The organism is Streptomyces sp. NPDC008313 (assembly GCF_042956125.1).
Taxonomy (GTDB): Bacteria; Actinomycetota; Actinomycetes; order Streptomycetales; family Streptomycetaceae; genus Streptomyces.
In genome coordinates, this window is sequence record NZ_JBIBFR010000016.1 from 114,882 (window position 1) to 171,540 (window position 56,659).

53 protein-coding genes, 1 tRNA gene and 1 pseudogene (2 of these 55 only partly in view) are annotated in these 56,659 nt (G+C 69.5%); 25 read left to right on the forward strand and 30 right to left on the reverse strand.

Features of this window, described 5'->3' with window-relative positions; translation table 11 throughout:
* A pseudogene (locus ACFY93_RS22455) lies at positions 1–575 on the reverse strand (response regulator transcription factor); it reaches 142 nt to the left of the window's first position.
* A gap of 246 nt (positions 576–821) precedes the next feature.
* Between ACFY93_RS22455 and ACFY93_RS22460 the strand changes: the two are divergent.
* Together ACFY93_RS22460 and ACFY93_RS22465 are read left to right on the forward strand one after the other, a co-directional pair.
* On the forward strand, positions 822–1,238 hold the full coding sequence (locus ACFY93_RS22460; RefSeq protein WP_391361808.1) for a prevent-host-death protein: 417 nt from the start codon (positions 822–824) through the stop codon (positions 1,236–1,238).
* A gap of 98 nt (positions 1,239–1,336) precedes the next feature.
* The gene (locus tag ACFY93_RS22465) at positions 1,337–1,660 is read left to right on the forward strand and encodes a cytotoxic translational repressor of toxin-antitoxin stability system (protein ID WP_391361810.1); all 324 of its coding nucleotides are present in this window, start codon (positions 1,337–1,339) and stop codon (positions 1,658–1,660) included.
* A 243-nt stretch (positions 1,661–1,903) separates the two neighbouring features.
* Here ACFY93_RS22465 and ACFY93_RS22470 read toward each other — a convergent pair whose 3' ends face one another.
* The gene (locus ACFY93_RS22470; protein WP_391361813.1) at positions 1,904–2,521 is read right to left on the reverse strand and encodes a hypothetical protein; all 618 of its coding nucleotides are present in this window, start codon (positions 2,519–2,521) and stop codon (positions 1,904–1,906) included.
* Positions 2,518–3,315: an alpha/beta hydrolase gene (locus ACFY93_RS22475; protein ID WP_391361815.1), complete on the reverse strand. Its 798-nt coding sequence runs from the start codon at positions 3,313–3,315 to the stop codon at positions 2,518–2,520. The genes ACFY93_RS22470 and ACFY93_RS22475 overlap by 4 nt, the downstream gene beginning before the upstream one ends.
* Positions 3,316–3,417: 102 nt before the next feature.
* Between ACFY93_RS22475 and ACFY93_RS22480 the strand changes: the two genes are divergently transcribed.
* Positions 3,418–3,879: a hypothetical protein gene (locus tag ACFY93_RS22480; protein WP_391361818.1), complete on the forward strand. Its 462-nt coding sequence runs from the start codon at positions 3,418–3,420 to the stop codon at positions 3,877–3,879.
* Between the two features lie 329 nt (positions 3,880–4,208).
* On the opposite strand, the gene ACFY93_RS22485 is transcribed toward ACFY93_RS22480, so the two are convergent.
* Positions 4,209–4,658 (reverse strand): amino acid ABC transporter permease, encoded by a 450-nt coding sequence (locus ACFY93_RS22485; RefSeq protein ID WP_391361821.1) that lies wholly within the window; start codon positions 4,656–4,658, stop codon positions 4,209–4,211.
* A 333-nt stretch (positions 4,659–4,991) separates the two neighbouring features.
* On the opposite strand from ACFY93_RS22485, the gene ACFY93_RS22490 reads away from it, so the two are divergent.
* On the forward strand, positions 4,992–6,245 hold the full coding sequence (locus ACFY93_RS22490; RefSeq protein WP_391361824.1) for a hypothetical protein: 1,254 nt from the start codon (positions 4,992–4,994) through the stop codon (positions 6,243–6,245).
* 19 nt (positions 6,246–6,264) lie between these two features.
* Here ACFY93_RS22490 and ACFY93_RS22495 read toward each other — a convergent pair whose 3' ends face one another.
* Together ACFY93_RS22495 and clpB are read right to left on the reverse strand one after the other, a co-directional pair.
* Complete coding sequence (locus ACFY93_RS22495; protein WP_391361827.1) at positions 6,265–6,810, reverse strand: YbjN domain-containing protein; 546 nt, start codon at positions 6,808–6,810, stop codon at positions 6,265–6,267.
* A gap of 195 nt (positions 6,811–7,005) precedes the next feature.
* Positions 7,006–9,627: an ATP-dependent chaperone ClpB gene (gene clpB, locus ACFY93_RS22500; protein ID WP_391361829.1), complete on the reverse strand. Its 2,622-nt coding sequence runs from the start codon at positions 9,625–9,627 to the stop codon at positions 7,006–7,008.
* Positions 9,628–9,906: 279 nt separating this feature from the next.
* Between clpB and ACFY93_RS22505 the strand changes: the two genes are divergently transcribed.
* On the forward strand, positions 9,907–10,320 hold the full coding sequence (locus ACFY93_RS22505; RefSeq protein WP_391361832.1) for a TIGR03618 family F420-dependent PPOX class oxidoreductase: 414 nt from the start codon (positions 9,907–9,909) through the stop codon (positions 10,318–10,320).
* Positions 10,321–10,521: 201 nt separating this feature from the next.
* Here the strand turns inward: ACFY93_RS22505 and ACFY93_RS22510 are convergent, their stop codons facing one another.
* Complete coding sequence (locus ACFY93_RS22510) at positions 10,522–10,857, reverse strand: hypothetical protein (protein ID WP_391361835.1); 336 nt, start codon at positions 10,855–10,857, stop codon at positions 10,522–10,524.
* 320 nt (positions 10,858–11,177) lie between these two features.
* Here ACFY93_RS22510 and ACFY93_RS22515 point away from each other — a divergent pair, with 320 nt between their 5' ends.
* The gene (locus tag ACFY93_RS22515) at positions 11,178–12,194 is read left to right on the forward strand and encodes a helix-turn-helix transcriptional regulator (RefSeq protein ID WP_391361838.1); all 1,017 of its coding nucleotides are present in this window, start codon (positions 11,178–11,180) and stop codon (positions 12,192–12,194) included.
* A gap of 29 nt (positions 12,195–12,223) precedes the next feature.
* Entirely contained in the window at positions 12,224–13,174 is a 951-nt protein-coding gene (locus tag ACFY93_RS22520) for a LuxR C-terminal-related transcriptional regulator (protein WP_391361841.1), read from the forward strand.
* On the opposite strand, the gene ACFY93_RS22525 is transcribed toward ACFY93_RS22520, so the two are convergent.
* The gene (locus ACFY93_RS22525; protein ID WP_391361846.1) at positions 13,137–14,180 is read right to left on the reverse strand and encodes a LuxR C-terminal-related transcriptional regulator; all 1,044 of its coding nucleotides are present in this window, start codon (positions 14,178–14,180) and stop codon (positions 13,137–13,139) included. The two genes, ACFY93_RS22520 and ACFY93_RS22525, sit on opposite strands and share 38 nt — an antisense overlap.
* 203 nt (positions 14,181–14,383) lie before the next feature.
* Here ACFY93_RS22525 and ACFY93_RS22530 point away from each other — a divergent pair, with 203 nt between their 5' ends.
* Complete coding sequence (locus tag ACFY93_RS22530; protein ID WP_391361849.1) at positions 14,384–15,229, forward strand: LuxR C-terminal-related transcriptional regulator; 846 nt, start codon at positions 14,384–14,386, stop codon at positions 15,227–15,229.
* A gap of 217 nt (positions 15,230–15,446) precedes the next feature.
* On the opposite strand, the gene ACFY93_RS22535 is transcribed toward ACFY93_RS22530, so the two are convergent.
* The 9 genes from ACFY93_RS22535 to ACFY93_RS22575 all read right to left on the reverse strand — a co-directional run bounded on the left by ACFY93_RS22535 (position 15,447) and on the right by ACFY93_RS22575 (position 26,237).
* A complete protein-coding gene (locus tag ACFY93_RS22535; RefSeq protein ID WP_391361852.1) occupies positions 15,447–17,267 on the reverse strand; it encodes a hypothetical protein in 1,821 nt (606 codons plus the stop codon).
* Positions 17,268–17,592: 325 nt separating this feature from the next.
* The gene (locus tag ACFY93_RS22540) at positions 17,593–18,288 is read right to left on the reverse strand and encodes an ATP-binding cassette domain-containing protein (RefSeq protein ID WP_391361858.1); all 696 of its coding nucleotides are present in this window, start codon (positions 18,286–18,288) and stop codon (positions 17,593–17,595) included.
* A 119-nt stretch (positions 18,289–18,407) separates the two neighbouring features.
* Positions 18,408–18,782, reverse strand: coding sequence for a hypothetical protein (locus ACFY93_RS22545; protein WP_391361860.1), 375 nt, complete (start codon positions 18,780–18,782; stop codon positions 18,408–18,410).
* 252 nt (positions 18,783–19,034) lie between these two features.
* Complete coding sequence (locus ACFY93_RS22550) at positions 19,035–20,162, reverse strand: substrate-binding domain-containing protein (RefSeq protein WP_391361863.1); 1,128 nt, start codon at positions 20,160–20,162, stop codon at positions 19,035–19,037.
* Positions 20,163–20,655: 493 nt separating this feature from the next.
* Positions 20,656–21,111 carry a heat shock protein transcriptional repressor HspR gene (locus ACFY93_RS22555; RefSeq protein WP_391361865.1) on the reverse strand — a complete coding sequence of 152 codons (456 nt, stop codon included), beginning with the start codon at positions 21,109–21,111 and terminating at the stop codon, positions 20,656–20,658.
* A gap of 7 nt (positions 21,112–21,118) precedes the next feature.
* Complete coding sequence (gene dnaJ, locus ACFY93_RS22560; protein WP_391361866.1) at positions 21,119–22,315, reverse strand: molecular chaperone DnaJ; 1,197 nt, start codon at positions 22,313–22,315, stop codon at positions 21,119–21,121.
* Between the two features lie 42 nt (positions 22,316–22,357).
* Positions 22,358–23,020: a nucleotide exchange factor GrpE gene (gene grpE, locus ACFY93_RS22565; RefSeq protein WP_391361868.1), complete on the reverse strand. Its 663-nt coding sequence runs from the start codon at positions 23,018–23,020 to the stop codon at positions 22,358–22,360.
* Entirely contained in the window at positions 23,017–24,882 is a 1,866-nt protein-coding gene (dnaK, locus tag ACFY93_RS22570; RefSeq protein WP_391361871.1) for a molecular chaperone DnaK, read from the reverse strand. Before dnaK ends, grpE begins: the two co-directional genes overlap by 4 nt.
* Before the next feature lie 164 nt (positions 24,883–25,046).
* A complete protein-coding gene (locus tag ACFY93_RS22575; RefSeq protein WP_391361874.1) occupies positions 25,047–26,237 on the reverse strand; it encodes an undecaprenyl/decaprenyl-phosphate alpha-N-acetylglucosaminyl 1-phosphate transferase in 1,191 nt (396 codons plus the stop codon).
* A gap of 278 nt (positions 26,238–26,515) precedes the next feature.
* Here ACFY93_RS22575 and ACFY93_RS22580 point away from each other — a divergent pair, with 278 nt between their 5' ends.
* From ACFY93_RS22580 to ACFY93_RS22590, 3 genes are all read left to right on the forward strand, one after another.
* Entirely contained in the window at positions 26,516–28,831 is a 2,316-nt protein-coding gene (locus ACFY93_RS22580) for a heterodisulfide reductase-related iron-sulfur binding cluster (RefSeq protein ID WP_391361876.1), read from the forward strand.
* Positions 28,832–29,208: 377 nt separating this feature from the next.
* Complete coding sequence (locus ACFY93_RS22585; RefSeq protein ID WP_391361879.1) at positions 29,209–30,660, forward strand: FG-GAP and VCBS repeat-containing protein; 1,452 nt, start codon at positions 29,209–29,211, stop codon at positions 30,658–30,660.
* Positions 30,661–30,888: 228 nt separating this feature from the next.
* Complete coding sequence (locus tag ACFY93_RS22590) at positions 30,889–32,370, forward strand: FG-GAP-like repeat-containing protein (RefSeq protein WP_391361881.1); 1,482 nt, start codon at positions 30,889–30,891, stop codon at positions 32,368–32,370.
* Positions 32,371–32,454: 84 nt separating this feature from the next.
* Here ACFY93_RS22590 and ACFY93_RS22595 read toward each other — a convergent pair whose 3' ends face one another.
* Together ACFY93_RS22595 and ACFY93_RS22600 are read right to left on the reverse strand one after the other, a co-directional pair.
* Positions 32,455–32,646, reverse strand: a complete 192-nt coding sequence (locus ACFY93_RS22595; RefSeq protein ID WP_391361884.1) for a DUF397 domain-containing protein — start codon at positions 32,644–32,646, stop codon at positions 32,455–32,457.
* A gap of 10 nt (positions 32,647–32,656) precedes the next feature.
* Entirely contained in the window at positions 32,657–33,499 is an 843-nt protein-coding gene (locus tag ACFY93_RS22600) for a Scr1 family TA system antitoxin-like transcriptional regulator (protein ID WP_391361887.1), read from the reverse strand.
* A gap of 217 nt (positions 33,500–33,716) precedes the next feature.
* Between ACFY93_RS22600 and ACFY93_RS22605 the strand changes: the two genes are divergently transcribed.
* From ACFY93_RS22605 to ACFY93_RS22630, 6 genes are all read left to right on the forward strand, one after another.
* Positions 33,717–34,103 carry an ATP-binding protein gene (locus ACFY93_RS22605; RefSeq protein ID WP_391361890.1) on the forward strand — a complete coding sequence of 129 codons (387 nt, stop codon included), beginning with the start codon at positions 33,717–33,719 and terminating at the stop codon, positions 34,101–34,103.
* A 131-nt stretch (positions 34,104–34,234) separates the two neighbouring features.
* On the forward strand, positions 34,235–35,716 hold the full coding sequence (locus tag ACFY93_RS22610; protein ID WP_391361893.1) for an FG-GAP-like repeat-containing protein: 1,482 nt from the start codon (positions 34,235–34,237) through the stop codon (positions 35,714–35,716).
* A gap of 26 nt (positions 35,717–35,742) precedes the next feature.
* A complete protein-coding gene (locus tag ACFY93_RS22615; RefSeq protein ID WP_391361895.1) occupies positions 35,743–36,849 on the forward strand; it encodes a YIP1 family protein in 1,107 nt (368 codons plus the stop codon).
* 110 nt (positions 36,850–36,959) lie between these two features.
* Positions 36,960–38,009: a LuxR C-terminal-related transcriptional regulator gene (locus tag ACFY93_RS22620; RefSeq protein ID WP_391361897.1), complete on the forward strand. Its 1,050-nt coding sequence runs from the start codon at positions 36,960–36,962 to the stop codon at positions 38,007–38,009.
* A gap of 243 nt (positions 38,010–38,252) precedes the next feature.
* Positions 38,253–38,603, forward strand: a complete 351-nt coding sequence (locus ACFY93_RS22625) for a hypothetical protein (RefSeq protein WP_391361899.1) — start codon at positions 38,253–38,255, stop codon at positions 38,601–38,603.
* Positions 38,604–38,641: 38 nt separating this feature from the next.
* Entirely contained in the window at positions 38,642–40,087 is a 1,446-nt protein-coding gene (locus ACFY93_RS22630; protein ID WP_391361902.1) for a hypothetical protein, read from the forward strand.
* 87 nt (positions 40,088–40,174) lie between these two features.
* Here ACFY93_RS22630 and ACFY93_RS22635 read toward each other — a convergent pair whose 3' ends face one another.
* Both ACFY93_RS22635 and dcd read right to left on the reverse strand, forming a co-directional pair.
* On the reverse strand, positions 40,175–40,678 hold the full coding sequence (locus tag ACFY93_RS22635; protein WP_391361905.1) for a phosphoribosyltransferase family protein: 504 nt from the start codon (positions 40,676–40,678) through the stop codon (positions 40,175–40,177).
* A gap of 6 nt (positions 40,679–40,684) precedes the next feature.
* Complete coding sequence (gene dcd / locus ACFY93_RS22640; protein WP_391361907.1) at positions 40,685–41,260, reverse strand: dCTP deaminase; 576 nt, start codon at positions 41,258–41,260, stop codon at positions 40,685–40,687.
* Between the two features lie 537 nt (positions 41,261–41,797).
* Between dcd and ACFY93_RS22645 the strand changes: the two genes are divergently transcribed.
* Positions 41,798–41,871 (forward strand) — tRNA-Gly (locus ACFY93_RS22645).
* A gap of 452 nt (positions 41,872–42,323) precedes the next feature.
* Entirely contained in the window at positions 42,324–43,718 is a 1,395-nt protein-coding gene (locus ACFY93_RS22650; RefSeq protein ID WP_319070287.1) for a hypothetical protein, read from the forward strand.
* A 66-nt stretch (positions 43,719–43,784) separates the two neighbouring features.
* On the opposite strand, the gene ACFY93_RS22655 is transcribed toward ACFY93_RS22650, so the two are convergent.
* From ACFY93_RS22655 to ACFY93_RS22675, 5 genes are all read right to left on the reverse strand, one after another.
* On the reverse strand, positions 43,785–44,939 hold the full coding sequence (locus tag ACFY93_RS22655; RefSeq protein ID WP_319070286.1) for an XRE family transcriptional regulator: 1,155 nt from the start codon (positions 44,937–44,939) through the stop codon (positions 43,785–43,787).
* A gap of 34 nt (positions 44,940–44,973) precedes the next feature.
* On the reverse strand, positions 44,974–45,621 hold the full coding sequence (locus ACFY93_RS22660) for a hypothetical protein (protein WP_319070285.1): 648 nt from the start codon (positions 45,619–45,621) through the stop codon (positions 44,974–44,976).
* 198 nt (positions 45,622–45,819) lie between these two features.
* Positions 45,820–46,971, reverse strand: coding sequence for a site-specific integrase (locus ACFY93_RS22665; RefSeq protein ID WP_319070284.1), 1,152 nt, complete (start codon positions 46,969–46,971; stop codon positions 45,820–45,822).
* Positions 46,971–47,183, reverse strand: a complete 213-nt coding sequence (locus ACFY93_RS22670) for a helix-turn-helix domain-containing protein (RefSeq protein WP_319070283.1) — start codon at positions 47,181–47,183, stop codon at positions 46,971–46,973. The genes ACFY93_RS22665 and ACFY93_RS22670 overlap by 1 nt, the downstream gene beginning before the upstream one ends.
* A gap of 141 nt (positions 47,184–47,324) precedes the next feature.
* Positions 47,325–47,582, reverse strand: coding sequence for a helix-turn-helix transcriptional regulator (locus ACFY93_RS22675; protein WP_319070282.1), 258 nt, complete (start codon positions 47,580–47,582; stop codon positions 47,325–47,327).
* Positions 47,583–48,058: 476 nt separating this feature from the next.
* Here ACFY93_RS22675 and ACFY93_RS22680 point away from each other — a divergent pair, with 476 nt between their 5' ends.
* The 6 genes from ACFY93_RS22680 (at position 48,059) to ACFY93_RS22705 (ending at position 54,725) form a co-directional block, all read left to right on the forward strand.
* On the forward strand, positions 48,059–48,904 hold the full coding sequence (locus ACFY93_RS22680) for a helix-turn-helix domain-containing protein (RefSeq protein ID WP_319070281.1): 846 nt from the start codon (positions 48,059–48,061) through the stop codon (positions 48,902–48,904).
* Positions 48,905–48,911: 7 nt separating this feature from the next.
* Positions 48,912–49,601 carry a hypothetical protein gene (locus tag ACFY93_RS22685; RefSeq protein WP_319070280.1) on the forward strand — a complete coding sequence of 230 codons (690 nt, stop codon included), beginning with the start codon at positions 48,912–48,914 and terminating at the stop codon, positions 49,599–49,601.
* 801 nt (positions 49,602–50,402) lie between these two features.
* The gene (locus tag ACFY93_RS22690) at positions 50,403–50,744 is read left to right on the forward strand and encodes a plasmid mobilization relaxosome protein MobC (RefSeq protein WP_319070279.1); all 342 of its coding nucleotides are present in this window, start codon (positions 50,403–50,405) and stop codon (positions 50,742–50,744) included.
* Positions 50,741–52,489 (forward strand): relaxase/mobilization nuclease domain-containing protein, encoded by a 1,749-nt coding sequence (locus ACFY93_RS22695; RefSeq protein ID WP_319070278.1) that lies wholly within the window; start codon positions 50,741–50,743, stop codon positions 52,487–52,489. Before ACFY93_RS22690 ends, ACFY93_RS22695 begins: the two co-directional genes overlap by 4 nt.
* A gap of 240 nt (positions 52,490–52,729) precedes the next feature.
* Positions 52,730–54,304: a hypothetical protein gene (locus ACFY93_RS22700; protein ID WP_391361915.1), complete on the forward strand. Its 1,575-nt coding sequence runs from the start codon at positions 52,730–52,732 to the stop codon at positions 54,302–54,304.
* A 25-nt stretch (positions 54,305–54,329) separates the two neighbouring features.
* Positions 54,330–54,725: a hypothetical protein gene (locus tag ACFY93_RS22705; protein WP_107466766.1), complete on the forward strand. Its 396-nt coding sequence runs from the start codon at positions 54,330–54,332 to the stop codon at positions 54,723–54,725.
* A 118-nt stretch (positions 54,726–54,843) separates the two neighbouring features.
* On the opposite strand, the gene ACFY93_RS22710 is transcribed toward ACFY93_RS22705, so the two are convergent.
* The 4 genes in view from ACFY93_RS22710 to ACFY93_RS22725 are tightly spaced (at most 20 nt apart) and all read right to left on the reverse strand, a layout consistent with a single transcriptional unit that may run on beyond the window.
* A complete protein-coding gene (locus tag ACFY93_RS22710; RefSeq protein WP_181362152.1) occupies positions 54,844–55,017 on the reverse strand; it encodes a DUF397 domain-containing protein in 174 nt (57 codons plus the stop codon).
* A 20-nt stretch (positions 55,018–55,037) separates the two neighbouring features.
* Positions 55,038–55,892 carry a helix-turn-helix transcriptional regulator gene (locus ACFY93_RS22715; RefSeq protein WP_107466768.1) on the reverse strand — a complete coding sequence of 285 codons (855 nt, stop codon included), beginning with the start codon at positions 55,890–55,892 and terminating at the stop codon, positions 55,038–55,040.
* Between the two features lie 7 nt (positions 55,893–55,899).
* Positions 55,900–56,424: a DUF6879 family protein gene (locus ACFY93_RS22720; RefSeq protein WP_319070276.1), complete on the reverse strand. Its 525-nt coding sequence runs from the start codon at positions 56,422–56,424 to the stop codon at positions 55,900–55,902.
* On the reverse strand, positions 56,384–56,659 hold the 3' portion of the coding sequence (locus tag ACFY93_RS22725; RefSeq protein ID WP_099970899.1) for a hypothetical protein. It continues 144 nt past the right edge of the window; 276 of the gene's 420 nt are visible here — the last part of the coding sequence; the start codon falls outside the window, past its right edge; it ends in the stop codon at positions 56,384–56,386. Before ACFY93_RS22725 ends, ACFY93_RS22720 begins: the two co-directional genes overlap by 41 nt.

The window sequence follows — 56,659 nt, forward strand, 5'->3', positions numbered from 1 at the left end:
CGCTCGAGTACGTCGCTGTCGAAGCCGAAGGCACGCTCGATGATCCGGGCCCGGGTGCACACCCGCCCCGGCTCGCGGGCAAGAGCCTCCAGTATCGAGAACCTTGGAGGTCGGCGCCACGGGACGGCCTGCCACCCGGACCTCGAAGCGGGCGGTGTCCAGTTCGACCGCGCCGACCCGCAGCACCTTGTCGCCGGCCGCGCCGCCTTTCCTGGAGCGCCGCAGCAGCGCCCGTAGCCGCGCGGTGAGTTCGCGGGGACTGTAGGGCTTGGTGAGGTAGTCGTCGGCCCCCAGGTCGAGGCCGAGGAGCATGTCCTCCTCGGTGCTGCGCGCGGTCAGCAGCAGAATCGGTACCTCGTGGGCCTCGGCACGCAGAATTCGGCACACGTCGAGCCCGTCGGCGAGCGGCAGCATCACGTCGAGAACGATGAGATCGGGCCCCGTCGCACGCGCCCGTTCCAGCGCTGCCCGGCCGTCGGCCACGACCTGCACGGCGTTGCCTTCCCGTTCCAGATAGATCCGGATGAGACGAGATGTTTTTCGTCGTCCTCGGCGACCAGGATGCGCGCGCTCAACGATTCTCCTCGGGGGCCCTAAACGATTCCAGCATCGTTGAGATCAACGCGCCTCCGGAATTCCCACTTCCGGCGGCAAACCCCGGTCCGCCCGCACTCGCCGCACAGTACCGCGAGCGGACCGTCCTCCGGCGTGGGCGGCGACCCCGTCTCCGGCGACGACACCCTCTCACGTACATGAAGTACTTGACGTACGTGACCGCTGCCCGCACGCTGGAGAGGTCGGGGCGAACAAGGAGGCAGGTCATGGCCGCGGTCCACTACGAGAGCTACACCCAGGCACGCACACACCTGAAGGACCTTCTCGACGCGGCCGACGAGGGACGGGTGGCGACCGTACGCCGTGACTCCGGGCGCTCGGCAGTCGTGGACGTGGAGCGGCTGCGCCAGTATCTGTCGCTGGTGTGCCCCTCGAAGGCGGAGGTGGTCGCCGAGGCTGGCGGCTGGTCCGTCTTCCTGGCCGGCCTGCCACTGGCCGCCGACGGGGCCACCTTCGACGAAGCCATAGGGGAGATGGTCCAGGTCCTTCGCGAGTATGCCGAGGACTGGCAGGACAGGCTGCGGACCGCACCCAACCACGCGGACCACTGGGGCCTGGTGCAATTGATCGCTCTCAGCGACGACGGACAACTGCGCGACTGGCTGGTGGGTGCTCAACGTTGACCCGGCCCCAGCCCGACCGTGAGAACCATGACCGTTTCTGCCGTGCCGAGAAGTGGGAACGCGTCCGTGACGCTCGCGGGCGCACCGGTACCCATCACGTGACCTACGAACTCACCCTGCACGACGGCCGGATCCTGCGCACCAGAATCTCGCACCCGGTGGACCGCACCACATACGGCGCCGCGATGTGGCGACACATCCTGCGGGACCAACTGGACGTCGACGAAGACGAGTTCTGGGCCTGCGCACAGCAGGGCGAGCTGCCTGACCGAGGTGCCCCACAGCCGCCGAGCGAGGCCCTTCCCGCTGACCTTGTGCATCTGCTCATCCACCGGGTGGGCGTAGGCGAGGACACCGTGGCGGGAATGACCAAGGACGAGGCGGTCGCGAGACTCCAGAAGTACTGGACGGACGGAAGCTGAGGCCCCACCTTCGACGCGAAGGGCTAACTTTGGACCGTGCATCGCAGGACACGAACGGCAGCCGACTCACCGGCGATGCTGGAGTTGCCCCTGGTGGGCTTGTTGCGCAACCCGTGAATACGTCTACGACGACCGGGAGGTGGGTGCGCCGTTCGTGCGGTTCGCGTTCTGCAAGCAGGACGACGTTCTCCACGATGCGACTGGGCCGCTGCCACGCCTGGTCAGCTGGACCCGAAACTCGGCTCACGTCCTCGGGGAGGCTGACGAAGAAGTGATCGGATCGTTGGACGACCAGAAAACGCTGTCCACGTTGGGACGTGGGATCGCCCGGCCGTAGTAGTTGCGCCCATTCGCTTGTGTCGATGGCGCAGTAACGTCCGATTTCTTGACGCAAGCAGTTTGTGCGTCAAGAAAGAATTGTCCCTCGCCCCCAACGATCAGGCTCATCCGTAGCAACCCGTCCTCTGTCTCGGCGTACATCTCAGGGAACTCATTGTTCGACTTGACATCGGTGATCTCAAGTCCACTCTTCTTCCAATACCGCTCGATTATGCCGAGGAACGCACCCCTCCTGGCATCTGAAACCTTCGTCATGACGACCGCGCGTCGCGTGACGTCTCCATAACCACTCGATCGGCCGTCGCAGCTGCCGTGATCCGAAGTGTCATGAGCCCATTCGACGGGAGGCTCCACTTGGGAGAGCGTCCGCTGAATCAATCGGTCGGCCTCGTCTGCGGCTCCCTGCATATTCACCTTGGCATCCTCTCGCCCACTCGCCGAATCGCCGCCATTGTCAGTGCAACTCACAAGGGAAAGGACCGCGAGCGCCGCACCGATCATGGGGAGGAGGAATTTCTTCATCGGCCTTCTTCCGTCGTGACCAGATCCGATCTCCCAGCGACGATCTTGGCCATATTGTTCGCCGCAGAGGGGTTTCTGTCCGGATCGAAGTACCCGGAGTGAGCGGGAGTCGGACCTTCCCCCGACAGCCACATCGGAAGCGGACCATCACCCGACTCAATGCGTGTGGCGCCGAATCCGTCACTGACAGGATCTTTTCCGAACCAACGATCACCGTCCATGTTGCTCAGCACTGCCGGAACGGGCCCGAGAAGCCCGGAACGAGCCGGAAGCCATGAAACAGGATCATTACCGGCAGACGCGGCAAAAACGTGCCCATCGCCGACATTGAGTTCACTCGCACTCTGCGCACCCGTTCCTGGGCTTCCCAGAAGGACGATGTCATCCACACCCGGGATTCCACCATGCTCCCTGGCAGCTGTCCCTACCACAAGGGATCCATACGAGTGCCCGATAGCTGTAATGTGCGGGTTTTCCTTTTCGTTGGTTGCCTGTATGCCCTCCATGAAGCTTCGATAGGCGGGGGCGCCTTTGTCTGCGTCGGCAGTAGACCCAACCTCAGTGAATCCGGGAGCATCGTATCCGAGCCAGACGATGAAAGCAGTGGAGTGATTATATTTATATGCACCCTTCGCAGTCTGAAGCGCCCGTCGGACAGTGCCGTCGGCGAAGTCGCCATCGAGTGCGGTGGCGAGCCCAGGAACATATGCGGAAACATTCTTGGAGGTGTCAGGGTTCCCGTAGCTGACGATCGCCCGTCCATTTCCGTCATCCCCTACACCCAGCAAAAACATGGGTGGATTACTGCCCTCGTCGAGTTTTACGGTCAGAATGGTCGGTTTGACTCAAGTAACCCGAGCCCGTCTTCCGGTGGAAAAGGGCGGTATCAGCCGGGGATGGGGCAAGATGGCCGTCAGTTCAAAAGCCCCAATCCGCATTATGCGAAAGCCAAGGAGATTGCCGACTGCATCTCTTTTGCTGTGCTCCGAGCTCAAGAGGTTGACGCACGCTACTGTGCAGCGCTGAAGGAGTTGGAGGCCGCGCCTGGACTGCGTGTTGACACCAAGACGTGGGCGGATGTGGCTTCCGATATCGATACCGCTGGTGCCTCCGCGATGCCGTACCTCAAGGATGCCATTCCGCTCGATGGATCTCCTCGTGATGTAAAAATGTGGTGGGATGACCTCACTTCAGGCCAGCGCGATGAGTATGTGTCCGCATTTCCCGGCCTGATCGGAAACCTCGACGGTATTCCGGCCGAAGTACGCGAGGCTGTTCCTCCCGGAACTTCTCCCTCAGTCAGCCCATTTGCTCCACCGGCGGGATATTCGACGCTTCCGTTCGTATTGACGCTGTAGCCGAGGACCGCAGCGTCATCAAGGGCCTCGCGCAGGTTCCTACGCTGTACCATCAGCTCTGTTACCAGACCATCGATGCTGCCGCGAATAAGCCCGCACTCGGCCTGAATGTAGTAATAGTTTTCACTCAGCCGCCTGATGCGCTTCACCGCAGCCTTCGCCGAATCGCTCTCTTGGGTCTTGTCGAGCGGGCCACTCATGCGGCCGTCGACCTGCTCGCGCGCGGAGTCGGCATGTCGCAATGCCGCGGCCCAGCCATCGGCTGCGTCAGAGAGCTCGGACAATTTGAGATCCCTCAGTTGCTGCCAGTTCAGTGTTGAGCCCATGCGTTACTCGCCCCTCCCGACGCCGGCCACCTTCACCGAATCAGCCCTGGCACCCGCTTTGACGTCCGCTTCACCCAGATCCCGGGCGACGTCGCGCAACTTGGGTCCCAGTGCGTCGCACTCATCCCGAACGTCTCCCAGACGCCTCTCCCATGAAGCGAGCACGACCCTCAGGGCACCCAGGCTCGCGAGCCCCTCTACCCCTGTCCCCACACCGTCATGGGATGAGCTCAAGTCGGTCTTGGACTTGCCCGTGCTCGTCCGCAGATCGTCGGCGGCGGTCGCAGCCCGCGTCCACGGCCCGTGTGAGTGCTTGAGAGTCCCCACACCGCCGCCTCCGGTGGGGCTGCCAGTGGATCCGCCGGGGTCGGCAGGCAACTGATCGATCTGCATTCCCGTCGCGTGGCGCTCAGTCGCTGCCGCTTTGAGCTGGTCCCATTCCTCCCACGCCATGCGTGGCCCTCCCCGTGTCCCGTCGTACGCCGCCAAGATGACGTGCAAGCAGGACTTCACCCTGCGGTGGTCGAGAAGCACAGTAGCTACGCCGCATCACCTGCCCCATCCGTATCGGCCATCAGCCGTCTGAGTACCTGTACTCAGACGGCGCTGCGAGGCATTGGGAACGGCCCGGCGAGTGCACTTGAACCGGGGAACACGCTCTCATCGAGGGCGTGGGCGCGCGGTCGGCCGCGGGCGGCATCAGGGCGGGTCATTCATACCGGTATTCCTGCCGACGCGGGCCCGGAAAGCGTGCGATTCGGGGCGCAGGGGACGCACAGTGCCAAGGTGACCCATTCGAGCGCTCTCGCACCGAACGACCGTCCGGAGCAGTCCGCCACCGCGGACGGCACCCCCCGGGCCTCCTCCCCGCCCGGCCGTCTCCCCGCCCTCCTCGCCCGGCGTCCGGCCCTCGCCGTGGACGTCCGGGTGCGGGCCGCGCTCGCCGCGCTGACGCTGTTCGCGGCCGCCAGGATCGTCGGAGCCGGTGTGCTCGCCCTCGTCGCGCGCGCCGCGGACAAGCATCCGCTCGCCCTGCTCGGGCATTCCTGGGACTCGGTCTGGTACCTGGCGATCGCGGCGGACGGGTACGGGCGCACCCTGCACTACCGACCCTGGCTCACCAACAGTGACCTGGCCTTCTTCCCCCTGTATCCGGGGCTCGTCCGGGCCGCCGGGGCCGTCCTGCCGGTGAGCGGCGGCACGGCGGCGCTGCTCGTGTCCTGGCTCGCCACGGCCGTCGCCGCCTGCGGGGTGTACGCGGTCGGGGCCCGGCTGCACGGCCGCGCGGTCGGCACCGCACTGGTCGTGCTGTGGGGGCTGCTGCCCCATTCCATCGTCCTGACCATGGCGTACACGGAACCCGTGCTCGCCGCCTTCGCCGCCTGGTCGCTGTACGCGGTGCTCAGCGGACGGTGGCTGTGGGCGGGCGCCCTCGCGGCCTGTGCGGGCCTCTCGCGCCCGAACGGGTTCGCCGTCGCCGCGGCCGTCCTCCTGACGGCGGCGTACGAGGCGGCGCGGCGCCGGGGAAAAGTTACCCACAGGCTGTGGACGGGCGCCGCGCTCGCCCCGCTCGGCTGGGGCGGCTACGTCCTGTGGGTGGGCCACCTCAAGGGCGATCTGCTCGGCGGCTACTTCACCGTGCAGCGGGGCTGGGGCTCACGCTTCGACTTCGGCGCGGGCTCGCTCGACTTCGCCCGGCAGGTGCTGCTGCACGGAGGGCGGGCCGTGTTCCCGCTGGCCATGCTGCTCGTGGCCCTCGCCGTGCTGCTCTTCGCCCTGCTGATCGCCGACCGCGCACCGCTCCCGCTGGTGGCCTACTGCGGCGTCCTGCTCGTCGTGGCGCTCGGCGGCTCCGGCTACTTCGAGTGCAAGCCGCGCTTCCTGCTGCCGGCGTTCCCGCTGCTGCTCCCGCCCGCCCGGGCGCTCGTACGGACGGCGAGAGCCCGGCCGTGGCACGCCGTCCTGGTGGTCGGCGCCCTGGCCGGGCTCTCCTTCGGTTACGGGGCGTACCTGGTCGTCCTCAACCACACACCCCTGTGAACCGTCGGCTCGCCGCGGACTACTCCACGTCACCGCCGGACTCGTCGGGCTTCTCGGTGCCCGTGCCGTCGACGTCCTGCTCCAGGCCGAGCTGCTCGACGAGCCACTTGTCGAACTCGATCGCGGCCCGCACCCAGCTGACCGTGGACGACACGAAGTGCTCCAGGCTGACGCCGGTGCCGATCAGCATCTGCGCCTCGCCGATGAGACGGACCGTGCCGTCGTCGTGCGTGTGGCTGTAGACCTTCGGCCACAGCGTGCGCCGGTTCCAGTCGTCGATCGACTCGAGAAGCTGGGGCTTCTCGTCGATCCCGTGCGGGCGGTCGTAGAACGTCCGCACCGAGAAGACCTGCTGGTCCCCCTCGCCGCGGAACATGAAGTACGTACGGAACTGCTCCCACGGCGCCGCGAGGTCACCCTCGTCGTCGACGACGTACTTGAGCTCCATCTGGTCGAGGAGCTGCTTCACGAGGTCCTGATCCGGAACGACGGGGCCCGCCGGTCCGCCGGGCTGCGGCTCGGGCTGGCCGCCGAAATTCGGGATCGAGGACGGGTCGATGGACATACTTGGACACTCCTGCGGTCGTCTGGCTCGTCCGGCCATAGCTGAGACCAGACGTACACACCCCACCCTCTCTCGCTTGGCCCGTGACCAGCAACCGACTGCACCGACGCGTCGCGCGCCAGTGGCTCATTCAGGGCACGAAGCGGCCCCGGCACGGTCGTGCCGGGGCCGTTTCCGCCCTGGTGCGGCGGCGCGCTACAGCGTCTTGCCCGTCGACGGCCCCACGATCAGACCGTCGCCGAACGTGTCCACGCGGACCGTGTCGCCGTCCTTGATCTCACCGGAAAGGATCTCCTTGGCGAGCCGGTCGCCGATCGCGGTCTGGACGAGACGGCGCAGCGGGCGCGCCCCGTAGGCCGGGTCGTTGCCCTCGTCGGCGAGCCAGACCAGCGCCGCGTCCGTGATCTCCAGGGTGAGCCGGCGCTCGGCGAGCCGCTTCGCGAGCCGGTCGGTCTGCAGGCGCGCGATGCGTGCGAGTTCGTCCTTGTCCAGCGCCGAGAAGACCACCAGGTCGTCGAGCCGGTTGAGGAACTCCGGCTTGAAGGAGGACCGGACAGTCAGCAGCACCTGTTCCTTCTTCTCCTCTTCGCTGAGCAGGGGGTCCACCAGGAACTGGCTGCCCAGGTTGGAGGTGAGGACCAGGATGGTGTTGCGGAAGTCGACCGTGCGGCCCTGACCGTCGGTCAGCCGCCCGTCGTCCAGCACCTGGAGCAGGACGTCGAAGACCTCCGGGTGCGCCTTCTCCACCTCGTCGAGGAGCACGACGCTGTACGGGCGGCGGCGGACCGCCTCCGTCAGCTGGCCGCCCTCCTCGTAGCCGACGTACCCGGGAGGCGCGCCGACCAGCCGGGCGACGCTGTGCTTCTCCCCGTACTCCGACATGTCGATGCGGACCATGGCCCGCTCGTCGTCGAAGAGGAAGTCGGCGAGTGCCTTGGCGAGTTCGGTCTTGCCGACACCGGTGGGGCCGAGGAAGAGGAAGGAACCGGTGGGCCGGTCCGGGTCGGCGATCCCGGCGCGGGTGCGCCGCACCGCGTCCGACACGGCCCGCACGGCCTCGGTCTGGCCGATCAGCCGCCGCCCGAGCTCGTCCTCCATGCGCAGCAGCTTCTGGGTCTCGCCCTCCAGGAGCCGGCCCGCGGGGATGCCGGTCCAGGAACCGACGACGTCCGCGATGTCGTCGGGGCCGACCTCCTCCTTGACCATGGTGTCGCGGGCGCCCTCGCCGGAGGCGGAAGTCGACAACGCCTCCTCCGCCTCGGAGGCGGCCTCCAGGTCGCGCTCCAGGGTGGGGATCTCCCCGTACAGCAGCTTGGACGCGGTGTCGAAGTCGCCGTCGCGCTGGGCCCGTTCGGCCTGGCCGCGCAGGTCGTCGAGCCTCTCCTTCAGCTCACCGACGCGGTTGAGGGACTCCTTCTCCTTCTCCCAGCGGGCGGTGAGGCCGCGCAGCTCCTCCTCCTTGTCGGCGAGGTCGCGGCGCAGCTTGTCCAGGCGTTCGCGCGAGGCGGCGTCGGTCTCCTTGACGAGCGCCAGCTCCTCCATCCGCAACCGGTCGACGGCCCGCTGGAGTTCGTCGATCTCGACCGGGGACGAGTCGATCTCCATGCGCAGCCGGGAGGCGGCCTCGTCGACGAGGTCGATGGCCTTGTCGGGGAGGAAGCGGGAGGTGATGTACCGGTCGGAGAGCGTGGCCGCGGCGACCAGCGCGCTGTCGGCGATCTGCACCTTGTGGTGGGCCTCGTAGCGTCCCTTGAGCCCGCGCAGGATCGCGATGGTGTCCTCGACACCGGGCTCGGCCACCAGCACCTGCTGGAAGCGGCGCTCCAGGGCGGGGTCCTTCTCGATCCGCTCCCGGTACTCGTCCAGGGTCGTCGCGCCGACCATGCGCAGCTCGCCGCGGGCCAGCATCGGCTTCAGCATGTTGCCGGCGTCCATCGCGGAGTCACCGCCCGCGCCTGCTCCGACGACGGTGTGCAGCTCGTCGATGAACGTGATGATCTGCCCGTCGCTGCCCTTGATCTCGGCGAGAACGGTCTTCAGCCGCTCCTCGAACTCGCCGCGGTACTTGGCTCCGGCGACCATCGCGCCGAGGTCCAGCGCGACCAGCCGCTTGTTGCGCAGCGACTCGGGCACGTCGCCCTTGACGATCCGCTGCGCGAGCCCCTCGACGACGGCGGTCTTGCCGACGCCGGGCTCGCCGATGAGGACGGGGTTGTTCTTGGTGCGCCGGGACAGCACCTGGACCACCCGGCGGATCTCCTGGTCCCGGCCGATGACCGGGTCGAGCTTGCCCTCCCGCGCGGCCGCGGTGAAGTCGGTTCCGAACTTCTCGAGAGCCTTGTACTGGCCCTCGGGATCGGGCGTGGTCACCCTGCGCCCTCCCTTCGCCTTCTGGAACGCCTCCAGCAGCCTCTTCGCGCTCGCGCCCTGCTGGGAGAGTACGTCGCCGGCCCGGCCGCCCTTCGCGGCGATCCCGATGAGCAGGTGCTCCGTGGACAGGTACTCGTCGCCCAGGTCCTTCGCGCGCTCGGAGGCGTCGGCGATGACGGAGAGCATCTCGCGGTTGGGCTGCGGGGGCGCGACGGTGGATCCGGTCACGCTGGGCAGGCCGGCGAGCACGCGCTCGGCGTCCGCCCGTACGGCCGCCTGGTCCGCGTCGACGGCGGCCAGCAGGTCGGTGATGTTCTCGTTGTCCTGGCCCTCGAGCAGCGCGAGCAGCAGGTGGGCGGGTGTCAGGTCCGGGTGGCCTCCGGACACGGCGCGGGTACTGGCCGCGTTGATCGCGTCCCGGCTCCTGTTGGTCAGCTCGGCGTCCACGGTGGCTGTCTCCTCCTCGCTCCTTGCGTCAACCGGTTTCCCTCAGCGCTGCCGAAGCAACACCGACTGGAACACTGACTGGGTCAACGTGCACAAAGTTGAGTCTATTCCACTCAGGTCCACAAGGACAGCTTCTCGGGGGTGGCTCGGCGGGAGATCCGTTCCGGCGGCGGCGAGCGGGGGTGGCGCGCACGCACGCGTGCAGGCGGGCACGCGTGCCGCTGCACAAGTACCGGTACCGGGCCGGGTACACCGACCGCGGGCAGTACATTCACGCCCATGGCCTCCTCCGCAACGGATCCGCGGCACCCGGATCCCGACCGTCTCAGCTTCTGGCGCGAACGGCACCTGTGCACGCTCACGACGCCCCGGCCCGACGGCTCGCCGCACGTCGTGCCCGTCGGCGTCACGTACGACCCCGAGGCCGGCCTGGCCCGGGTCATCGCGAACAAGTCCAGCGCCAAGGTGCGGAACGTGACGGCCGCGGGCGCCGAGGGGGCCCGGGTCGCCGTCTGCCAGGTCGACGGACGGCGCTGGGCCACCCTGGAGGGCCGCGCGACGGTCTCCACGGACCCGGCACGCGTCGCGGAGGCGGAACGGCGCTACGCGGAGCGGTACGGGCGGACGCCGTCGCCGAATCCGTCGCGCGTGGTCATCGAGATCGAACTGACGTCGGCGATGGGCAACAGGTGAGTGATCGCCCAGCACAGATGAGCGCGGGGCGCACCGCTGATCTCGGCCACTCTTCGCCGGGGCGGCGGGAACACCGGCGACGGAAAGCGCCGTTACGGCGGGGTTTCACGTAAAACTGCAGCGGCGTCACCGTGTTCAGGTCACGGTGACGCCGCTGCGGGGGGAAGCGCCTGAGCGATCTACAACGACGGGGGAATCGCGTCAGGCACTGCGGGGGGTGGCTGAGATGGTCATGGCGCCCGGGGCTTCGGGCTCCACCAGCTGATGGTCACGCTGGTCGAGGTTCACAAAGATCATTCCGTACCGGATGGCGCACCGCACCGGCTGCGGCGCGCCCCGGGGGCGACGCAGGCACCGGTAGGCCCGTACGTCCTCGTCGTCGTCCCGGGTGACGACCACCGGTTCACCGAACACCGTCACCATCAACGAGTCACCGCTGTGGGGGATAGCGGTGGCCAGATCGATGAAGTGCCAGCCGGAACGGTAGGCGGTGGCCATTTCTCGGCGGAAGGAGCGGTCGTCGGGTGGCGTGGTCATCGCGATCAGTCCCACTTGCTGTCCGCCGGGGGACTGGCTACCACGTCACCGACGGCTGGCGCAATCTGGACTCCAACAACCGCACCGTGCGCGTCGCTCTTCGCACCGGAGAGGCCAGCCAGAGCTCCGAAGGCCACAACGGCGGAGGCGGCGACAACAAGCACCGAGCGAAGCATTTTCTTACCCATAGTCGGCTTCGTCCTCACTTGAAGATCCCCTCTATCCCCCGTCCGATAAGACGATGGCTCATTCAGGCACGTCATGGCCACACAATCGGTGCATCATGTTCCTGCACGTTCAGGACCCTGGGGGGTGGAGATTTGGTATCGAATGGGACTAATGCGACACATCCCCATGCGGTTACCGAGCTCTGTGAGGACGGAAGGCGCCTTTACGCAGATGCTCTGCGAACGGGACGCATCCTGCGGACCGAGGCCGAGTCCGCTCCGTGCCTGGTGGAGTTCGCGCTGCTTCACCCCGATCCGGATGATGCGGAATGGCTGCGTCCTGTACCCCCGGCGATCGCCCTGGCGCAACGGCTCAACCCCATCGAGCGCGACATCACCGAGCATCGACGGGCGTCGATCGCACTCTCCGAAATCTTCGAGCCGTTCATGGCCCTCGGTGTCCAGGACATCGCCCCGACCCACTCCATCAGCGTGCTGGAAGGCCTGGACCGCATCAACGCGGCTCTCGACCTGGCCACGGCCCATTGCCGGACCGAGATGCTCACTGTTCAGCCGAGTGGCAGCGCCCGCAGCGCCGAGAACCGCCTCGTGGAAGCACTGGAGCGTGACAAGCCGCTGATCGAGCGCGGGGTGCGCATCCGAACCCTCTACCAGCACACCGCGCGGTACAACCCCGAACGGCTCGCCTACGTCGACCAGTTCGCGAACGGCAAGGTCGAGTACCGCACCATCGACGAACTCGTCGAGCGCCTCATCATCTGTGACGAGGCCGTCGCCTTCATCCCCGTCCGTGATGACCGGCAGGTCGCCCTGGAACTGCGCCACCCCGGACTGGTGCGCTACCTCACCAAGGTGTTCGAGTTCATGTGGGGTCGCGCGGTGCCACTGTCCGCCGGCGCCCCCTACGAGACCGCCCCCGACGGCATCACCGACATCCAGCACTCCATAGCCAAGCTCCTCGTGGAGGGCCACGTCGACGAGGCGATCGCGCGCCGGCTCGGTATGAACGTCCGCACCTGCCGCGCCCACATAGCCAAGCTGGCCACCGTCCTCGGCAGCGGAAGCCGCGCTCAACTCGGCTACCTCATCGCACAGTCGGGAATCCTCGAACAGGAACACCGGGATCTGGGTGAAGAGAGCCAGCCGTGACCGACGAGGCACACGAGCACAGATCGGAGATGGTGTGTGAGACAGGCCTCGAACTCTACGCACGCGCTCTGCGCGACGAGTGCCTCCCCAGCGCGGAGGCCTTAGCGGCGCCCTGCCTCATCGACACGGGCCTCATGCACCCGACTGTCGAAGACCTGACCCGGCTGGAGCCGGTCGCACCGACGGTCGCCCTGCAACGGCTGCTGCGCGCCTCGGAGGACCGCATCGCCGACGAACGGCGGCGCGGGCAACGCATCGCCGATGCCATCGAGCCCCTCATACGCCTCGGAAGACATGACGCGGCGAGCGAGGACACTCCGGGACTGAGGATCCTCAGCAGCAAGGAGCGGACGAGCCAGGCCATCGCCGAAGCCATGGCCGAGGCGGACACCCAGGTACTGAGCATCCAGCCGTACGGCCCCCACCTCACCAGACGCCCTGACGTCCACGACGCCGCCATGGAACGGGACCAGGCATTCCTCGACCGCGGCGCCCGCATCCGCGCTCTGTACCAGCACACCGTCCGCCACTCCCCCTACACACACGCCCGCTACGAGCAACTCACCGGGGACGTGGAGGCGCGCACCCTGGACGAAATCACGGAACGCCTCATCATCGTGGACCGTACGGTCGCGTTCATCCCCGCCAGTGCCGACCGCTCCCTCGCCCTCGAAGTACGCCACCCCGCCCTCGTCACGTACTTCGTCAACACCTTCGACCGCTTCTGGCACCTGGCCACCCCCATGCACCCCGAAGCCGTCCACCAGCCCACCCTCGACGGCATCACCCCCCGCCAGCGCGCCATAGCCGCACTCCTCGTCGAAGGACACACCGACGCCGCCATCGCCGAACGCCTCGGCCTGAACGTCCGTACCGCCCGCGTCCACATCGCCAAACTCGCCGCCACCCTCGGCAGTGAGAGCCGCGCACAGCTCGGCTATCTCATCGGACGGTCGGGGATTCTGGACCAGGAACGGTGAAGGGTGTGGCCGCCGCCGTGCCGGCGGGGGCGTTGTCCAGGCCGGCCTTGGCTATGCGTACGCCCAACTGCGTGCGGCTGGCCGCGCCCAGGGTCTCCGAGAGGCGGGCGATGTGGGCGCGGGCCGTACGGACGCTTATGCCCAGCCGCTCCGCGATCGCCGCGTCCTGGTGGCCCTCCGCCAGCAGCGCCGCGATGGACTGCTCGCGGTGGGAGATGCCTTCGATGCCAGTGTCGGGGAGAGGGGCCGTCAGCGGGATCGCCAGCTGCCACAGGCGCTCGAAGACCGTGACGAGGTAGGTGATCAGCGCGGGGTGGCGTAGTTCGAGAGCCATCGTGTGGTCGCTGTTGGCGGGGATGAAGGCCACCGTGCGGTCGAAGAGGATGAGGCGGTCGACGACCTCGTCGAGGGTGCGTGCCTCCACCGCGTCGCCCATCAGCTCCAGGTAGTTGAGCAGCCCCTGGCCGTGCCGGGCGACATGCGTGTACAGGTCCCGCATCCGCACCCCGCGCCCGCGCAGCGCCAGCGCCCGCGGCAGCCCCTCCGCCAGCTCGTGCTCACGCCGGATGCCGCCGGGCTGGACGGTGAGCACTTCCGTCGAGCAGGCCTGTGTCGCCTCGTCCATGGCAGCCTGGATCCGGGCCAGCCCGTCCAGCACGCGGACCGCCGTGCCCTCCGTGGCGGCCGGGCTCACGACCTGCCGGCCGAGGCCCGCGTACCGCTCGAAGGCCTCCACCGCGGAGCCCACGCGCCGTTCGCTGGCGCTGACCTCGTCACGCACCCCGCGCAGCAGCCGGGTCATGACCTCCTGCGGGGAGGTCGGCACGAACCAGTCCATGTCGTCGGGGTCGGGGTGCAGCAGGGCCAGCTCCAGCAGGCAGGGCACCGTCTCCGCGTCCCGGCGCGGCACCCGGCCCCGCCGTACGGCCCGGGAGTACACGCGGTCCCCGGCCGCGCACAGCCGATCGGCACCGTGTGGATGCTCCTCCGCCCCGTGCCCGGTCATCGCCCATCCCACCCCCGGTTCCGGATCTTTCCGCAGCGCAACTATGCGCGGCCGCGCCCCGGTCCGCAACACGGGTCACCCCACGCAGGCGTCAGACAAAAAACGATATGCACCGATACGAACGCCCTCCGCTCCTCGCCCTTGCAACAAGCTGAAGGTGTCGAGAACGTACACGCTGCGTGCATGCTGAGTGACAGCGGAGCTTGACCGGCTCCGCCCGCCGTGCCCGTACCGCCGACCGTGACCACGTCGGCGATGACCAAGGGCTGCTGCACGGCGAGTGGGTGGGGAACCGGGGGAGGACGAAGATCGTGGTACGCGTGGGCATTCTCGGTCGGCAGGCGCTGGAACGCGCCGGAGTCAAACGTGTCCTGGAGGTGGACGAACGGATCCGGATCGTGGGCGAGGACTCGGTGGACCGGGCGTCGCACGTGGCGCGGACGTCCCGTCCGGACGTTCTGGTCACCAGCCACCACAGTCCGAAGGAGGCCCTCGAGGTCCTCCGGTCACCGGCAGCCGCGGCACAGCGGATGGCCCATGCCTCCGTCCCGGCGCCGGCGCACGTCGTACTGGTCGGCCACTTGTCGGAACACTCCACACGCATCCTGCTCCGCCACGGAGCCCGCGGAATCCTGCTGCGCGGTGACTCTTTGCGGCACCTGCCGTGGGCGGTGAGGGCAGCCGCCGCGGGGACGATCGCTCTCGGCCCCGTGGCGGCACAGTTCCTGGTCGACCAGTACCTTCAGCCCAGCCGTGCGGCCGACGACGTGGCCGCGGCGCGCGGTCTGCTGCGCAAGCTCAGTTCCCGGGAACGGGAGATCCTGCATCTCATGGCGGACGGGGTCTCGACCCCTGCCATGGCGGCGACGCTGGGCATCAGCACGCACACGGTCAAGGACCATATCCGCGGGGTCTACACGAAGCTCGACGTCGACAACCGCGTCCATGCCTCCCGCATCGTGTGGCAGGCACAGGTGCCCGCGGCGCACCACCCGACGGACCCCCTGACGCCGAACGCCACCGCGAACGACGGCCCACGAAGGCCCTGACGGCCCCGCACCGCACCGCATCGCACCCGATCGTGGGTTCCGTGCAGCAGGCGCACGGCTCATACCTCGCGGAGAAGCGCCAGGCGCCAGGCGCCAGGCGCCAGGCGGCAAACGACAGAGGGGTGTGGGCCGTATGCCCACACCCCTCGGCCGCGGCAGGTCCTCCGCGTCGCCTACGAACGGCACCCCTTCGGCCGTCGCCGGCAGACGCTTCGCGTCACTCGTTGCGCGGGCGCCACAACAGCCCCGCCGCCGACGCCGTCCGTGCGCCCCACCAGGCCATCACCACCGCGCATCCCAGCCCGGCCGCGCCCACCGCCGACAGCGCGGCCAGCCGGTCGGCGGAGTCCGCCATCAGCGGTGTGGTCACGTACCAGGTCACGGCGACGGCCGCGGACACCGCGAAGGCGGTGGGCGCGAGGAGTGACCAGACGGAGACCGCGTAGTACACGCGGCCGTTGCCGCTGAGCACCGAGACCGGGCCCAGTTCGCGGCCCGTCCGGACGAACTGGGCCACGGAGCCGATGCCGGCCACGGCCACGATCACCAGCACCCCCGCGACGGAGAGCAGTTCCAGCCACCGCTGAGCCGCGATACCCTCCCCGCTCCCACCGAGGGTGCCTTCCATCGCGAACACCCGCACGTCCGTCGCCATCGCCAGATGCGCGTTGGCGGCTCGGTGCACCTGTGCGAGCGACAGTTGTCGGCCGTCCTGAGCCACGACCACCAGGGCCGGCTCCTCGGACGTACGCACCATCTTGGACACGTCCCCCTCACTGGCGTAGAGGCGCGTTCCGACCGACCGCTCCAGCTCCGCCGCCTGGGCCAGGCCTGCGTGGCGCGTACGCAGTTCGGCAGGGACCGCGGCCGGACAATCGACCCCCAGCCCGTGCCAGGCAGGGCAGTCCGCGATGAGATCGATCCGTCCCGTCCGGAAGTTCCTCTTCACGGCCAGGGCGTGCACTCCCGTCCCCAGGGCCCGTTCGAACGACGGCACGTCGGCCATGGTCGTGGACAGGGTGGTCGACACGCCCACCACGCTGGTGCCGAGGTGTTCCTCCACAGCGTGGACCTGATCGCTCGTGTCCGTGAACAGGCTGATCGCGATCTGCCCCTGGGCGGCGAGACCGATCGCGACGACCACGGCGGCCACCAGTCGCGCGACCGGACGGGCGCCCACCGCGAGCCGCCGGCCGGCGACCAGCATGCCGACCCGGCCGCGCGCGGCACCTGACCTCGCCAGTACGGGTCCGACGGAGGACACCACGGCACCGGTCACGCCGGGCAACAGGGCGACGGTGATCACGCTGCCGGCCGCCAGGACGGGCAGGCGCAGGTCGTAGGGGGCCAGGTCCGTGCCTCGCACCGTTCCGAAGAGGGCGACGGGGAACAGCCACAGCATCCACTCGCGGCGCCGTCCGGCGCTCACGGGCCGGGTCGAGGCGCCCGGCCGGTACGGCGGCTGCAGCAGCACCACGGCGGCCAGAACGGCGAACGGCAGGCCCAGCGCCGCGGCGACGAGGCCGGGGAGCGCGGCGCGGGCGTCGGGCGAGTACAGCACGAAGTCGACGACGGGCAACGGCACGTCGGTGAGGAGTACGGGAGCGACCAGCACGGCCGCCACCGCCGCGCCGAGGGCCACGGGTACGAACGCCTCCCCCGCCGTGAACCAGGCCCGGGCTCCGCCCGAGGCGCCCAGTGCGGTCAGGATCGCTGTCCTGCGGTCCCGTGCGGCCGCGCCGACCCGCGCGGCGATGACCACGAACAGCCCGGCCGGGAGGCCCACCAGTGCCAGGTACGCCCAGGTGAACTCGTTCGAGCCGAAGTTGTAGAGGTGTTCGCCGAGCGGCGGTGTCCAGGAGGCGCCGAAGCCCGAGACCTTGGTCATTCCCTCGGGATCCAGCCGCTCGGCGGTCGGCCGTACGTACGCGAAGTACTCGCTCGGCGACTCCAGCCCGTCCGGGGCGATGCTGCCCACGGGCCGGCCGTACTCGCCCCGCACCTGGCTGCCGACCGCCTGCAGGGCGGGCGAGAGCACCGCCTGGCCGGGCTTCGGCCGGGCGGCAGGGGTGCGCTGGGGGTGAGGGGCTCGATGTAGACCACGTCGTACTGGCGGTCGTCGACGCTCGCCGACGTCGCCCGCCAGAGCAGTGTGGCGGAGCCGGTGTGGGCGGCCTGCGGCCAACGGGCCTGGCTGCGCTCGGCCCGGCCGTCGAAAGAGGCCGCGGCGAGCAGGAACCCGCAGACGGCGAGAACCGCCACGACGGTGGCGGCGAACAGCGCGAGGTACCGGACGCGGCCCGCTTCGGCCGCGAGGGACGCTGCCCGCCCCATGCGGAGCAGCCGCCATCTCAGGCCGGCCCTCATCGCGCTTCCTGGACCTGGACGAGTCGTCCCTCGTGCAGTCGCAACCGCACGTCGGCACGGTCGGCCACCGTCGGGTCGTGCGTCACCACCACCAGGGCGCACCCGCGTTCCCGCGAAGTGCTGAACAGCAGGTCGGCCACGGCTTCCCGTTGCTCGCCGTCCAACGCCCCGGTCGGCTCGTCCGCCAGCAGCAGTTCGGGCGTGTTGACCAGGGCGCGCCCCACGGCGACTCGCTGCCTCTCGCCGCCGGACAGATCCCGTGTGGCCGTCGCCTCGGGTACGCCGAGAAGGGCGAGCAGCGACTCGGCGCGTGAGCGGGCATCGGCGACAGCCTCACCCGCCAGCAGGCTTGCGATCATCACGTTCTCGACCGGCGTGAGTTCGGGAAGGAGTTCGCCGAACTGGAAGACCATGCCGATGTGCCGCCTCCGGTGCGCGGCGAGGGTGCGGGAGGACAGCCGGGTCACGTCCTGCCCCACCACCTCGACACGCCCCGACTGGGGACGGATCAGCCCCATGACGCACATCAGCAGGGTGGACTTGCCGCTTCCGGAGGGGCCCATCACGGAGACGGAACGGCCGGCCGGGACGCTGAGTTCGGCTCCGGCGAGCAGGCTTCGGCCGGACACGCCGTAGACCACCTCGCTCAGTTCCAGCACGGGCGGGGCATGGGGGACGGGGGATAAGGTCACGCGGAGCTCCCTTGCTCGGGGGGATCACTCGATTCGCACGGCGCCGACAACGCAGCCTGACCGAGAGGCCGGTCGGCCCCTCGGTCAGGCGGTATGACGACTGGGCCGGCGGGTCGCCGTCAGCCGGAGTGCCAGTCGGTGTGGTGGTCGGGCAGGTTGTTGCGTGACACCGTGCCGCGGGCCTTGTAGATCTCGGAGTGCCTGCCGCTCTCGACCGTCCCCCGGTTGCCGTCGTTGTCGGACGGACCGTTGGGGCCGTCCTTGTTCCACAGGGTCAGCTTGGTGCCCTCATGGGCCACGCGGAAATACTCCGCGTTCACCCAGTGGCTGGAACCCGTGTCCTTGATGTTCATGATCGTGCGGTCACCCTCGGTCCAGAACCGGAGCTCACCGTTGAACTCGTGCGGCCCGATCTCGTACGCGAAGGCAGGAGTCGCCGTACTGAGGGCCAGGGCGGCGATGGCGCCGATTCCCAGCCGTCGTGCGATTCTCACGTTCACTGGTGTGTGTCCCCTCGTCTGACGGAGTTCCCCGACCGTGGTGAGCGGCAGGGAGTGAACGGCACGTCCGAGGACTGTGCGGTTCCTGTGGCTCCAAGACTGCTCGGTGACGATTTGCAGGAGAACCCACCCGTCGGGGGGTATGTCCCCGCCCCCCGCCCTACCGGGGGGACGGACGGGGAACACGCGCACGCCCCCGTCCTGCCGGAGGACGGGGGCGCGGGCGCGGGCGCGGAAGCGGGGGTTCTACTTGAGGTCGATCGCCGCGCAGCCCGCCTTGTACTTGGAGGTGCAGATCTGCTTGACGGTGTAGATGCCGTCCCTGACCACCGTGTCCTGGATGTTCTCTTTGGTGAGGGCGACCACGGGGACGAACTTGGCCGGGACCTTCGTGCCGTCGGCGGCGTCGGCCTTGGCGCGGGTGAGCGCGTCGAACTCGATGGTGCGGCCCTGGACCTTCGCCACGGCCATCTCGGCGGCCGTGTTGGCCTCCTGCGGGTACGACTTGTAGACGCTCATGTACTGGTCGCCCTTGACGATGCGCTGCACCGCGTCGAGCTCGGCGTCCTGGCCGGTGACCGGCGGGACCTTGCTGACACCGGCGGTCTTCAGGACGTCGATGACCGCGCCGGCGATGCCGTCGTTGGCGGAGTAGACGCCGGCGACGTTGGAGAGGCCGACCTGGGCGATCGCCTGCTCCATGTTCTTCTTGGCGTTCTTCGGGTCCCACTTCTCGGTGTCGTACGTCTTGGCGATGATCACCTTGTCCTTGAGCTCGGCCATGGCGCCCGCCTTGAACTGGGCCGCGTTCGGGTCGGTGACCGCGCCGTTCATCATGATGATCTGCTTGCCGGAGGCACCGTCGCCGAGGGACTCGACCAGGGCGCGGCCCTGGACCTCGCCGACGAGCTCGTTGTCGAAGGAGATGTACGCGTCGATGGGGCCCTGCGCCAGCCTGTCGTACGCGATGACCGGGATACCGGCCGCCTTCACCTTCTTGATGCCGCTCGCGATCCCCTTGGAGTCGACCGCGTCCACGACCAGCACGTCGACCTTGTCCTCGACCATCTGGGCGAGCTGGCTGTTCTGCTTGGACGCGCTCTGCTCGGCGTTGGCGTACTGGACCCTGCCCTTGTGGTTCGTGAGCTGCTCGACCTTCTCCTTGAAGATCGGGTAGTCGAACTTCTCGTAACGAGTGTTCGCCTTCTCCGGGAGGAGCAGGCCCACCGTGATGTCGTCGCCCCTGGTCGGGCTCGCCTCGTCTCCGCCGCCCCCGATCCCGTCCACCATGCCGCAGGCGGCGAGGGTGACGGCCATCGTGGACGTGGCCAGGGCTATGACCGTGCGACGCACACGGGTGTTACGAGTGTTCACATCAGGTGCCTTCCGGGCGAGGTTGCAGCTTTGCGACCCAGTTGGCTGAAAGCCAACGCGGGAAGCCACCTCAGCGTCAAGGAGTAAACACTTAACGAGATGGCAACAGCGTTCTGTGTAAACCGAGTGAAGAGTCGGAGAAGAGCGGGTCGCACGCTGTTCGCTCCGTCTTCATCCTGGACCCGGACGGGCCAACTCCGCCGATGAAGAGGGACGTTGGCTGATTTCCGTCGCCGCCGGGGCGACCCCGGGCCGACCGGCGGGGCGACGGCTGGTTTCCGCAAGACGGTCAAACGCCATACGCGATGACATCCCATGGCGATCGGTGCACTTCGTGCACAACGGGCCGGGACACGGGTGAGGGCCCGGAGACGTGATGTCTCCGGGCCCTCACCCGTGCGTCGTGTCCGTGGACGTGGCCATGGAGGGGAGACGGACGCGGACGTGACCGCGCCGCCCGCCCACGCCTCCGCCCGCCCGCGCCGCCCGCCCGTCAGTCCGAGGGCTGCCGCTTGGGCCGCCACACCACCAGCGCGCTGGTCTGCTGGACCTCCTGGTACGGAACCAGGTCGCGGCGGTAGGAGGCGTGGACCGCGGCCTCGCGCTGCTGCATGGCCACCGCCGCGCCGTCGACCGCCGACTGGAGCTCGGCGACGCGCTGCTGCAGCGCGGCGACCTGGTTCTCCAGTTCGATGATCCGCTTGATGCCGGCGAGGTTGATGCCTTCGTCCTGCGACAACTGCTGGACGGCACGCAGCAGTTCGATGTCGCGGGCCGAGTAGCGGCGGCCCCTGCCCGCGGTGCGGTCCGGGGAGACCAGGCCCAGCCGGTCGTACTGGCGCAGCGTCTGCGGGTGCAGACCCGAGAGCTGGGCCGCCACCGAGATGACGTAGACCGGGGTCTCCTCGGTCAGTTCGTACGGGTTGCGTCGACGGCCGGTCGAATCCATGGCGTCCTCATGCTCCCTTCGCGGCCTGGAACAGCTCCGCCCGCGGATCCTCCTCCGCGGTCGCCTCGCGATACGCCTCCAGCGCGTCACGAGCCTTCCCCGACAGGTCCGTGGGGACACTCACCTCGACGGTGACCAGCAGATCGCCGCGGGTGCCGTCCTTGCGGACCGCGCCCTTGCCGCGGGCGCGCATCGTACGGCCGTTGGGCGTGCCGGGAGGCAGCTTCAGGGTGACCGGCGGGCCGCCCAGCGTGGGCACGCGCACCTCTCCGCCCAGCGCGGCCTCGGCGAACGTCACCGGGACCGTGACCGTCAGGTTGTCGGCCTTGCGGCCGAAGACGGGGTGGGCGTCGACGTGGACGACGACGTACAGATCGCCGGCCGGGCCGCCCCGCTCGCCGGGGGCGCCCTTGCCGCGCAGCCGGATGCGCTGGCCGTCGCTCACCCCGGCGGGGATGCGGACCTGCATGGTCCGGGACGACTTGGCGCGGCCGCTGCCCTTGCAGACGTCGCAGGGGTTCTCGGCGATGAGGCCGCGGCCCTTGCAGTCCGGGCACGGGTCGGTCAGCGAGAAGCCGCCGCCCGAGCCGCGGGCGACCTGGCCGGTGCCGACACACGTCGGGCACACGCGCGGTGTGCCGTTCGCGTCACCGGTGCCGGAGCAGGCCTTGCAGGGCGCCTGGGAGGACATCCGCAGCGGCACCGTCGCGCCGTCCACGGCCTCCGTGAAGGTCAGCGTGACCTCGGTGTCGATGTCCTGGCCGCGCCGGGGCTGGGTCCGCGCTCCCGTACCCGCCCCCGCGCCGCCGCGGTTGAACAGGCCGCCGAAGACGTCCCCGATGCCGCCGCCGAAGCCGCCCTGGGCGGTCGAGCCGCCGCCCTGGCCACCGGCGCCTCCGAAGAGGTCGCCGAGGTCGAAGTTGAAGGAGCCGCCGCCCGCTCCGGGCCCCGGACGGAAGCCGCCGTTGCCGAAGAGGGCGCGTGCCTCGTCGTACTCCTTGCGCTTCTTGGGGTCACCGAGGACGTCGTTCGCCTCGGAGACCTCCTTGAAGCGCTCCTCCGCCTTCGCGTTGCCCTTGTTGGCGTCCGGGTGGAACTCGCGGGCGAGCTTCCGGTACGCCTTCTTGATCTCGGCCTCGGTGGCGTCCTTGGGGACGCCGAGGACCTTGTAGTAGTCCTTCTCGATGAAGTCCTTGGTACTCATCCCCGACGTCCCTCCTTCCGTGTGCGTTCCGTCCGGTCGGCGTCAGCCCTCGTCCGGGCCACCGCTCTCCTTCTCGTCCGGCGCCTCCGCCGCCTCGTCGGACTTGGCGGCCTGCGCCCCCGGCTGGGGCTCGGCGACGGCCACCCGCGCGGGGCGGATGGTGCGCTCGCCGAACCGGTACCCGGGCTGCAGAATCGCCACGCACGTGGTCTCGGTGACGTCCGGCGCGTAACTGTGCATCAGGGCTTCGTGGATCGTCGGGTCGAAGGGCTCGCCCTCCTTGCCGAACTGCTGGAGTCCCATCTTCGCCGCGACGGTCTCCAGCGACTCGGCCACCGACTTGAAGCCGCCGACCAGTTCGCCGTGCTCCCGGGCGCGGCCGATGTCGTCGAGGACGGGCAGGAGCTCGGACAGGAGGTTCGCGATGGCGATCTCCTTGACCGCGATCCGGTCGCGCTCGACCCGGCGGCGGTAGTTCTGGTACTCGGCCTGGAGCCGCTGGAGGTCCGCGGTGCGCTCGCCGAGGGCGGTGCGCGCCTGGTCCAGCTGTGCCGTCAGTCCCGCCGTCTGCGCGGCGGCCGATGCGTCCCCGGCCGGGGCCGCCCCCTCCTCCGCGGAGGGGGCGGTCTGCGGCTCGGCGTCGTCAGGGGTGGCGCCGGAGGGGACGTCAGGCTTCTCTTCGAAACCCGGGGTCTCCTCCGTCACGCGGCACCGTCCTTACGGTCCTCGTCGACGATCTCGGCGTCGACGACGTCGTCGTCAGCGGACTTGGCACCGGCGTCGGCGCCGGGGGCCTCGCCTCCGGCCGCCTGCGCGGCCTGGGCGTCCGCGTACATGGCCTGGCCCAGCTTCTGGGAGACGGCGGCGACCTTCTCGGTGGCCGTGCGGATCTCCGCCGTGTTGTCGCCCTCGGCGGACTCGCCCTTGAGCTTCTCCTTCAGCTCGGCGACGGCCTCCTCGACCTCGGTCTTGACGTCACCGGGGACCTTGTCCTCGTTGTCCTTGAGGAACTTCTCCGTCTGGTAGACGAGCTGCTCGCCCTGGTTGCGGGTCTCGGCGGCCTCGCGGCGGGCGTGGTCCTCCTCCGCGTACTTCTCGGCCTCCTGGCGCATCCGGTCGACCTCGTCCTTCGGCAGCGAGGAGCCGCCGGTGACGGTCATCTTCTGCTCCTTGCCCGTGCCGAGGTCCTTCGCGGTCACGTGCATGATGCCGTTGGCGTCGATGTCGAAGGCGACCTCGATCTGCGGGACACCGCGCGGGGCCGGCGGCAGACCGGTCAGCTCGAACATCCCGAGCTTCTTGTTGTACGCCGCGATCTCGCGCTCGCCCTGGTAGACCTGGATCTGCACGGAGGGCTGGTTGTCCTCGGCGGTGGTGAAGATCTCGGACCGCTTGGTCGGGATCGTCGTGTTCCGCTCGATGAGCTTGGTCATGATGCCGCCCTTGGTCTCGATACCGAGGGACAGCGGGGTGACGTCGAGGAGCAGGACGTCCTTGACCTCGCCCTTGAGGACACCGGCCTGGAGGGCGGCGCCGATGGCGACGACCTCGTCGGGGTTGACGCCCTTGTTGGCCTCGTTGCCGCCGGTCAGCTCCTTGACGAGCTCGGCGACGGCCGGCATACGGGTGGAGCCGCCGACGAGAACGACGTGGTCGATCTCGGACAGCTGGATGCCCGCGTCCTTGATGACGTTGTGGAACGGCGTCTTGCAGCGTTCCAGCAGGTCGGCAGTGAGCTGCTGGAACTGGGCGCGGGTGAGCTTCTCGTCCAGGTGCAGCGGGCCCTCGGCGGACGCCGTGATGTAGGGCAGGTTGATCGAGGTCTCGGTGGACGAGGACAGCTCGATCTTGGCCTTCTCGGCGGCCTCGCGCAGACGCTGCAGGGCCATCTTGTCCTTGGACAGGTCCACGCCGTGACCGGACTGGAACTGCTTCACCAGGTAGTCGACGACACGCTGGTCCCAGTCGTCACCACCGAGGTGGTTGTCACCGTTGGTGGCCTTCACCTCGACGACGCCGTCGCCGATCTCCAGGAGGGACACGTCGAAGGTGCCGCCACCGAGGTCGAAGACGAGGATCGTCTGGTCGTCCTTGTCGAGGCCGTACGCCAGGGCGGCGGCGGTCGGCTCGTTCACGATGCGCAGGACGTTCAGGCCCGCGATCTCGCCGGCCTCCTTGGTGGCCTGGCGCTCGGAGTCGTTGAAGTACGCCGGGACGGTGATGACCGCGTCCGTGACCTTCTCACCCAGGTAGGCCTCGGCGTCGCGCTTCAGCTTCTGCAGGATGAAGGCGCTCATCTGCTGCGGGTTGAAGTCCTTGCCGTCCAGGTTGATCTTCCAGTCAGTGCCCATGTGGCGCTTGACCGAACGGACCGTCCTGTCGACGTTCGTGACCGCCTGGCGCTTGGCGACCTCGCCGACCAGCACCTCACCGTTCTTCGCGAAGGCGACGACGGACGGCGTGGTCCTGGCACCCTCGGCGTTGGTGATGACGGTGGGCTCGCCGCCCTCCAGAACGCTGACGACGGAGTTAGTCGTGCCCAGGTCGATGCCGACCGCACGTGCCATTTCAATTCCTCCAGCTGACATGACTTGAGTGGAACTGGCTCAAGTGTGCACGACGCCCGGCGCCGGGTCAACAGAGCTGAGTCGAGGGGGCTCAAGTCTTATCTTCCGCTTACCCGCAGGCGGCCACTGAGCTGGGGCCGGGCGGCCGTCTCACGGGCGGCCGGTCACGCCGCCGGGGCCTTCCCCGTACGGGTGCCGCCGCCCGGACGGGGGCGCGGCGCCCGGTGGCCGCGGGTACCCCCGTCGTCGTACGGCGGAACATCGCGGAATCCGCGGCCCCGCGGCGGCCGGACGCGACGGCTCTCGTACGGGCGGAGGCGGCGGCTCTCGTACGGGCCCGTCCGGCCGGTCTCGTAGGGACGGCGGCCGGTGTCGTACGGGCGGCCGGGGCGGCCCCGGCGGCCGGGACGGGCCGCGCCGCCCGCCGGGACGCGGGACAGCACCAGGACGGCCAGCAGCGTGCCGCCCGCCACCCACAGCGGCGCCCTCGGGCTCACGTGGCCGAGGTCGAGCAGCAGTCCGACGAGGGCGCAGGCGCCGGCGGCGAGGCCCAGGAAGAGCGTGGCGCCCTGCGGGGTCAGCCCGAGCCGGCGCAGCCGGTGCGCCGCGTGGCCGCCCCGGCGGCGGCTCGCGAGCAGGACGAGGGCGACGTCGGCGACCGCCACGGCCGTCGGCGCGAACAGCGCGCCCAGGCCCGGACCGGCCTCGCGGCCCGCGTGCACCATCACCCCGCCGGAGGCGAGCAGGAACCCGGTGAACAGGGCGCCGCAGCGGCCGGACACCATCCGGGCCGGGCACCAGTTGTGCATCAGGAACCCGGCGAGCGCCGCGGCCAGCACACTCAGCAGGGCGGCGAGCCCGTCCGCGAACGCGGCGGAGGCGCAGCCGCTGAGGGCGAAGGCGGTGACGACGGCGACCACTCCCATGGCCCCGTCCGCGTGGTCGAGGGAGGCGAAGGCGAGCGTGCCGAAGACGATCCAGCCGACGGCCAGCACGCCGACCCCGACGTCGAGCCGGTCGTAGGGGACGACGAGGGCGGAGGCGATGCCGAGGCCGGTGAGCCGCAGGGCGAGCGGGAGGGCGCACAGGTCGGCGACCAGCCCCAGCGTGCCCACGCCGAGCGCCACGACCAGCAGCGTCGCCGCGTCGGAGCCGAGCCGGAAGGTGCCGGTCCACTCTCCCGCCCCCGCGACCAGCCCCGTCCCCGCCATGACCGCGACGCCGCCGAGCCGGGGCACGACCCGGGCCCGGCGCCGCTCGACGAGGCCGAGCCGCAGCGCGGGGAACCGCAGCAGTGCGCAGAGCACGGCGGTGAGGAGGAGGGCCGCGACGGCGGCGGTGATCCCATACAGCACGGCGCTAATTTAGACGGTGATGTCACTATTTGACGTGCATAACACGATCAGGTTTTCCCGGTCGGCCCGATGGGCGCCTTCGCCGGGAGGGATCGACACGATCGGCCCGCACCCGCCCGGCCCCGGCTCAGGCAACCCTCAGCGACGCAGATCACCGCACGCGCGGCTACAGTGCGGCGGCAGAAGTGGGTAGTGTCGGACGGACTGGGTAAGTTACCGCTTAGTAATCTGTCTACCCACCGCTGAATCCCCACCTCGCAGGCCCGAGGAGCCCCCAAATGCAGCTCGCCGCGATCATCGTGTCGCTGGTCCTGACCGTGGTCGGCGTTGCGCTCATCGCCCGAGCCGTCGCGCAGATCTACCGGTTCATCAAGCTCGGCCAGCCGGTCCCGGCCGGTTCCCGCACCGACGAATGGAAGGCCCGCAGCGTCACGCTGGCCAAGGAGTTCGTCGGCCACACCCGGATGAACCGGTGGGGGATCGTCGGCGTCGCGCACTGGTTCGTCGCCGTCGGCTTCCTGACGCTTCCGCCGACCCTGGCCCAGGCCTACGGGCAGCTGTTCGAGGCCGACTGGACCCTGCCGGTGCTCGGGGGCTTCCTGCCCTTCGAGATGTACATCGAGTTCATCGGTGTGATGACGACGCTCGGCATCCTCGTCCTGATGGCGATCCGGCTGCTGAACCTGCCGTCCCGCCCCGGCCGCAAGTCGCGCTTCGCGGGCTCCAAGGCCTGGCAGGCCTACTTCGTCGAGTACGTCATCCTCGCCATCGGCCTGGCGATCTACACCCTGCGCGGCCTCGAGGGCGCGATCCACCACGTGGACCACTACGAGGCCGCGTACTTCGCCTCGTACCCGCTGGTCCTGGCCTTCAAGGGCCTGAGCGCCGTGACGCTGCAGAACCTGGTCTACCTGGTCGCGATGATCAAGATCGGCGTCTCCCTGATCTGGATGATCACGGTCGCGCTGAACACCAACATGGGTGTCGCCTGGCACCGTTTCCTCGCCTTCCCGAACATCTGGTTCAAGCGCGACGCGCAGGGCGGCACGGCCCTCGGCGAGCTCCAGCCGATGACGTCGGGCGGCAAGCCGATCGACTTCACCGACCCCGGCGAGGACGACGTCTTCGGCGTCTCCCAGGTCGAGCAGTTCTCCTGGAAGGGCCTGCTGGACTTCTCCACCTGCACCGAGTGCGGCCGCTGCCAGTCGCAGTGCCCCGCCTGGAACACCGGCAAGCCCCTCTCCCCCAAGCTCCTGATCATGTCCCTGCGCGACCACGCGCACGCCAAGGCCCCCTACCTGCTGGCCGGCGGCGGCAAGACGATGGAGGGCGAGGAGAAGGCGTCCGAGGAGCAGCTGAAGGACGTCCCCGCGGCGGCCCTCGCGGAGGCCGAGCGTCCGCTGATCGGCACGCTCGAGGAGAACGGCGTCATCGACCCTGACGTCCTGTGGTCCTGCACCACCTGCGGCGCCTGCGTCGAGCAGTGCCCGGTGGACATCGAGCACGTCGACCACATCGTCGACATGCGCCGCTACCAGGTCATGATCGAGTCGGCGTTCCCGTCCGAGGCGGGCACGATGCTCAAGAACCTGGAGAAGAAGGGCAACCCCTGGGGCCTGGCCAAGAAGCAGCGCCTGGAGTGGCTCAAGGAGCTCGACTTCGAGGTCCCGGTCGTCGGCAAGGACATCGAGGACCTCACCGAGGTCGAGTACCTGTACTGGGTCGGCTGCGCGGGCGCTCTGGAGGACCGCGCCAAGAAGACCACCAAGGCCTTCGCCGAGCTGCTGCACATCGCGGGCGTCAAGTTCGCGATCATGGGCGGCGACGAGAAGTGCACCGGTGACTCCGCCCGCCGCCTCGGCAACGAGCCCCTCTTCCAGGAGCTCGGCATGGAGAACGTCATGTCCCTCAACGCCGCCTTCGGCGAGGAGATGGACGACGACGGCAAGGTGATCCCGGAGTCGGCGAAGCCGAAGTCCGCGAAGAAGATCGTCGCCACCTGCCCGCACTGCCTCAACACCCTCGGCAACGAGTACCCGCAGCTCGGCGGCGACTACGAGGTCATCCACCACACCCAGCTGCTCCAGCACCTGGTCGACGAGGGCAAGCTGCTCCCGGTCACCCCGGTCGAGGGCATCATCACCTACCACGACCCCTGCTACCTGGGCCGCCACAACAAGATCTACACGCCTCCGCGCGAGATCATCGCCGCCGTCCCGGGCGTCCGGAACGAGGAGATGCACCGCCACAAGGAGCGCGGCTTCTGCTGCGGCGCCGGTGGCGCGCGGATGTGGATGGAGGAGCGGATCGGCAAGCGCATCAACAACGAGCGGGTCGACGAGGCGCTGTCGCTGAACCCCGACATCATCTCCACCGCCTGCCCGTTCTGCCTGGTCATGCTGACCGACTCGGTCAACGGCAAGAAGGCTGAAGCGAACAGCGGCTCCGCCGCGGGCGGCCAGGCGAAGGAGTCCGTGCAGGTCGTCGACGTCGCCCAGCTGCTGCTGGACTCCGTCAGGACCCCGGCCGACGACGAGCCCCCGGCGGGCTCCGCCGAGTCGGAGAACGCGCCGGAACCGGAGCCGGTGAAGTGACCCGGTAGGCGGATACGGCCCTGACAGAGGCCTCTGTCAGGGCTCCCGACAGCGAAGCGCCCCATGCCCCGTCCGTACGGCGGCACGGGGCGCTTCGCTGTCCCCGTCCCCGGCGCCTGGTGAGTGATGCCGCACCGTGACTGGTCCCGCACCGCCCCGCTCTCAACCCGCCGCCCTGACAGGCGCATGATGACCGGGTTGGTGTCACCGGTGCGGACGGGGTGGACGGTGGGCGGGCTGGGCGGGCCGGACGGGCGAGGGGCCGGGAGACGGACGGGGCCCTTCACGGCGGGCGCGGCGGGCTGCGCCCCACTGCTCGCGGCCGAGCCCCACGTGACCTTCTCCACCTCGGAGTTCCTCGTAGCGGAAGGGGCCTGATGCGCCCGCGTACGACCATGTCCTGCTGTGCCGTCCTGCTGCTGGCGGTCACCGGATGCCAGTCGGAGGGCGGGTCACAGGACCGGCCCGCCGACGCCCGGCCCTCCCCGGGCCGAGCCTCCGACGACCCCGCGCCCGGCGACTTCAACGGCGACGGCTACGACGACCTCGTGGACGTCGTGGACTCCCGGTCGAAGGACGGCGGGCGGCAGGCCCAGACCCTGGTCGTGGTCTCCGGTTCGCGCCAGGGCCTCAACACGGCCTGGGTCAAGCGGGTCCGGATGCCCGCAGGACAGATCCTCCTGTCCGGGCCGCTGCGGGCCGACCTCGACGGGGACGGGTTCACCGACCTGGTGGGCAGCCGCGGCAAGGGACTCGCCGACGCACGGACGTTCGCGCTGTTCGGCGGCGCGCGCGGACTCGGTGCGCCCCGTCTCCTCGACCTGCCGCCGGGGTTCCGTCCCCTGGCCGCCGCCGACTTCGACGGCGACGGCTCCGTGGACCTGCTCGACGGCGGCCGGGGCGGCACCGGCTCCCCCTCCGCCACCGGTCCCGCCACCGGCGGCTCGCTCCGGTACGGCCCCTTCGACCGCGCGGGCACGGCCCGGCGGGACGCACGACTCGACCTGGGCCAGGACGGATACGCCTCTCCCAACGCGGCCGTGACCGGCGACTTCGACGGAGACGGCCGCGCCGAGGCCGTCCTCACCTACTCCTTCGACGCGGAGGAGGACGAGTCGGCGCCCGACGGCCTGCACGCGGTCGGCCTCTACGAAGGCGGCGGGCAGGGCCTCGTCCGGGACACCACCGGCCTGGAGGACCGCGTCGCCCGGATCCTGTCGACCCAGGACGGCCCGCGCGTCCCGGCGGCCGGCGACGCGGACGGAGACGGCACCGACGATCTGCTGCTGCCCACCCGGCTCGCCGTCGCCCCCGCCGACATGCCGGGCACCGGCGGCGCGCTGACCATCCTGTACGGCGCCAAGTCGGGCCTGGGCACGGGCCGCGCCGAGACCGTGATCGGCGACGACGCGGGCGACAGGCGCCGCGTCGACTTCGGATCGTCCCCGGCCGTCGGCGACGTCAACGGCGACCGGCGGCCGGACGTCGTGGTCAACACGCCGGACTTCCGGCGGCACGACGGGAAGGTCACGCTCCTGCCGGGCGGCGGTGACGGCGTCCCGTCGGCCGAGGGGGAGCAGTCGGTCGACACGGAGACCGACGGGCTGCCGGGCACCCCGAACCCGTACCACTGGAACGCCTTCGCCCACCGGCCCCCGCTCCTCGACGTGAACGGCGACGGCCACGCGGACGCGGTCGTCTTCGGCCCGCTGTACGAGAAGCGGAAGGGTGCCTATCTGGTGCTCCGGGGGACGGACGCCGGGTTCGACGCGAGGAAGGCGCGGTTGTTCACCCCGGACGACATCGGCGTGCCCCTGCGGCTGCGATGATCCCGCTGACGAGCCCCGGAGCCGGTTTCCGGCCCCGGGGTTCCAGGAATCACAGAAACCACAGAACTTTTCCGAACTCACGTACAACCCTCAGGCCCCTCCGTCGGTCTCCTGTTCGCCTACCGCACCGCGAACCCTGGACCAACTCCGGGCAAACGCGGAGGTACGCACCCCATTGACAGTGGGCGCCCCTCGAGGGCGCCCCCGCATGCCGCAGGAGAATCCCGCATGCACAAGCACCTGCGAATCGCCCTCGCGACGGCCGCCGCGGCCACGCTGACGGGCGGTCTGCTGACCTTCACCGCCGTGAGCGCGGTGGCCGCTGACTCGGCCACCGTGCCGCAGGCCGACTTCAACGGCGACGGCATCGGCGACGTCGCCTTCTCCGCCTCCGGTTCCTACGTCAGCGGTCACAAGGCCGCCGGCCAGGTCGTCGCCCTCTACGGCACGTCCACCGGCGTCTCGTCCGCCAAGCGCTCCGTGTTCAGCCAGAACAGCTCCGGTGTCCCCGGCACCGCCGAGGCCGGTGACGCCTTCGGCGCGGAGACCGCCTACGCAGACTTCAACGGCGACGGTTACGACGACCTCGCCGTCTCCGCTCCGGACGAGAAGGTCGGCACCGACGTCAACGGCGGCACCCTCGCCGTCATGTGGGGCTCGGCCTCGGGCCTCACCGGCAAGGCCGTCACGATCCCGGACCCGTCCGTGTCCGGGCACGACTTCTGGGGCAAGAACCTGGCGGCCGGCGACTTCGACGGCGACGGCCGCGACGACCTGGCCGTCGGCAGTTCCTCCAGCACCATCTACGTCTACAAGGGCGGCATCAGCACGACCGGCACGGCGGTCGGCGGCCGCTCCACGGTCAAGCCCGCGATCCAGTCGGGCGGTGACGCGCGCGGCCCGATGAACCTGACGGCCGGCGACGTCAACGGCGACCACATGACCGACCTCGTGGTCGACGGCTACGAGACCGAGACGGACTACGGCTGGAACACCAACTACTGGCTCCCGGGCACCGCGAGCGGCCTGAGCGTGGCGTCGGCGCAGGCCCTCAAGCCCGGTGTCATCACCGCGATCGGTGACGTCAACGGCGACGGGTTCGGCGACGTCGTCTCGGGCGCGTACTGGAACAAGGAGACGCTCGAGGACGGCACGACCGTCCCCGACTCCGCACTCGGCGGCGAGGTGCACGTCACCTACGGCTCGGCGAGCGGCCCCGCGCAGACCGCGGGCATCACCCAGGAGACCAGCGGCGTCCCCGGTTCCTCGGAGGAGGACGACTTCTTCGGCTACGAGCTGGACCTGGGCGACGTCAACGGTGACGGTTACCAGGACCTGATCGTCGGCTCCGCGGGCGAGGACCTGGGCGGCGTCGACGACGCCGGTTCCCTCACGGTCCTGTACGGCTCCTCGGCCGGCGTGCGGACGTCCTCCGGTGCCCAGTTCTTCGCCCAGAGCACGGCGGGCGTCCCCGGCACCGACGAGACCAACGACGCGCTCGGCGCCGAGGTCAAGCTGGACGACGTCAACGGTGACGGCAAGGCCGACCTGCTGGCCGGTTCGTACGAGAACTCCGGCAACGGCTCGGTCCTCTACATGCCGTCCGACGGCACGGAGATCACCACCTCCGGCGCGCGCACGATCTCGCCCAGCACCTCGGGCGTCTCGACCACCGGAACGCCTCTCTTCGGCGTCAACTTCGCCGACTGACCGCCTCACACGCCGGGCCCGCCCCCGCCGGGGGGCGGGCCCGTCCCGTGTCCGCGGCCTGTTCCGCCGACAGTCCCTGGACGGTCACTTCCCCGCCGGGCGGCGTACATGACGTATGAGCGCCCCGAGCCCCGGCCGGGTGGCCGAGAGCACCACGCCGGGCTCGTCGCTCTCGCGGAGCCACAGAACGCTTTCGGATGCGGCGACCTCGATGCAGTTGGGGGCATCCTCGTTGCCGGAGAATGACGACTTCTGCCAATCGGTGACCGCTGACATAGAGAACCTCTCAGATTTGTTGAGCCACTCGACGAATGAAGTCTCTCGACTCTACGGTTCCCAACGCGGCCCTCTCCACCTCGCCGAGCATCCTCCGGTACCGCCCGAGTTGCGCTTCGGCGTCCAGCAGGAGACCACCGTGTGCGCTGTCCAGGAGGACGGTGTCCAACTGCTTCACCGCACCGCCGACGAGCAGCATCGGGTTGCCGATCCGGATGAACCCGTCGATGTCGAACGGCACGACTCGCACCGAGACGCCGGGGCGGTCCGACTGCTCCAGGATGTGCGTCAACTGCCGCTTCGCGACTGTGCGGTCAGCGATCCTGACCCGGAGAGCGGCTTCATGGATCACGACGTCGTACGCGATCGTGTCCAGGATCTCCTGCCTTCGGAGCCGGAATTCGGTGCGCAGGGCCATCTGCTCGTCCGAGACCGCCGCGACAGAGGCCGCGTACATCGCACGCACCTGCTCCTCGATCTGCAGCAACCCTGGGATGTACACGTTCTCGAAGGACCTCAGGGAGGTGGCGTAGTGCTCCAGTTCGGCCAGATCCAGGAATCCCGGCGGCAGTGCGTCGCGGTAGTCCGTCCACCAGCCCCGCGACTGGTCCTTCCCCATGGCGACGAGGGCATCGACGTAGACGCTGTCGTCGCAGGCGTACTCCCCGGCGAAGTACCGAATGCGCTCCTCGCTCACCCCCACCCGGCCTGCCTCCGTCATGGAGATCTTGCTTTCGGCGATGCCCATGACCCGGGCCGCCTCACGAGCCGTCAGGCCGGCCCGCTCACGTAGCTTCCGCAACTCCGCGCCAAGCCGCTGCTGGCGTGCGGTGACGACGCTCCTTGCCGGCATGTCGTCCTTTCCTTCCGGCAGTTGGAAGTACGAGTATTCCAGTCCGGCTTGACCGGGGTGATACACCACCCCTACCGTCAGTCACGTACCGCCCACTCACCGGAGTGGAAGCGCACCGCGCCGTCATGCCATGGCGGGCGCGTCAGAGCCACCGCACCGGCGGAGTGCCCCACCCCATCCCCTCACCGCACCGCACCGCACCGCACCGGGAGCCCCCATGCCCTGGGAGTACACGCTCTACATCCCCCACGACCCCCGAGCCGTCGGTGTGTGCCGTCGCGCTCCGCGGGACATCCTGACCACCCATCACGTCCCGTCCCTCATCGAACCGGCGGAGCTGCTCGCCCCGGAGTTACTGGGGAACGCCATCCGGCACACCGGCGGGCCCGCCGCGCTCAAGGTGCGGCAGTCGGGGGCCTCGTTCCGGATCGGGGCCTGGGACACGGACCCCGCGCCGCCCGCCGCGGGGCCGCCGCCGGGGGACGGTGAGGGCGGGCGCGGACTGCACCTCGTACAGGCCTACGCGGACGACTGGGGCTGGTTCCGGGTCAACGGGACCGGGGGCAAGTACGTCTGGTGCGAACTGGGCGCCGAACAGAGGTGAACGGGCGGGCAACGCCGCCGCAACACCCGTACCACCGCCGCACAACCGAACGCGCCCCCCAGTGGTCTCAGAAGTGCCCCACCCGTCCGCGTCTCTCCCGCGACCGAGCAACTCGACCCCCAGGAGCCCCCGTGCGCATCCGGACATACGCCACCTCGGCCACCGTGACCGCGATAGCCACCGCCGTCGCCGCCGCGGCCACCGCCGGACTGGCCCTCGCCCCCACCGCCTCCGCCGCTCCCGCGAGCGCACCCGAGGCGATCACCAGCGACCTGAACGGCGACGGCTACCCGGACCTCGCCGTCGGCGTCCCGGACGCGAGCGTCGGCGGCGACGCCAAGGCCGGTTACGTGAACGTCGTCTGGGGCGGCCCGAACGGCGTCGGCTCGCTCGGCAGCGTCCGCGTCACCCAGTCCACCGCCGGTGTCCCCGGCACCCCGGAGCCGGGCGACCGCTTCGGCGCCGCCGTCGCCGTGGCCGACGCGGACGGCGACGGCACGGCGGACCTGGTGATCGGCGGCCCCGGCGAGGATGTCGACGGGGCCGGTACGGACGCGGGGACGGTCGCCGTGCTGCGGGGCGGCGCCGGGGGCTTCGGCACCGGCTTCACCGCCGTCAACGGCCCCTCCGCCTCCGCCGCGTACGGCAAGTCCCTGGCCGCCGCCGACCTGACCGGCGACGCGAAGACGGACCTGGCGGTCGGCGCGACCGACAAGGTCGTGCTGCGTACCTCCGCGGGCGTGCTGAGCACGGTGTTCACCGGAAGCATGGGCGGGCGCGCCCCCGTCATGACGACCGGTGACTTCGACGACGACGGGACGGCGGACCTGGCGACCGGGTACTGGACGGTCGACGACCCCTTCACCCAGTCCCACGTGCGCCTGTGGTCCTGGGACGCCACGGAGTCCGTGCTGGCCAACATCTGGAACACGGACAACTCCGGTGTCTCCGCCCTCGCCGCCGGTGACTTCGACGGCGACGGCCACGACGACCTCGTGCTCGGCGAGTGCCGGGAGATCGCCGACGAGAACATCGACGACCCCTGCGGCCCCGAGGCGACCGCGAAGGGCGGCGGCGTCCACATCGAGTACGGCGGCCCGGAAGGCTGGTTCGGCGGGCGGGAGCAGACGCTGAACCAGGACACGGCCGGCGTACCGGGCGTGGCCGAGACCGGCGACCGGTTCGGCGCCGCCCTGGCCGTCCGGGACATCGACGGCGACGGCCGCGACGACCTGGTCGCGGGCGCCCCCGGCGAGGCCATCGGCACCGTGTCGAAGGCGGGGGCCGTGACGGTGCTGTTCGGGACCGCGAGCGGCCTCGCGGACGCGTCCGGGAGGGCCCGCTCGGTCGCGTACAACCAGGACACGACGCACGTCATGGGCATCGCCGAGGCGGGCGACGCCTTCGGCGGGGCGGCGACGGTGAGTGACTTCGACCACGACGGCTCGATGGACCTGGCGGTCGGCTCCCCGGGCGAGAACGCGAAGTCGGGCGGCGTCTGGATCTTCCGCGCGGCCTCCGCCGTCCACTCGTACACCATCACCCCGTCCCAGATGGGCCTGCCCTCCCCGGCGAGCGCCCTGGGCTACGGGGGAACCCTGAGCAGCCACTGAGCCCCGCTGTGACACCCCCCTAGGGGATGTCACAGCTCGGCAGCAAAGGGGGGTCCGATCTCCCGGGTGCGGCACGTCACTCTGCGGGACCAGGTACGTTCGAATACGTGGCTGGATTCAGGATCGGACGCGGCCGGGACAACCGGGCCCCGCAAGCGCGACCGCAACAACACCCGCGGCAGCAGCCGTACGGACAGCAGGGCCCGCCGGCCCCCCAGGGCCGGCCGGCTCCGCAGGGCCCGTCGTACGGCTATCCCCCCGTGGGTCAGCAGCCGTACGGCGGCGGGCCCGGCGGGCAGCAGCAGGGCGGCTGGCCGCAGGCGAACGGCGGGCACGGGGCCCACGGCGAGCCGGAGTACTTCGGCGACGGCGGCGGGCCCGGTCACCCGGGCGGCGGCCTCCCGCAGACCCCGGACCCGTACGCGGCCAACAACCCGGGGCACACGCAGGCGTTCTCGATCGACGAGAACGGCTACCCCCAGGACCCGTACCACCAGGGCCAGGGCCAGTACACCCAGGACCCTTACGCGCAGGGCGACTACACGCAGGGCGGCACCTACCGCGCCGGTCAGGCGTCCGCACCGCCGGTCGGGCCCCGGCTGCACTGGAAGGCCCTGCTGAGGGGCATCGTCGTACGCCCCGACCCGACCTTCCTCCAGATGCGCGACCACGCGATGTGGGCCCCGGCCCTCATCGTGACGTTCCTCTACGGCCTCCTCGCCGTCTTCGGCTTCGACGGGGCCCGCGAGGACGCGATCAACGCGACCCTCTCGAACGCGGTCCCGATCGTGCTCACCACCGCCGTCGCGATCGTCATCAGCACGTTCATCCTCGGCGTGGTCACCCACACCCTGGCCCGCCAGCTCGGCGGCGACGGGGCCTGGCAGCCGACGGTCGGCCTCTCCATGCTGATCATGTCCCTCACCGACACCCCGCGTCTGCTCGTGGCCATGTTCGCGGGCGGCGACGCGTCCTTCGTCCAGCTCCTCGGCTGGGCCACCTGGCTCGCCGCGGGCGCCCTGCTCACCCTGATGGTCTCCCGCTCGCACGACCTCCCGTGGCCGAAGGCCCTGGGTGCGTCGGCGATCCAGCTGGTCGCCATCCTGTCGATCATCAAGCTGGGGACGTTCTAGAGGTCCTCGGGCGCGCAGAGTAACCGAGATCGGAGCGACGGGCCGGGCCAGAGGCCCGGCCCGTCGCCGTTTCGCCGAGGGGGTACAGGTTGCAGCCGGTTCCGCTCCGGGTGGACGCCCAGACCGCCGCGTTCCTCCGCGAGGCGCACCACAAGATCATGAACCAGTTCGCCCACGACCACTACGAGCTCTACGACTACGTACGGGCCGTCGCGGCGAAGCTGGCTGCGTTCGACTCCTTCTACATAGGGCTGCTGCACGGCGCCAACCGCGTCCGCTTCCCGTACGGCTACGAGGGCGGCGCCTACGACGACCCGGTGTCCCACACCTACGGCCCCCACGGCCAGACGGCATGGCTCCTGAAGCACCAGCAGACCTACCGCTACGCCTACGACGACGGAGCGGTGCTCCACGCGGGCATCTCCTTCGGGGACACCCAGCGCAGGTCGGCCGACGCGGTCACCGTGCCGATGTTCCGCTACGAGGGCGAACGCCGGGGGCGCCTCTTCGGGATGATGTCGATGCACAGCTACCGTCCGGGCGCCTTCGACGACAACACCGTACGCGCGTTCGAATGGCTGGCCGGTGTCCTGGCACGCGTTCTGAACAGGGCCGAGGAGGACTCCCGCGCCCTTCTCCTGCTGCCCCCCGGGGACGACGCCGCCTCCGCGGCACTCACCTCTGACCATGTCGTCGAGTACCTGGCGAACCGGCTGGCCGAGATCCGGGGCATCGCGCAGGGGATCGCCGGCGAACGGGACGGCGGACGGACCGGCATCACGGGGGCGGAGGCGGACGCGGAGCACACCCGGACGGGCGCGGGCGCCGAGGACGCCCGGACGGGCGGGCGCGCACAGGACGCCGAGGACGCCGAGGACGCCCGGCGCATCGTACGGATCTGCGAACGCACCCAGTCCGAGCTCATCGACATGTCCCTGCGGGTCGACGAGGGACCGGAACGCCGTTTCCTCTCGCTCACCCAGGCCGAACAGGGCGTGGCCGTCCTTCTGGTGAGCGGGCTGGCCAACCAGGAGATCGCGACCCAGCTCGGCATCAGTCCGAACACGGTGAAGACGCACCTCAAGAACGTCTGCCGGAAGTACGGGATGTCGAACCGCGTCCAGGTCGCCGAGGACGTCCGCAAACACCTGCTGCGCTGACAGCGGCGGATCCGCCCGGCCCGGCCCCGTTCCGGGTTCGCGCCGCTCAGCACCGGTGTGCCTCACCCGGCGGGTGACACGACGGGTCCAGGGGCTCATCCGCCGGGCGATCGGCAGGCGAGGGCCGCGGTGGGACGGTGAGGGCGAAGGCGGTTCGCGGAGGGCGCCAGGGGGTGCGAGCCGCCCACCGCTCCCCCGAACGCCGAACGAACGCCCGACGAACGCCCGAGAGACCGGTGACTCATGACCCTCGACGTCTACGCGGACAAGACCGACGACGAGCTGTACGCGCTGCTGGGAGCCGAACTCCTCGGCGAGGGCCTCGGCCTCTCACCCGAGGACGAGGACGCCCACCGCCGGTTCGGCAGGCAGTGGTTCCAGAACAAGCACCGCGAACTGCAGCGGAAGATCTGCCACCAGGAGAAGATCCAGGGGCTGCTCGGCACCACGAGCTCCGACCGGCTGCTGGACGCCACCGCCGTCTACGAGGTGCTGCAGCACCTCCGCGAGGAGCCCGTGACCGCCGGTGTCCTCGCCGTGCTCGTCGCGCGCGTCGGTCTCGGCACGTTCTGCGTGAACGCGCCGGCGCTGTGATGCACGACGAGCCGGGGCCCGAGCCGACACGCGAGCCGATGGCGGAGCCGACGCCCGAGACGATGGCGCAGCGCAGGCGCCGCGCGCTGGAGATCAACCGCGCGGACCAGCTGGCGGACATGCGCGAGCGGCTGCGGGAACTCGGCGACCACGCCTCCCTCGCGGAACTCGACGCCGGAATGGCCGGCTGGCAGCGCACCGAGTGGGCCGGACAGTACGCGAACCCCATGGTCGGGATGCTGGAACTGACGACGGCCGACGTGAAGTCGGCGCTGCGCGAGCAGGGCATCCCCCAGGAACGTCTGGACTCCGTCCAGGTGTGCGCGGTACCGCAGGACGACGTGTCCGCGCTCATGACACCCTTCGCCGACCGCTCCGGGCTGGTCAGGATCTCCGACTCGGTCCTGTCACTGGCCGGCCAGTACAGCCAGTACACGGGCAGAGGACTGGCACGCCTCGCCGCGGGGCCGGTCACGGGACGCCTGCGCGCATTCCGCTCGGCCACCAGGGGCACGTGGGAGGAGGACCCGGCCGTACTGACCGCGTTCCTGCGCTACTACAACGTCAACCAGCGCGTGTACGGGCTGTCGGCCAAGCTGGGGCTGCACACGTCCCCGCAGGAGACCGAGGTCGGCAGCCTCGTGGCGCTGCAGGCGACTCGCTTCGTCATCGGCCATGAGATCGCCCACCACGCCCTGGGTCACAGCTCGCCCGCGAGCGCGTTCTCACCGGGCGAGCACCTGCCCGTGTGCTCGGCCGACCAGCGCAGGGAACTCGACGCCGACATGCTGGCGTACCGGGCCACGGTACGGGCGTCCGAACGGGACGCCGCCGGTGTGGCGGCGCCGGTACCGGCGCACGGGTTCATCGCGCTGCTGGGCGCCCTGGTCGCGATGGTCGCCGTCCACGCGACCGAGCGGGCGCTGTTCGTCCGCTGCGGGGCGACCCATCCGCCCGCCCGGGCCAGGGCCACGCTGCTCCTCGACCAGGCGCCCCCGGCGGAGCAGCAGTTCGCCGGGCTCTTCCTGCGTCCGCTGCTAGCCGCGACGGAGAACGCGTCGGCGTTCGGGGAGGCGGGGCGGCCCTTCGACTGGGAGTGGGTGGCCGCGTCGCGCGATCTCTCGTCCTCGCACCCGGATTCATATCTGCGAGCCATCACGCTGCTCGACACACTGCAGTGCCAGTCGAGGGAGGCTCTGGTCCAGATCCTGGAGCGGACGGTCCCCGACGCGGGCGTCTGGCTGACGGACGGGGCCCGGCTGGTGGGCGAGGGCGAGCCTGCCGCCGCCCTGACCGTCTGGGGAGTCCCCGAGGCCGCGGCGAAACGCCTCTGCGACCCGGGGAGGGCACTCCGCTTCCACTCCCTCGTCTCCGCGCTCAAGGAGAGCCTCACCGAGCTCGGCATGCCCCACCGCGCGATCCTGTCGACATCGGTGGCGGCGGCGCAGCTGGCGGCCACGGCGCCGGCGGAGAGGGCGGGCTGATCCAGGGTGCGGGTCGGGCACGGCGGGTCGAACGGCCGTCAGGCGTCGGGGCCCGTAGGCCGTCAGGCGTCGAGGAGCGAACGGCCGTCAGGCGTCGAGGACCTGGCCGGACCGGCGGACGACCGGCCGTTCGACACTCCACGGGAAGTTGATCCACTCGTCGGTGCGCCGCCATACGTACTCGCACTTCACGAGCGAGTGGGACTTCTCATAGATGACGGCGCTGCGGACCTCGGCGACGGTGTCGAGGCAGAAGTCGCGCACGAGCTTCAGCGTCTTGCCGGTGTCGGCGACGTCGTCGGCGATCAGGACCTTCTTGTCGGTGAAGTCGATGGCGTTGGGGACGGGGGCGAGCATGACCGGCATCTCGAGGGTCGTCCCCACACCTGTGTAGAACTCGACGTTCACGAGGTGGAGGTTCTTGCAGTCGAGGGCGTAGGCGAGCCCGCCGGCGACGAAGACGCCGCCGCGCGCGATCGACAGCACGATGTCGGGCTCGTACCCGTCGTCGGCGACGCTCTGCGCCAGCTCGCGGACGGCCTGGCCGAACCGCTCGTAGGTCAGGTTCTCGCGTACGGGGCTGTCAGCCATGCGTCCTCAGACCTGGGTCCGGTGGAAATTGAGGTAGGACCGGGAGGCGGTCGGCCCGCGCTGGCCCTGGTAGCGCGATCCGTACCGCTCGCTGCCGTACGGGTGCTCGGCGGGCGAGCTGAGCTGGAACATGCACAGCTGCCCGATCTTCATGCCCGGCCAGAGCTTGATCGGCAGGGTGGCGAGGTTGGACAGTTCGAGGGTGACGTGCCCGGAGAAGCCGGGGTCGATGAACCCGGCGGTGGAGTGCGTGACGAGGCCGAGCCGTCCGAGCGAGCTCTTGCCCTCCAGCCGGGAGGCCAGGTCGTCGGGGAGCGAGATGACCTCGTAGGTCGACGCGAGGACGAACTCACCGGGGTGCAGGATGAACGGCTCGTCCCCCTCGGGCTCGACCAGACGGGTCAGGTCCGCCTGCTCCACGGAGGGGTCGATATGGGGGTAGCGGTGATTCTCGAACACCCGGAAGTAGCGGTCGAGCCGCACATCGATGCTCGAGGGCTGCACCATGGATTCGTCGTACGGATCGATCCGTACCCGTCCGGCGGCGATCTCGGCCCGGATGTCCTTGTCTGAGAGAAGCACGTCCCGAGGATACGCAAGGCGCGCGGGCCGACGACAACCGCGCCGCCCCGCGCGCCAGGATCACCGGCGACGAGCCCTCGCTACCTCTGCCCTTCGAGCGTGACCGGCACCGCGTGGCGAAGCCGGGCACAGCGTGGACATCGGATGAGCCGGCCGGGCCCGAGCCGGTCGGCCTTCTGCATCGGGAACGAAGCGGTGCTGAACACGTGCCCCTCGGCACAACGGACGACGGTGCGCTCCATCAAGTCCTCAGAGTCCCTTCCCCAAGAGCCTTCGCCCGCGGACGCGGCGGACGACGAAAGCCACATTACGGGACGAATGAAACGACCCTCCAGGCGGCACTCCGCTCCGCCCCGAGCCCCCGCCGCAACGCTCCCGGGTCCCTCTCCGAGCCCTCACACCGTACGCCCCAACTCCTGCCCGACGCAGCCCCGTCCACGCCCCCCAAACACACGAAGACCCCCGGGCGACGGCACCGGGGGTCAGGCATGAGGTAGAGTGAACGCGCGTTTCCAACACCGGCAATCGGTGTCGTACGCGGGTGTAGTTTAATGGTAGAACATCAGCTTCCCAAGCTGAGAGCGCGAGTTCGATTCTCGTCACCCGCTCCATAATGAAACCCCAGGTCAGCCGCCCGGGGTTTGCTTGTTGTCTAGACCAATTCGAGGGCTCCGTGCCCTTCGCGTGCCCTAAGTGGAGGTCAGGCGACCCTCTCACGCCCCATGGGCGACAGTTCGGCCACTGCGACGCTCAGTCGTCTCGAATCCTGAGACCGTTTTACGGTGACCTGGGTCACAGCGTGCGCAAATGGCGCACAAGTCGCTCCAGCAAACCCGCAGTTGTCGAGGCTTGAGCACGCTGCCCCTTGGTCGTTCCGCTCCGACCTTACGAGCCTGACCGAGACAGCCGGCGTCCCAGCCGATGGCAGAGTGTGCGGATGCTTCCTCCGCCTGGGGCTAGCGACATCACGATGTCTGCGCCCGATGCCTTCGACGTACCGGTATTCGTCAGACGCAGCTCCCCCTTGAACCCCGCGAAAGGTCCCTCGCGCACAGAGGTGGAGATGGCCCGGCAGTCCTGGCCGGCAACGAGCAGCGTCCCTCCCGACGGGGACTATCTCGTCACCACCACCTGGCGAGCCCTGCTCGACGCCACCACCACAGTCGGCCGCGACATCACTCCTTGGGTCGCCTCCGTACCCCGGCTGGCCCGTCGCGAGATCATGGCACGGCGGTATCCGTTGTCGGCGTACCTCGTGCGCGACAGCGTGCAGACAGATCAAGGGCCACAGCCGGGACGGAAGATCATCCCCAGCGCCGTCTACTCCCACGGAACGGAAAGCTCGACCCGTACGGCGTTCGGCTATCACATTGGCATGACGATGGCCGAATGGGCCTGCCGCACACTCATGGGGCTCGGCCCTACGACGCATGCGGAAAGCGCAGCACCGCCCGGAGCCGCTCCGGGTTGGGAAAAGAGCAGCAGCCTGCCCGACCTGTTCGGCACACATCCGGCAGATTCCGAAGTCTGGTTGGTCGAGGCGAAGGGAGGTCGCTGGCTACGAACGCCCTCCCGCCTGAAAGGGGCGAAACAGTTGGACGTGGGTGCCCTGCTCCCCGCGCCACACCACAAAGTGCTGTGCGGCACAAGCCTTGAACAACGCCTCTTCATGGTGATCGACGTGGACAGCGAGGACCATGGTGCCGACAACAGCGGAGCCGGTACTGACGACCAGGCTCAGGACAGCGACGAGTTGCTGTTGGGACTCGCGCGTGCCCGCATGATGACGTACTTCACCCTGGCGTCGCTGCCGCCGGCCCTACTGCGAGTCACCCCCGTCGGGAGACCCGAGGCCAGACAGGGTCTGCAGCACTCGGACCCCTTGCGCCTGTTGGAACGCGACTCAGCGACGGATGATCTGCGCCGCCGAGTCGGTGGATATGCCGCTGAGGGGACGATCCGCAACCAGGACGGCCTGGACATGCTGACCGGCAGGATTCCAGGAACGGACCTCGTCCTCGGAATGTCTCGTCGGCTATACGGTGCATGCCGCGAAGTCGCTGGTATGGAACGCCGCATCGCGGAGGAAGTTCGCCGGACGAGCCCCGAATACACGCCCTACGTAAGCGGATTGCCGCTAGAACATGATGTCCGTGCGCTGCCGGATTCACTTCGTCGGATCGTCAACGAGGTAGATCGGCAAGTCAGTGACGCGCGATACACACGGCAAGTGGCCAAGGCTCGAAGTCTGGTGCAACACCTCAGGACCGAGCAGAGGAGCGGCTACCTCGCAGCTGTTCGGCGTGGCATTGCCGAAGGAGACGAGCAGACGTGGGAGCAACTCATCGATGTCAGCCCCGAGCCGGCGATCCCCGCCCGGGACGGATACCTGGAGGCTGCGACCACAGACACGTACCTCGCAGTCGAGGAAGCCGCCCTCGATCTGGAAGAGGTATGAAGCATCACCGTCCTGGTTGGGCTGCCGCCCCTGGGTGTCACCGAGGGGCGGCAGCCCGGCGGTTTGTCAGCGGACGACGGATAGCTGCGGCCGACCGTTCATGCCCTGATGCGGTTGCCCGTCGCCGTCCTGCGCAGTGACAACTAGGCCGAAGATCAAGTCATTGAGGTCGGCAGGCCGAAGGTGCAGGTCGCGGGCCACGTCTGCGGGGCGGGTGCCTTCGCTCCGAAGAGCGGTGAAGACCTTGCCCAGCACCTGGGAGGTCTCGCGGGCCACGCCACTGCGTGGCTCCGATTTGCGGTAGCCGAGGCGGCTGAGCTCGACGCAGTGGGTGCGGTACTGCCACTCGGTGGTCAGGCCCAGTTCGTGGAGACGGTGTGCGAGGGCCATCGCTGCGACCTTCCAGCGCCGCTTGGCCTGAAGGATCCAGTCTGTGCTCGCGCCATGCGGGGCGTGGGCGAGGACATCCGCTCGCGGCATCAGGAGCGCGGCCGCGAACCTGTGGGCCTCGGCCTCCGCCTGCGGACCGTGCGGCATCTGCTCCTCGCCGTGCAGAACGAGGTGCCCGAGCTCGTGGGCAGCGTCGAACCGGCCGCGTTCCGCGGTCTTCTCGGTGCTCAGCAGGATGAACGGGATCCCGCGGTCCCAGAAGGAGAACGCATCGACTTCAGGGCAGTCCCGCGAGAGGGAGAAGAGCCGGACGCCGTGTGCCTCCAGCAGGTGCACCACGTTCGGGATCGGGGCGTTCCCGAGCCCCCAGCGCGCGCGCACCAGGGTGGCAGCTTCCTCTGCCGGGCAATCGGTGCCCGCAGCCTCCCCCGGGTGGGGGATTTGGTCTTCGTCCACGCCCAGGCGGCTAAAGGACGTCAGCGAGGGGATGTCAGGAGCGGGCAGGCGGAAGTGCGCACCGATCCAGTCCTGCAGGGTGCGCGCCAGTCGCCCGGAGCTGAGGGCGATGTCCCGCTGCGAGGCGGTCATCTTGCTCAGGGCACGGAAGCTGACCGAGTCGACCGTCAGCTCGGCAACCTCCTCGGCAGTGAAGAACGAGGGAGGGAACTCCAACGCTGTAGCGATCGCCTCCAGCGCCGGCAGACGGGGCGTGGCCCGTCCGCTCTCGAAGTCGGACAGCCTGCGTGGCGTCAGGCCAACCATCTGGGCGAGTCGGGTGACGGTCAGCCCTCGACGCTTGCGCGCCAGGACTAGCCGGGATGCGGTGGTCATGAGAGGGGCCAAGTAGAGGGGCAGGGGCGGGTGGTCAGGACAGGCGCTCGATCGGGATATCAATGCCGCCCTGGTCGTCATCGTCGGCGAACGGAGTGAAGCCCTCGAAGTCGATCCAGGGCAGGATGATCCGCTCGTGCCAGCTGCTGATCTTGCCACGACTGCCTGTGTCGTTCGGGAACGACAGCTCCGTGTGGAGTCGGGTGCCCTGATCGGTCTGCGAGTGGTGGTAGAGCAGGAACCAGGTCGGGATGCCGTCTCCGACGTCCTGCTGCCCGGGCTCCGCCTCGGGCTCCCCGAACAGCAGCAGCTGCCGGTTGGCCTCGACTCGCTTCATCACCGCGTTGCCTTTCGGGTAGCGGGTGGACGGCGAGAGTGCTCCGTACCCGGTCTCCGGGCTGCCGCTGGAAGCCGTGATCGCGAAGCCGCCGGAGGGCGCCACGAGCAGCGGAACGTTGCTGGGGCTGGCACTGTTCCACCCCTCCGGAATGTACGTCTCCCGCAGGAAGCGGATCGTACGGCCCCAGAAGATGTTGCCGGGCAGCGAGACCGGATCCAGCGGCGTGCAGAAGTTGCGCTCCGATTCGGCTCGACGCAGGGCGTTCTCGATTCCCTCCACGGACAGCCCCAGCTCGGCGAGCCGATTACGGACCGGAAGATCCTCCGCGTGCACGACAGTCATGCCCAGCCTCTCGACGCACCCCATTCGACTTCCGGAAATCCTCCCTCAAATGAGGGAGGAAATCAAGAAATCTAGCTGGTCAGTGGCGTCGGCGTTGGGCTGTGCTGCCCGAGGCGGGCCACTTCTCGCCGAAACCGGCAGCTCAGCGCACGTCGTATCCGGCGGCGGACCGGACACGACGAGTGGGGCTGGAGGGCCTCATGCCTCGCGAGAGCCCGGCTGAGCCGAGCCTGCTTCCCGGAGTTGCGCACGCACCTCGGTATCGATCCCCTGTGCCAGCCTCCGCTGATGCTTCGCCGTCGAGTGCTGATAGATCAGCTGGGCGCGCTCGGAGGACTGGCCTGCGCGGACCATCAGGTCCTTCAGCTTGGCGCCGGTGTCGGCAGCGAGGGTGTTGCCGGTATGACGGAGGTCGTAGAAGCGGAAGTTGTCCGGCATGCCGACCTTGGTCCTCGCCTTGCGCCACTTGCGGCCGAAGGTCGAGCGGCGGAAGGGAGCGCCCTTCTCCCCAATGAAGAGGAGTCCGTCCCGCTCCTTCTCGGCGAACCACTGAAGGTGGCGACGCAGTTCCGCGAGCAGAAAGTCGGGCAGGTAGACAGTGCGCTTTCCCGCCCGGGTCTTGGGGTCGCCGGTAACGCGCCTACCGTTCGTCAGCTCCGGCGAAGCCTGTGTCACGCGCAGGGAGCATTCGTCGAGATCGACACTGTGACGGCGGAGTTCGGCCAGTTCCTCCGGGCGGAGGGAGGCGAAGGCGCCGAGCAGGACCATCAGACGCCAGCGCGGTCCCATGGCATCGGCGAGGTCGAAGACCTGCTCGATGGTGGCGGTGGGGCGTTCGTCGGCCTCCTCCTTGCCCGCGCCCTTGATACGGCACGGGTTGCTGCGGAGCATGTCGTCGTCGACCGCCGTCTGCAGGATGGCTTTCAGCAGGCGGTACGACTTGGCGACCGTGGTGGCGCCGGTCGCTTTCAGACGCTCGGCTCGCCATGTGCGGACGGAGGGCGGGGTGATCTCGTCCAGGTTCTTGCCGCCGAAGGTCGGCAGGATGTGGAGGCGGAGCAGGCCGTCGTAGCGGTCGACGGTGGTGGGAGCCAGGCCGCGTTCCTCCAGCCAACGGAGTGTGTACTTCTCGAAGTTGACTGCTCCGGCGTCCGGGTCACGCCATGTGCTGCGCTCGATGTCAGCGCGGACGAGGTTGAGCCAGTCCTGGGCGTCAGACTTGGTCTCGAACGTCTCCGATGCCTTGTGCCGCTGGCCGTCCGGTCCGAGGTAGCGGGCCTGCCATCGGCCGGAGGCAAGCTTGCGTACCGTGCCGAACTCGCGCCGTCGCTGCGGTTTGCGTGCCGCCATCAGGCCGCCTTCCCGTAGCGGGCACGGATGCGGCGGACCGGCTCGACGGTGCGTGCCTCGACGTACTCGGTGATCGCGCTCTCGGGGATGCGGACCGGGCGGCCGAGCTTCACGTAGCGGATGCGGCGCTCGGTGATCAGGCGGCGGACGAAGCGCTCGCCCGTGCCGAGCATTTCGCCGGCCTCGGCCACGGTCAGGAGGCGGTCAGCCATTCGCGGTCACCTCCTGCGCGGTGTGGGCCGTGCGCTGGGAGCGGGGAAGGGCAGGGAATATTGCGGGTCGGCGCAAGGGCGTTGGGTCCTTTACTCGGGGTGGTGTGGTGTGGCAGGCCGTTCGGCGGGCGTCGCCTGGAACTACGCGGCGCGGATCCCATGGAGGAGGGCCAGGGGCGAGACCCGGAGAGTCTGGGCGAGGGCGACGAGGTCGTCGATGTCGCAGCGGCGTTGGGCGCGTTCGATGCGGGACAGCATCGTGTTGGTCATCGGACGGCCGAGGGCGGTGACGCGGGCGGCGAGTTCGCGCTGGGCGAGGCCGCGTTCGGTGCGGAGAATTTCGATGGTTCGAGCGGTTCGTATTCCGGCCGGTCCGTTTTCCAGGGATCGTGCTGCCATGGCTCCATTTGTAGCTTCCATTCGCCGGTTTGGTTAACCGGCGATCGTCGGCTATGTTGCGCCCGGCGAACGGGCGGGACTTACCTCTGGGCTGGGTTCCGAGCATCCGGTTGGCGGCGTCTTCGCCAACCCGATGGCATGCTCTGACGTGGGGTGTTGTGTTGTAGCTTGCACTCTAAGCGGGAGTCAACGGGTTCCCGATGTGATGCTTCCGGCTTGACCTGACGGTGCATTATTTCGGCAACCGGCGATCCGGGTTTATGGTTTTGTTCCTGCCTCGCAGCACTCGTTCGCCGTCAGCTGTCTGATTTCCCGGCGGAATGCTGGACTTGTGCGGCAGGGGTGTGGCTGTCTTGGCTATACGACGCCACCAGCCCTCCCCCCTTCGGACCGGGGCTGTGTGCAACCCCCTCCCTGTGCACCGCCCGACGAGGGTCGATCGCACCTCTCCGTCCTGACCTAGGAGCCGCCGCCCGATGAGCTACGACGCCCGCGAATGGGTGTGGGGCCACAGCCGCAGCAAGGGCACCGCCCGCATGGTCCTCGCCCTGATCGCCGACCGGTGCCGCGACCGGCACTGCGTCGCATACGCGTCCGTGCCCACCCTCATGAAACGCGCCAACGCCTCCCGCACCGCCGTACGCGACGCCCTGGCGAAGTTGATCGCCAGCGGCGAGCTGGTGCAAGTCCCCAACCGCAAGGGGCCGCGGGGAGAGACGTACTACCTCCTCCCGGTCGCCGCCCGGTTCCTCACGGACCAGGCCGAGGAGGGGGACCGGAATGCGGCCCCGCAGGGGGATCGGATTCCGACCCTCGGGGGGCCTGAATCCGACCCTGCCGAGCATGTCGAGGGGGGAGCGGATTCCGACCCTGGGGGCCGGATTCCGGCCCCCACGGGGTACGGAATCCGACCCGGTGGGGGTGCGGATTCCGACCCCCAGAACAGAAGAGAACCGAAGGTGAACGGTAAGAGCAGCAGCAGCTCTGCCCCACTCATCTCCGCGCTCGAATGGCAGATCGACGACGATGCCCGTGCCTGGCTCCAGCGCCACGGCCACCTCGACCGACTCGGCGAGCACGCCCTGCACGCCGCCGACGAGAAGTGGCGCGCCTACCGGACTCCGTGGGCGCCCCGCACCGCCGCCGCGTGGGCCACCGACTGGCGCACGTGGATCGCCCGGGAACACACCCCCGCCCCTGGACGCCCCACCCTCTACGCCCTACCCGGCGGCACCCACACCGCAGCCACCGGCATGACGCGCTCCGAAGCGCACATGGCCGCCCTGCTCGCCGCCCTCGACGAACCGACCGGAACGGAGTAACCCGCCCTTGGAGCGACGTGAAGTCGCCGCCGTCCTCGCCTACGTCGGGCGCCTCGACCCCCGCACCATCCGCACCGGCACGGGCGAGGCCCGTGACCAGATCGCCCAGTGGCAGGAGCTGCTCGACGACGTGCCCTTCGCCACCGCCCACGGCTGGGACGTCCGCGAGGCGATACGGTCGCACGTCCTCGACTCGCCGTACCCGATCCTGCCCGTGGACGTCGTCCGCAGATGGCGTGCCCACCGACGCGACCGCCTCGATCGGCACACCGACCCCACTCCCGCCGCCGACCCGGACGACCCGGTCGCCTGGCGCGCCGAGCTGCTCCGGTCCCGGAACGCTGTCGCCACCGGGGTGACCGCCCCTTCGACGTACCGGCACATCACCAGCGGTGGCCAGTCTCGCGACGTCGATGAGCGCCTGCGCGAGGTCGGGTCGTGCATCCCGCCGGCCGTACGCCGCGAGCTCGCCCGCTACCGTCCGGCCCGCGCCGCGCGCGAGACCGCCGTCGCCGCGGGCGTCCCGGACTCGCTCGGTGTGCGGTGCGACTGGTGCCACGCGGCCGTGGGCTCCCCGTGCCGTCAACGCAGGGCGAGCCCTGACGGAACCGCCCGGGGCAATGCCGTACGTGCCACTCCCCATCCGTCGCGCGTCGACCTCGCCGCTGCCCGGATGGACCGACACCGAGCAGCGTGACGCCGTCCCGTTTCGCTCCTTGCGGCAGTTGCGTGGGCTGGGAACGGCCCGGTCCCCAACCGGTCGTACACGGTCCCGACGAGCGCTTGGGGACCGTGTCCCGGGGACCGCGTTTTGAGGACCGTGCCGACGGCTGCCGGGGACCGGTCCCGCTGAACATGCAGCTCAGAGGGCCTTTATGCCGGTCCCCTGAAGCGTCCCCGGTAACCGGGACCGGTCCCCACGTCAGCCTCTTCGGTCCCCGCGGGGACCGGGACCGTGCAGCGGAACGGGACGGTCCCCGTGACGAGGTGTCAGGGGGACCGTCCCCGATGAGCGTCGCATCCCCGTCCTCCGTTGTCTGGGGACCGTGCGCCGCAGCGCTTGGGGACCGGTCCCTGTTGCACTCCTCGCAACCACAGCCCTGCCCCTGACGGCGCCTACCGCAGCTCCCACAACCGTCGAATTGCTTCGGCCACTGGCCTCATCTGCCATCGCTCGGCGCTTCGGCGGCTCAGCTCCCCTACCGACCACACCCCCGGAGAACCACACGTGCACGACCGACACCACGAAGACACCAACCGGCAGGAGACTCCCGTCGCCCCAGACAACCGCGCAGCAAGTTGTCCCGGGAGCAATGCTCCCGGGGTTCCCGCCCCAGGGGTGGCGGGAGCAGCCCTGCGCCAGGGGGCACCGGACTGTCAGGTTGCGACCGAGGGCGGACCGCAGTCAGGAGAGAAGCAGGCAGAGCCCCTCTCGAAGAAACGTCAGCGCGCGCGTCAGCCAAAAGAGCGCAAGCGCTTGAAGCAGCCCAGCTGCCGCATGAACGACACCGAATTCAAACGCCTCACCGACGCAGCCGCCCACTGCGACATGACCAACGCCGCCTTCCTCGCCTACGCCACCGACAAGGCCGCCCGCGACCTGACCCGCACCGCCGCCGAGATCGCCACCGAACGAGAGGTCATCGACGAACTGTTCGCCGCCCGCCGACACCTGGGCCGCATGCACGGCCTGTTCAATCAGGTCGTCAAGGCCCTCAACTCCGGCGCTGATGCACCCAACCTGGACGCTGCGGCCGAGGCCGTCCGAAGCGCCGCCCGGCGTATGGAGGACGCGGCTGATGCTCTGCTCGCCCACCGCGATGGCGGTGCCGCTGAGTGATCCCCAGCATCCACGAGCGCGGCAGCGGGACGATCGGGCTGATCCGCTACCTGTACGGGCCCGGCACCCACGAGGAGCACATCGACCCGCACTTGGTGGCCGCCTTCGATCCGATCGCCCCCGACCCCGGCCGCGATCCGAAGGCCACCTACGGGCAGCTTCAGCGGCTGCTCGACCAGCCCGTCAACGCCCTGCCCGCCAGCCGGCGCCCCAAGAACCATGTCTGGCATCTGTCGGTGCGGGCTGCTCCCGAGGACCCGGTCCTGTCCGACGAGGACTGGGCCGTGATCGCCCGACGCATGGTCTCCGTCACCGGCATCGCCCCCGACGGCGACGATCAGGCATGCCGGTGGGCGGCCGTCCGCCACGCCGACGACCACATCCACATCATCGCCACCCTGGTCCGCGACGACGGCCGGCGGCCCCGCCTGCACAATGAGGCCCGCCGCGCCCAGGCCGAATGCCGCCGCATCGAAGCCGAGTACGACCTGCGCCGTGTCCCGCCCGGGGACGGCACCGCCGCCAAGCGCCCCTCCAGCGCCGAACGCCACAAGGCCCAACGCCAGGGCCGCGAACGCTCCGCGCGCGAAGAGCTGCACGAGACCGTCCGCCAGGCGGTGGCCGGCGCCGCGAGCGAGGTGGAGTTCTTCGCCCGGCTTCAGGCCGCCGGGCTCCTGTTCCACCAGCGCGTCGCGCCGTCGGGCGACCTGCTCGGCTACAAGGTGGCCCTGCCCGGCGACGTGAACGACGACGGCGAGCCCATCTACTACGCAGGCTCCACGCTCGCCCCCGACCTCTCCCTGCCCCGCATCCGCGAACGCTTCCCCACCACCCACGACGCCCACCAGGACGAGCAGGAAGCGGCCACACGCCGGCCGACCACCCGCTCGCGCACAGCTGTATCGGCGCCGACTGCCGCCCGGCGCTCGGCCACCCGCACCGCCTGGACTGCCCTGGTCACCTTCGACCAGGATGGCGACGGCGCTGCTGCGGCCCGCATCGCCGCCACCGGCGAGATCCTGGACACCCTCGCCCGGACCAGCCCAGCGCACACTCGCCAGCAACTGCGTGACGCGGCCTGGGCGTTCGAGCGGGCCACGCGCTCTCACACCCGTGCCGAGTACCGGCATGCCCAGGCCCTGCGCCGAGCCGCCCGCGACCTCCGCTACAGCGGTCCAACGCTGGGCCGCGGGGAGGACAGCGCGACCACGGCGATGCTGATCGACACCCTGTTCTTCCTCGCCACCGCCGCCGCTCACTGGCACGCCCAGCGTCACCACGCCCAGCAGGCCGAGGCCGCTCGCCAGGCAGCCGCCCACCTGCGCGCCGCCTACGCTGCCGCCGCCGAGGAGCCCATGGCCCGTCTGCACGCCCAGGGCCTGCGTCTGGTCCAGCCCGTACGCGACTGGGCCGCCGCCCTCCTCCACGCCACAACACCCGAGATCGCCGAGGCGGTAGTGAACGAACCGGGCTGGCCCGCCCTGGCCGCCACCCTCACCCACGCCTACCAGGCCGGCCACAACCCCCAGGAGCTGCTGACCGAAGCCGTCACCCACCGCGAACTGGACACCGCCGGGTCGGTCAGCGACGTCCTCGTCTGGCGCCTGCGCCGCATCGCCGACCTGCCCGCCGACGCGGTCGAAACACCTCCTACTCGGCCCGCGCGCCACAGCACAACGGCCTCGTCTCCGGGCGCCACTCGGCTTCCCGGTCAAGGCGGCGCACCGCAGGGACACCGCAGGTAATCCCGCTGCGGAGGCGCCTTTCGGTCATTGTTCGACCTGGGTGCCTCCGCGCGCGGCTTGTGCGGGTTTGCGGTATGGCGGTGCTTCCTGTGTCCGAGGACGATGCCCCTCTGTGTCCGCCGCTGATCGTCGTGGCCGGCCGCCAGGAGACACGGGGGTGGGAACTTGTCATATGCGGAGCACCAGTCGGTGTTCTCGGCACCCGCAGTGCCCTTGGGGACGGCGGCCAATGGCGGGGAGGTGATCGGGCACGGGGCCTACACCGAGGGCATCACGCGCCGGTTGAGCGCCGCCGCTTTCGCCCGTACCGACTGGCTGGCCGTGCTCCGTGCCGTACTGGCGCAGCTGTGGAAGAACCTGAAGGCCGCCGTACGGAAGCGTCTGCGATGGCTCTTCCCCACCAAGGAGGCCGAGAAGGCTGCTGGTTCGTCGGAGCCGAAGCCTCCAGAGGTGGTGCTGGGTGAGGACTACGCGCTCTGGGTCCGCCGTCGAATCAAGAGGTCGGCGCGGCCGGTCGCGGTCTACGGCTTCCATCAGGAGCCGGTGGTGCACGCGTGCGATCGTGCCATCCAGCACATGCGAAGACGCCGAGTGGCTGTCGTGGCCGTGGTCGCGGTCGTTGTCTGGCAGGCCATCGTCGGCGCCCTCACTGCCGGCTGGGCCATCCTCGTCCTGCTGGCCGGGTTGTGGGGCGTCTACCTGGCCGAGCGCTACCTGGCCCAGCTGCGGCTCAACGCCCTGCTGGCCGGAGAACTGCACGCGCCGTCGACCGCTGTGCAGGCCCACGCCCTGCCGTACCTCCATGAACGTCGCGCAAACGGCGATCGGCACCGGTTCCTCGGGGCGGGGCTTCAGGCGTGGCAGGAGGCCGTCATCGGCATCGACGTCGAGCCCGCCCCCGAGGGCCAGGACGCCGAAGACGACAGCACCAGGCCGCTTCCGGGCCTCAGCTCACCGGCACAGAAGCCAGCTCAGCCCGACATGGCCGATGTAGCCAAGGCTGTCCTGGACGCGCTGGCGAAGCACAACAAGCCGGTGGCCCGAGAGCCACTGAAGCACTTCACGGCCGCTCAGCTGCACGCCCACATCGCGCGCCGCCTGGACGATCCGGCGCCCTCCCATCACCGCAATCATCCGAAACTGCGCGTGGAGGTCATCGGGATCGCCGGCATCCACCACAAGCGCTGGGACCAGATCGACGACGACGCCTGGCGCAGCCTGCACACCCTCGCCGTGGACAACTTCGGCGACAAACCCGCCGCAGAGATCGCCCGCCGCTACATCTGGGCCCGCATCACCGCCTGGAACGGCGACCTCGTCGCCGCCATACTCGTCCACTTCGCCTACCAGGGCGGCTTCCTGCGTGTCACCGTCCGCCCGCACATCATGGGCCCCCTCAACCCGAAGGTCGCCGGTCTCACGCCCGCAGATCCGCGCAGCCTGAAATGGCTGGGCCGCACTGCGTTCAACGCCCTCGGCGACATCTGCGTCGGACTCGACCGGCTCATACGCCGCAAGGCCCGCAAGCGCCCCGAGCTCGACCCGGGCAGCGGACCAGTCAGCCTCCGCGAGGTCTACAGCCTCCGCTGGCTGGAGGACATGCACATGCACGACGACGCCCGCTACTACGTGCAGATGATGCAACGCCGGGTCTTCGACTCCACCGAAATCTTCCTGCGCGACCACAACGTCGACATCGTCGCATACCGCCAACAGTCCACCGCCATCTACAACTTCGGCGTCATGAACGGCGGCACGATGACCGGCGCAGTCCAGGCCACGCCGTTCTCCGTCAACCCCTCCATGACGAACTGACCCAAGAGCCCGCCAGGAGTCCCGCATGCCCATCCGTCGCCAGCCCGACCCGATCCCGAACGGCCCCAACTTCGGCATCATCAACACCGGCCATATGACCGGCCCCGCCCAAGCTGCGCCGTTTTCCCAGAACGCCACCCAGACCAACAACATCACCAACGAAGCCGTCGACAAGGCCCGCGACAGCATCGACGACCTGCGACGGCGCCTGGAAGAACTACGCGGCCAGTACCCCGAGGTGGACAGCGCCCTGCGCGACCTCGACATGATCGCCCCGCGGCTTGACGAACCCGCTCAGGACCCCGGCACTCTGCGCTACATGCTCCAGAACCTCGTCGAACGCTGCGGCGGAATCCCCGGCGTCCTCGCCGCAGCCCAGCTCGTCCAGTCGACGGTCACAGCCCTGCTACCCGGATCCTGAGGGTCCTAGCGGGCGTTTCCTGAGTGAACAGAGCGAGCGTCCACCGAGTGAACGCCGCTCCCGTTTCCTGAGTGAACAGCTGGGAATCTCGCGGTCAACGTAAGGAAGGCAGACAGCGCTACGCTTCCTTGGCGTACTCGACGAATGCCGCCCAGCTGCCTCGCTGGACGGCCAGCATTCCCCGCCCGCGCACCTTCGTGTCCCGAACCAGCACGTGCTCAGGGTCGTTGTCGGCCACTTCAACGCAGTTCTGCGTCTCTGTGTAGGAGCTGGTTCGCCAGTTCGGGGTCATCGGCTGCACGGGGCGCTCTCCTAGTCGTTCGGGATCTGGTCGTAGTGCTGGATCGCCGTGGAGATGAGGTCTCGGACGGCGGTGCCGTAGACCGCTGACTGCTTCAGGAGGGCGAACGCCTTGGTGTACAGCTCGATTTCGCGGGGCTGGGAGACGGAGAACTCCGCCGAGTAGGTCTCGACGAGGACGAGTCGGCTGTCGAACATCGAGAACGCGTTGCCTGGCCATATGAAGGTGGGGGCGGACTTGGGGACGATGCCCAGGCTGAGGCGCGGCAGCCTCATCACCGCCAGCAGACGGTCGAGCTGGCCCTTCATCACCTCCGGGCCGCCGAAGTTGGTGTAGAGGGCCTGTTCGCCGAGGAGGACGTTGAAGATGCGTTCGCCCTGGTACAGGTACTGCTGGCGTTCGAGTCTCTTCGCCACGGCCGCTTCGGTGTCGTTGGGTATCTCGTAGTAGCTGACGCCCTGCTGGAAGACCTCGGCGGCGTAGTCTGCGGTCTGGAGGGTTCCCCAGATGAGTGTGGGGTGCCAGATGCGGAAGACCTTGGTCTTGGCATAGACCGGGATGGCTTGGCGCTGTCGTTTCTCGACGCCGGTCTGGAGTTGCCGACGCCATTCGAGCCACAGCTCGTCGACATGGCGGACGATCGCGACCAGATCGCCGAGCTGGTCGCCTTGGCCGGTCGTCTCGCACCAGACGCGGATGTCGTCCTCGCTGGGGCGCTGCTTGCCGTTCTCGATGCGGGAGACCTTCGACTCCTGCCACGCAGTGGCGCGCGCGAATGCCCGGCCGCTGGCGAAACCGGCATCCTTGCGGAAGCCGCGCAGCCGGGCACCGAGCGCTTGCAGTGCCTCTTGTACTTGGGTGCTCACGGGTCGGTCAGGGCTTGTACTCGGGGTGCGGGGTGGCGGCGGACCACAGCAGGTCCCGTAGGCGTACGCACTCGGCCACGGTGTCCGGGTCCTCGATCAGTTCCGACCCGAGCACCCTGCCGTCGGGGTCGAAGTGGCCCACGGCGAGCAGGCGGTCGTCGTACAGCCACCAGTCGTTGCCTCCCACGGGGAATGTGGCGTCCTCCGGCAGGCTGTGCCGGGGCAGCCAGCGGATCTCCTCGCCGGCCTCCTCGTTCAGAGCGGTGGTGGCGTGCTCCCACTGGATGTAGGGGGTGTGCGGCTCGGTGACCACTCGGACGCGTCGGACGGTTTTCCCTTCACCCGTGACGCGCCTGATGAGCCGCGTCCAGGGGTCCATGTAGGAGTAGTCGACGGTCTCGCCGCTGAGCCAGCTCGTGAACGGGCTGTCCTCGTCGGGGACGGAGTAGTCGTCCCTCAGCTCCAGATGGAATGCGTCCTGCGCGAAGCTCTCAAAGAGCTGGTTGCGCTTGGCGCTGGAGATCAGCTCCACGCGGTTCCTCCAGTAGGGCGGTGATCGCGGCCTTGGGGACCTCGACCACGGTCTCGTAGTCCGGAATCTCCATCTGAGCCAGCGCTTCGGGGTCGGTCACCTCGCGGCCCTGGACGACGAACGTACCGCTCGGCGTCAGGATCATGATCGGATCCTCGACGCGCCTGATCTCCCCGGCCGCCAGGCCGTCCTTGGTGAGGTGCTCGAACAGCTCTGTGGGCACCTCCACCGCCGT

Excerpts from the sequence above, each read along its gene's own strand:
- ACFY93_RS22630 (WP_391361902.1), top strand. The coding sequence starts at position 38,642 with ATGGCGGAGCCGACGCCCGAGACGATGGCGCAGCGCAGGCGCCGCGCG.
- ACFY93_RS22580 (WP_391361876.1), top strand. The coding sequence starts at position 26,516 with ATGCAGCTCGCCGCGATCATCGTGTCGCTGGTCCTGACCGTGGTCGGC.
- ACFY93_RS22585 (WP_391361879.1), top strand. The coding sequence starts at position 29,209 with ATGCGCCCGCGTACGACCATGTCCTGCTGTGCCGTCCTGCTGCTGGCG.
- ACFY93_RS22520 (WP_391361841.1), top strand. The coding sequence starts at position 12,224 with ATGGTGTGTGAGACAGGCCTCGAACTCTACGCACGCGCTCTGCGCGAC.
- ACFY93_RS22710 (WP_181362152.1), bottom strand. The coding sequence starts at position 55,017 with ATGACCCCGAACTGGCGAACCAGCTCCTACACAGAGACGCAGAACTGC.
- ACFY93_RS22510 (WP_391361835.1), bottom strand. The coding sequence starts at position 10,857 with ATGACCACGCCACCCGACGACCGCTCCTTCCGCCGAGAAATGGCCACC.
- ACFY93_RS22475 (WP_391361815.1), bottom strand. The coding sequence starts at position 3,315 with ATGTTTTTGCTGGGTGTAGGGGATGACGGAAATGGACGGGCGATCGTC.
- ACFY93_RS22625 (WP_391361899.1), top strand. The coding sequence starts at position 38,253 with ATGACCCTCGACGTCTACGCGGACAAGACCGACGACGAGCTGTACGCG.
- ACFY93_RS22525 (WP_391361846.1), bottom strand. The coding sequence starts at position 14,180 with ATGACCGGGCACGGGGCGGAGGAGCATCCACACGGTGCCGATCGGCTG.
- ACFY93_RS22480 (WP_391361818.1), top strand. The coding sequence starts at position 3,418 with ATGGGGCAAGATGGCCGTCAGTTCAAAAGCCCCAATCCGCATTATGCG.
- ACFY93_RS22595 (WP_391361884.1), bottom strand. The coding sequence starts at position 32,646 with ATGTCAGCGGTCACCGATTGGCAGAAGTCGTCATTCTCCGGCAACGAG.
- ACFY93_RS22470 (WP_391361813.1), bottom strand. The coding sequence starts at position 2,521 with ATGAAGAAATTCCTCCTCCCCATGATCGGTGCGGCGCTCGCGGTCCTT.
- ACFY93_RS22690 (WP_319070279.1), top strand. The coding sequence starts at position 50,403 with ATGAACGACACCGAATTCAAACGCCTCACCGACGCAGCCGCCCACTGC.
- ACFY93_RS22460 (WP_391361808.1), top strand. The coding sequence starts at position 822 with ATGGCCGCGGTCCACTACGAGAGCTACACCCAGGCACGCACACACCTG.
- ACFY93_RS22555 (WP_391361865.1), bottom strand. The coding sequence starts at position 21,111 with ATGGATTCGACCGGCCGTCGACGCAACCCGTACGAACTGACCGAGGAG.
- ACFY93_RS22495 (WP_391361827.1), bottom strand. The coding sequence starts at position 6,810 with ATGTCCATCGACCCGTCCTCGATCCCGAATTTCGGCGGCCAGCCCGAG.
- ACFY93_RS22600 (WP_391361887.1), bottom strand. The coding sequence starts at position 33,499 with ATGCCGGCAAGGAGCGTCGTCACCGCACGCCAGCAGCGGCTTGGCGCG.
- ACFY93_RS22635 (WP_391361905.1), bottom strand. The coding sequence starts at position 40,678 with ATGGCTGACAGCCCCGTACGCGAGAACCTGACCTACGAGCGGTTCGGC.
- ACFY93_RS22665 (WP_319070284.1), bottom strand. The coding sequence starts at position 46,971 with ATGGCGGCACGCAAACCGCAGCGACGGCGCGAGTTCGGCACGGTACGC.
- ACFY93_RS22675 (WP_319070282.1), bottom strand. The coding sequence starts at position 47,582 with ATGGCAGCACGATCCCTGGAAAACGGACCGGCCGGAATACGAACCGCT.
- ACFY93_RS22605 (WP_391361890.1), top strand. The coding sequence starts at position 33,717 with ATGCCCTGGGAGTACACGCTCTACATCCCCCACGACCCCCGAGCCGTC.
- dnaK (WP_391361871.1), bottom strand. The coding sequence starts at position 24,882 with ATGGCACGTGCGGTCGGCATCGACCTGGGCACGACTAACTCCGTCGTC.
- ACFY93_RS22655 (WP_319070286.1), bottom strand. The coding sequence starts at position 44,939 with ATGACCACCGCATCCCGGCTAGTCCTGGCGCGCAAGCGTCGAGGGCTG.
- dnaJ (WP_391361866.1), bottom strand. The coding sequence starts at position 22,315 with ATGAGTACCAAGGACTTCATCGAGAAGGACTACTACAAGGTCCTCGGC.
- ACFY93_RS22590 (WP_391361881.1), top strand. The coding sequence starts at position 30,889 with ATGCACAAGCACCTGCGAATCGCCCTCGCGACGGCCGCCGCGGCCACG.
- ACFY93_RS22670 (WP_319070283.1), bottom strand. The coding sequence starts at position 47,183 with ATGGCTGACCGCCTCCTGACCGTGGCCGAGGCCGGCGAAATGCTCGGC.
- ACFY93_RS22680 (WP_319070281.1), top strand. The coding sequence starts at position 48,059 with ATGAGCTACGACGCCCGCGAATGGGTGTGGGGCCACAGCCGCAGCAAG.
- ACFY93_RS22615 (WP_391361895.1), top strand. The coding sequence starts at position 35,743 with ATGTCACAGCTCGGCAGCAAAGGGGGGTCCGATCTCCCGGGTGCGGCA.
- ACFY93_RS22485 (WP_391361821.1), bottom strand. The coding sequence starts at position 4,658 with ATGGCGTGGGAGGAATGGGACCAGCTCAAAGCGGCAGCGACTGAGCGC.
- ACFY93_RS22505 (WP_391361832.1), top strand. The coding sequence starts at position 9,907 with ATGGCCTCCTCCGCAACGGATCCGCGGCACCCGGATCCCGACCGTCTC.
- ACFY93_RS22650 (WP_319070287.1), top strand. The coding sequence starts at position 42,324 with ATGGCCCGGCAGTCCTGGCCGGCAACGAGCAGCGTCCCTCCCGACGGG.
- ACFY93_RS22660 (WP_319070285.1), bottom strand. The coding sequence starts at position 45,621 with ATGACTGTCGTGCACGCGGAGGATCTTCCGGTCCGTAATCGGCTCGCC.
- ACFY93_RS22705 (WP_107466766.1), top strand. The coding sequence starts at position 54,330 with ATGCCCATCCGTCGCCAGCCCGACCCGATCCCGAACGGCCCCAACTTC.